Raw genomic sequence first — 57,671 nt, forward strand, 5'->3', positions numbered from 1 at the left:
CATCGACGGCGTGTTGATCGTCTCGCCCTTGAACACGCCCTCGGCGAGCTTGCCCTTCGAGACGAGGCGGAACACCTTCGGCAACGGCCAGGCGGGCGTGTACGTCTCCAGCCGCTCGACCGCGCGCGGGCCGAGGATCAGCACGCCGTGCGCGCCCTCGCCGCCGAGCACCTTCTGCCACGAGAAGGTGGCCACATCGATCTTCGTCCAGTCGATGTCGTAGGCGAACACGCCCGACGTCGCATCGGCGAACGACAGGCCCTCGCGGTCGTCCGGGATCCAGTCCGCGTTCGGCACGCGCACGCCGCTGGTGGTGCCGTTCCAGGTGAACAGCACGTCGTTCGACCAGTCGACCGCGTTCAGATCGGGAAGCTGGCCGTAGTCGGCGCGGATCACGGTGGGGTCGATCTTGAGCTGCTTCACGGCATCGGTGACCCAGCCCTCGCCGAAGCTTTCCCAGGCGAGCGCGGTTATCGGACGCGCGCCCAGCATCGTCCACATCGCCATCTCGTACGCGCCGGTATCGGAGCCGGGGACGATGCCGATGCGGTGCGTATCGGGGAGCTTCAGCAGTTCGCGCATCAGGTCGATGCTGTACTGGAGGCGGGTCTTGCCGATCTTCGAGCGATGCGAGCGACCGAGCGAATCGGTGGCGAGCTTGTCCGCGGACCAACCAGGCGGTTTCGCGCAGGGACCGGAGCTGAAAAAGGGGCGTGCGGGCTTCGTAGCAGGCAGCGCAGGCGCACCTGTAGCGGGTGCGTAGGTCGTATTCGTCAATGTATCTCTCCTCACAGAGAGCACGCGCGGCGTTGGGACCGCGTGGCCCGTCGCCGGCCCTAACGGCGTTCCCGGGAGTGTCAACCGCATCGGGGACAGTTGTTTCGTTTCGCCACCGTCACTAACCTGAAAATTTTCGGGGGAAATGACATGCGCGAGTCTGCCAAAGACGCTGGCGCGGCAGGCGCACGATTGTTACGTAGTAGAGCAGTCACGCCGTCGTGACCGACCCAAGATATGTTGCTGTCGTCACCGATCACGAGCCATTGGTCGACACTGCACGGCTCACGCGACTCGCCACGGCGCTGATCTGGATTTGGCTCGCGACCGACGTGGCGCTCGGCATGTCCGCGCTGTACACGATCCGGGTGCTGGGCGGCCTCGGCGGCGCGATTGCACCGGCGGAGTCGTTCGCAGGTCTGGAGAAGGTCCTCGCTGCGACGGGCGTGCTCAATGTGCTAGCGGTCGTCGCCGCCGGCATTGCGGTGCTGCGCTGGATCTATCGTACCAGCCGCAACGCGCACGCAATCGGTCCGGCGATGGCGTTCACGCCAGGCTGGGCGGTCGGCTGGTTCTTCGTGCCCATCGCCAATCTCTGGAAACCGTTCCAGGCGGTCGGCGAGACATGGCAGGTCTCCGCCGATCCAGATGCGCCCGACGCCGTCCCCATTCCCGCCGTGCTGCGGATCTGGTGGGGCTGTTGGATCGCGTCGTCGATCATCTCCAACATCGACTTTCGCCTGTCGATGCGGGCCGAGACCGCCGAGCAGTTGATAGCCGCCTCTTGGTTCACGGTCGCCGCGGTGCCGGTCGACATCGCGCTGACGATCGCCCTGACGACGATCATGCGCCGCCTGTCGCAGATGCAGCGCGATAGGGCTGGCGACATCCGGCAAGCTCGGCCACAGATCGCCGAGGATGCGACGTTCGAATAATCTTTGGTGTCGCACAATAGTGGCGATCGCACTTGTAGCGCTCGCCGGTTGCGGACGCGCCGATCGTCCCACTGCCTCTACTCAAACTCGCCCCGATCTCTCCGTCCCGAGCAATCGCGAGACCGCGCAGTGCCTGGCCGACCTGCGCCAGCTCCACGTGTCGTTCCAGGTCCTGCCCGACCGCGAGACCGGGCCCGGTTGCGGTCTCGCCGGGACGGTGAAGCTGGTCGATATCGGCGTGCCGGTCGCCAACCTAACTGCGGTCCGGTGCGGCGCGGCCCGCGCGTTCATCGGCTGGACGCGCAACGCGGTGGCGCCCGCCGCGTATCAGATGCTCGGCAGCGAACTCGCGCGGATCGACAGCATGGGGAGCTATGCCTGCCGCAACGTCGTCGGCTCCGCGCGCAATGCGAGCCGGCGGTCGGGGCATGCGATCGCCAACGCGATCGATGTCGGTGGATTCGTGTTGAAGGACGGGCGGCGAATCACCGTGCTGAACGACTGGAACTCGTCCGATCCGCAGGTCCGGCAGTTCCTCCAGACGATCCGCGCGTCGGCGTGCAAGCGGTTCGGGACTGTGCTCAGCCCGAACTACAACGCCGCGCATCGCAACCATCTGCATCTTGAGGACGATCGCGCGAATTTCTGCCGCTAATGTTCTCCTGCGAACGCAGGAGCCTAGGGTCACGAACGCCGTCCTCCGTAACCCTGGATTCCTGCATTCGCAGGAAAACGGCAGTCTAGCCCTGCGCCTGGCTTTCCTCTAATCCCGCCTGAATGACAGATACACGAGTACCGGCGCGCGTTTTCGCGAACGCCAGCCAGGATGCCGAGTCCGCCCGCGACTCCGTTTCTACGCCGCAGACGCAGCACCCGCACTACCGGCTTGCCTTCCAGGACATGGACTTCCTGTTGCGCGAAGACCTGAGGCCGGTGCGGTTCCAGCTCGAATTGCTGAAGACCGAACTCGTCCTCGACGAGGCGAAGATCGGCTCGACGTTCGTGTTCTACGGCTCGGCGCGTATCCCCGAGCCGTCGAAGGCACAGGCGTTGCTGGCACTGGCGACCGACGAGAAGTCGAAGAAGATCGCCCAGCGGCTGGTCGAGAAGTCGAAATATTACGACGTCGCGCGCGAGCTGGCGGCGAAGGTCAGCGTGCTGCCGCGCGACGAGCGTGGCTGGCGGCAGTTCGTGGTGTGCTCGGGTGGTGGCCCGTCGATCATGGAAGCGGCCAACCGCGGCGCGGACGACGTCGGGGCCGAATCGATCGGGCTGAACATCGTCCTGCCGCACGAGCAGGCGCCGAACCCGTATGTAACCCCATCGCTGTCGGTGCAGTTCCACTATTTCGCGCTGCGGAAAATGCACTTCCTGCTCCACGCGCGGGCGCTGGCGGCGTTTCCGGGTGGGTTCGGGACGTTCGACGAGTTGTTCGAACTGCTGACGCTGATCCAGACGGGGAAGATCCAGCCGATCCCGGTGTTGCTGTTCGGGCGCGCATTCTGGGAGCGGGTCGTGAATTTCGATGCGCTCGTCGAGGAAGGCGTCGTCAGCGAGAAGGACCTGTCGATCTTCCGCTATGTCGAGACGGCGGACGAGGCCTGGAACGCGGTGCAGTCGTTCTATCGCGAGCGGGCGGAGAAGGAAGCCGCCGAGGGCTGAGTTTACTCGCGGTTCCAACTACTACCCACTCCGTCATCCCGGCGCACGCCGGGACCCATGGACACGGAGCGTCCGCTTATGACGCTGACCGCAACCGTGGGTCCCGGCTTCCGCCGGGATGACGGAATGGGGCAGGATTGGAACGTAGACTACGCCCTGCATCTTGGACCTATCCTCCCCCCACCAAGGGGGGAGGATAAAGCCTTGCCGGTCATCCCGGCCATTAGCGATTACTTCTCCGAGCGGGCGCCTTTGCGGGCAGCTTCCGGATCGATCGACGGGGCGCCCGAGGCGGGCGTGCCGGTGTTGGCGATGTCCGCGGTATCCGCGCCGTTCTCCACCGCAGCTTCGGCCGCGTTGGCGGTTGCAGGCTGGTCCGCGCCGGCGGCCGGTGCAGCGCCCGCGGCGGGTGCCGCGGGGAGCGGGAGGTTCGAGCCCTGCTGGTTGAGATACAGGATCACGTTGGCGCGGTCCTGCGCGTTGCCTAGCCCGGCGAAGGTCATCTTGGTGCCGTTGGCGAACTTGCGCGGGGACGTCAGCCACGCGTTCATCTTGTCGAAGTCCCAGGTGCCGCCGACGCCGGCCAGCGCCGCGGAGAAGGCGAAGCCGCCCTTGCCCTTGGCGATCGCTTCGCCGAGCGTGCCGTACAGGTTCGGGCCGACGCCGTTGGCGCCGCCCTGGTTGATCGTGTGGCAGGCCGCGCACTTCTTGAACACTTCGGCGCCCTTGGCGGCGTCGGCGGTCGGCAGCAGTGAGGCGATCGGCACGTCGGCGGCGGCACCGCCTGCGCCTTCCTCGACCACGCCTTCGATCGCGTAGCCCATCTTCTCGGGTCGCTCGCCGTGGAACATCATCCCACCGACGATCGACAGCCCGAGCGCCGCGCCACATCCTGCGAGCACCCAGCCGGCGATCGTATTGGTCCGATTGTCCATCTTGCGCATCCGCCCTGTTCTGTTTGGGATAGCCATAGAAAAGGCGGGCGCGCACCGCAAGCCGCGCCTGCACCCGCTATTGAACATGCGCGCGTCGCCCATTACGCGCCCGGCGGATGGAAAACTTCGCCGTACCCGCCCGCCCGATCGTCGCGCGGATGACCGAGGCCGCCGCCGCAGACCCCGCGCGCGCCGTCGCGTTCCAGGGTGCGCCAGGCGCGAACAGCCATGTCGCCGCGATCGAGGCGTTCCCGGACGGCCTGCCCCTGCCCTGCTTCGATTTCTCCGACGCGATCGACGCGGTGAAGGACGGTCGCGCCGACTGCGCGATCATCCCGATCGAGAATTCGCTGCACGGCCGGGTCGCGGACATTCATTTCCTGCTGCCCGAATCGGGGCTGGTGATCACCGGCGAGCATTTCCTGCCGATCCGCCATGCGCTGATGGGTGCGGGTCCACGCGACGGCATACGCCAGGCGATGAGCCATCCGCAGGCGCTGGGCCAGTGCCGGCACTGGCTGAAGGCGCACGGGATCGAGCCGGTGAGCTATCCCGACACGGCTGGGGCTGCGGCGAAGGTGGCGGAACTGGCCGATCCCGCGATCGCGGCACTGGCTCCGCCTGCCGCCGCGGGGCTGTACGGGCTGGAATTGCTTGCGACCGACATCGCCGATGCGGATCACAACACGACGCGGTTCGTGGTGCTGGCGCGCGGCGGCAAGCCGCCCGCGGCGCAGGAGCCGGTCGGCGGCGAATGGATGACGACGCTGATCTTCGAGGTGAAGAACGTCCCCGCCGCGCTCTACAAGGCGGTTGGCGGGTTCGCGACCAATGGGGTGAACATCACCAAGCTGGAGAGCTATCAGCGCAACGGCAGTTTCTCGGCGACGGAATTCTATGCGGACGTGGTGGGGAAGCCGGGCGACGCGAACCTCGACCATGCGCTGGAGGAACTGGGGTTCCATTCGAAATGGCTGCGGGTGCTGGGGACGTATCGGCAGGCGCGGTCGCGGGGGTGACCTTAACTTGCGCCCCTCCCTGAAAGGGAGGGGTTGGGGGTGGGTCGGGTTCCGCGGGGCCGAACCGCTGGGGCTCGATTGGGCCTACCCACCCCCGGCCCCTCCCTTTCAGGGAGGGGGGAAGATCAGTTCGCGGCGGGCAACCTGAGGCGCACGAGTAGGCCGCCTAGGTCTTCGCTCTCCTCCAGCGCTACCGTGCCCTCGTATATCTCCGCGACGTCCCGCACGATCGCCAACCCCAAGCCGGTCCCGGGCTTCCCCGTATCGAGCCGCACGCCGCGATCGAAGATGCGGACGCGTTCCTCTTCCGGGATGCCGACGCCGTCGTCCTCGACCAGGAACTCGACGAAGCCCGATTGCGCGCCGACCGTGACGAACACGCTGCCCCCACCATATTTCGCGGCGTTCTCGATCAGATTGCCGAGCATCTCGTCGAGATCCTGCCGCTCGACATGGACCTGCAACCCGCGCGGGCCGGTGACGTCGATCCGGACGTGGCGGTACAGTCGCCCGACCGCGCGCTCGACCGATTCGAGGCTGGGCCAGACGTCGGCGCGACTGTGCGCGGACCCGCGGCGGCCGACTGCACGCGCCCGCGCCAGGTGGTGGTCCACTTGCCGGCGCATCGTCCGGGCTTCCCGGATCACGGTATCGGCAAGGTCGTCGGACTGCGCGGTGGCGGCGTTCATGATCACCGTCAGCGGCGTCTTCAGCGCATGCGCGAGGTTGCCGGCGTGACGGCGCGCTTCCTCGGCCTGACGCTCGTTGTGCTCGATCAGCGCGTTCAGTTCCTCGACCATCGGCGCGACCTCGACCGGCATCGCGCTCGACACGCGGTTCGACTGGCCGGCGCGCATCCGGGCGATCTCCTCGCGTACCCGGCGCAGCGGCCAGAGCCCGTAGAAGGTCTGGAGCGCCGCCAGGATAATCAGTCCTAGACCCAGCAGCGCGAAGCTGCGGACGAGCGTGCGGCGCAACGTCTGGATCTGCGCATCGAGCCCGTCGCGGCTCTGCGCAACCTGGAACCGCCAATGCACCTTGGAGCCGGGGATGACCGCATCGCGCTCGACGATCCGCAGCTTCTCGTCGGGAAACTGCGTGCTGTCGTAGAAATGCGCGTTGCGATCGTCGTGCGGGCTGCCGAACGCGAGCTTGCGATCCCAGAGCGACCGCGACGGGAAGTCCTCGCGCCCCTTGCCCGACACCTGCCAGTAGAGCCCGGAATAGGGCTCGACGAAACGCTGGTCGGCCGCGGCATCGCGCGAGAAGATCACCTCGCCCTCCGGTCCGATCTCGGCCGAGTTCAGGAGCGAGCGGAGGACATATTCGAGCTGGTCGTCGAAATTGCGCGTCACCGCCTGGCTCAGCACGCGGTCGAGCGCGAACCCGCCGCCGCTGAGCAGCACGACGATCCACACCGCCGCGATCAGGATCATTCGCCGCGACAGCGAACCCTTCACGGCCGCCGGTACGCGGAGCGGCGTCTCGGCGGTCGGGGGGGCAGATATCGGAGCGCTGTCCATGACCGGACCGATCAGGCGTCCGGATCTTCGAGGCTGTAGCCGAGGCCGCGGATCGTCGTGATCACGTCCTGGCCGAGCTTCTTGCGGATGCGCGTCACGAACACCTCGATCGTGTTCGAATCGCGATCGAAATCCTGGTCGTAGATATGCTCGATCAATTCGGTACGGCTGACGACCTTGCCCTTGTGATGGAGCAGGTAGCTCAGCAGCTTGTACTCCTGCGCGGTCAGCTTCACCGGTTCGCCGGCGCGCGTGACCTTGCCGCTGCGCGTGTCGAGGCGGATGTCGCCTGCGGTCAGCTCGGACGAGGCGTTGCCCGACGCGCGGCGGATCAGCGCGCGCAGGCGGGCGATCAGTTCCTCGCTCTGGAACGGCTTGGCGACGTAATCGTCCGCGCCTGCATCGAGCCCGGCGACCTTGTCGGACCAGCTGTCGCGTGCGGTCAGGACCAGCACGGGCATCGTCTTCCCCTCCTTGCGCCAGCGATCGAGCACGGTCAGCCCGTCGATCTCCGGCAGGCCGAGATCGAGCACGACCGCGTCGTAATTCTCGGTCGAGCCGAGGAAATGCCCCTCCTCGCCATCGACCGCGAGATCGATCGCATAGCCGGCCCCCTCGAGGGTATTCTTCAATTGCTGGCCGAGATTCGGCTCGTCCTCGACGATCAGAACGCGCATGATAGTCCTCTCGATTGGGGGTTTCAGCGACCCGTGCGGCCGACGATCTGGCCGTTGCGGCCATCGACGTCGACCCAGATGACGGTTCCATCGCGCAGGAATTTCAGCGTGTAAATGGCGCTGCCCGAATCATAGTCCGAGCCGAGATACTGCGCGCCCTTCATCGTCGGGATCACGCGCGATTCGATCTCGCGCAAAGACGGTGCGCCCGTCCTGCGCGCCTGCAACGCCGACATCTGATCGCTGCGACGCTGCGGGGGGTCCCCCACCAGCATCGGTGCGGCACCCATCATTAAAGGCGCCGCGGCCAAGGTCGCAAGGAAAAGCAACATCTTCATGGCCGTGGCATAGGCCTCCCGCATTGAACAGCCTGTGAATGATCGCGACAGGCGCCCGGCAGCACGAAGCACGCGAGGTGTAACTTGCCTGCATCACTTCGCCCCCCTACGTGGCGCGGACATGGCAGCACCAATCTTAGCATTCGAAGGCCTCGGGCTCGTCCAGGGCTCGGGATGGCTCTTTCGCAACCTCGACATTCACATCGGACCGCGCGACCGGCTCGCGCTGATCGGCCGCAACGGCGCCGGCAAGACGACCTTGCTCAAACTCCTCGGCGGCAGCGTGATCGCCGACGAAGGGCGCCGGACGATCGTCCCCGGCACCCGCGTCGTGATCCTGGAGCAGGAGCCCGACCTGCGCGGATTCGCGACGCTGCGTGACTATGTGATGGCGGGCGACGATGCGCCGGTGAATTACGAGGCGGATTCGATCGCGGATCAGCTCGGAATCGACCTGTCGCGCGAGGCTGCCTCCGCTTCGGGCGGCGAGCGGCGCCGGGCGGCGATCGTCCGCGCGCTGTCGCAGGACCCCGACGTGCTGCTGCTCGACGAGCCGACCAACCATCTCGATATCGGCGCGATCGAATGGATCGAGGACTGGCTCAAGCGCTTCCGCGGCGCGTTCGTCGTCATCAGCCATGACCGTACCTTCCTGACCCGTCTCACCAAGCAGACGCTGTGGCTCGACCGCGGCGCGATCCGTCGGGCGGAGATCGGTTTCGGCGGGTTCGAGGCGTGGACCGAGCAGGTGTATGCCGAGGAACAGCGCCAGGCCGAGAAGCTCGATGCGCGCCTGAAGCTGGAGGAGCATTGGCTGCTCCGCGGCGTCACCGGGCGGCGCAAGCGCAACCAGGGCCGCCTGACCAAGCTGCACGAGATGCGCGCCGAACGCGCGTCGATGATCGGGCCGCAGGGCTCTGCGAACCTGACCACCAGCAGCGACGACACCAAGTCGAAGGTCGTGATCGACGCCAAGAACGTCACCAAGGCTTATGGCGACCGCACGATCATCGGCGACCTGACGTTGCGGGTGACGCGTGGCGACCGGATCGGCATCGTCGGCCGCAACGGCGCGGGCAAGTCGACGCTGCTGAAGCTCCTGACCGGCGAGATCGAGCCCGACAGCGGCACGATCAAGCTGGCCAAGACGCTGGATGCAGTCGTGATCGACCAGCAGCGCAGCCTGATGGCGCCCGAGAAGACGGTCCGCGAAGTCGTCGTCGACGGCGGCGAATGGATCGACGTGCTTGGCGTTCGCAAGCACATCCACGGCTATCTCAAGGACTTCCTGTTCGACCCGAACATGGTCGACGCGAAGATCGGCTCGCTGTCCGGTGGTGAGCGCTCGCGGCTGTTGCTGGCGCGCGAGTTCGCCAAGCCGTCGAATTTGCTGGTGCTCGACGAGCCGACCAACGATCTCGATCTCGAGACGCTCGATCTGTTGCAAGAAGTGATCGGCGATTACGACGGCACCGTGCTGATCGTCAGCCATGATCGCGATTTCCTCGACCGGACCGTGACGATCACGCTGGGGCTCGACGGCTCGGGCACGGTCGACGTGGTCGCGGGCGGGTACGAGGACTGGGAAAAGCGTCGCGTTTCGACGACGACCGGCAAACGGGCATCGAAGAAGGTTTCAGCGACCGCGCCAGTGGCGGCCGCCCCCCGTGCGAAACTGACGTACAAGGACCAGCGCGATTACGAGTTGCTGCCCAAGCGGATCGAGGAACTCGACGCGCAGATGGCGGCGGATGCGGCCAAGCTCGCCAAGCCGGACCTGTACATGCGCGACCACGCGACGTTCGCGAAGCTGACCGCGGCGATCGAGGCGGCGCGCGCCGAGAAGGAAGCAGCAGAACTACGCTGGCTCGAACTGGCCGAGATGGTCGACGGCGCACCGTGATCGGAATGCAACACCTCTGAATTACACGCAAATCCCGGCAGGAACGATTTGACATATATTGCGTTGCGATACATTGGCGTAGTTTAACTCTGGAGACTATTATGAAGCTCAAGGCTCTTACCGGCGGCGCACTCGCGATCGCAATGATGACCACTTCGGTTGCTGCGTCGGCTGCTCCTGCAGCTGCAGCACCTGTTCGCGCCGGTTCGGTGACGAACAACAAGAGCGACCTCGCAGGCGGCGGCGGCATCTTCGCGATCCTGATCGCAGCTGGCGTTGCAGCGATCGGCGTTATCGCGATCGTCAAGGACGACGATTCGGACAGCAACTGATGTTGCCGGGCCGGCGCCTCGGCGTCGGCCCACCCGTTTCGGGCTAGAGCGCCTTTCCGGCTCGCCCCGCAAGATTGACGATATATTGCCACGCCACGCGCCCCGATCGGCTGCCGCGTCGTGTCGCCCAACCGATGGCCTCGCCCGGTTCGAAACTCAGATCATGTACCGCCGCATAGGCTGCGACGATCGCCAGATACCCATCCTGATCCAGCGCATGAAAGCCAAGGCTGAGGCCGAATCGATCGGCCAGCGCCAGATGGTCGTCCGCTGAATCGCGCGGATTGATCGCGCTTTCCTGTTCGGCGATGTCGCGCGGCGCGAGATGCCGGCGGTTCGCGGTCACCAGCAATCGCACATTGGCGGGTCTGGGCTCCGCCCCCCCTTCCAGCACGGATCGCAGCGCCCGCGCCTCGGCCGGCACCTCGAACCCCAGGTCGTCGACGAACAGCGCAAAGGCACGATCGACCGGGGCCAAGGTCGCGAACAGGGTCGACAGCTCGGCAAGGTCCGAAATCTCGACAAGCGCGAGGTCGCTACCGCCCTGCTGCACTGCCGCGACGGCACTCTTCACGAGCGCCGACTTGCCGGTCCCCCGCGCGCCCCACAAAAGAACGTCCTGCGCGGCGTGGCCCTTTGCGAGGCGGTCGAGATTCGCCAGCAACGCCGCCTTCTGCCGATCGACCCCGACCAGCGTCGCGAGCGGTAGCGGCGCAAAGCCGCGCGCCGGACTCAATGTGCCGTTCCGCCAGACATAGGCCGGATGCGCGAGCGGGTCGGCAGCAGGCGGCGGTGGCGGCGAAAGGCGTTCGAGCGCGGCGGCGATACGGTCGAGGGGGTCGGTCATCGCTCGCTCTTGGCGTTACGATCCCGCCGAAACAAGCATTCAGCGGAGCTGGCGGAGATGTCCGGCGATCGCCGCGTCGGCAGGGGCGAGTCGCACGGCCTTGGCCAGAAGCTGCCGTGCACCCGCGATATCGCCATTCGCGGCCAGCGCGACGCCGTACGCATCGCTGGCGGTCGCGCTCATCGGCAGGAGCCGATATGCCGCCTGCCCATAGCGAACCGCGATGGCACCGTCGTCGCTACCCGCATAGGCGAGCGCTAAGTCGATCAACACGCCGCCGTCGCGATTCCCCACGCGACGACGCACGCCTTCCAGCGTCTCGATCGCCGAATCCCAATCGCCCGAGGCGACCTGCCAATGGCCGAGCAACCGCTGACCGGTGAGGCTTTGCGGGTTTTGCGACAGATACAGGGCGAGCGACGCGGCGGCGTCGTTCGCGCGCCCTGCTCGACCGAGGGCATCGACAAGCCGCAACATCGTCGGCTCGTCGAACGAAAGGTCGGCGGCGCGTGCATATGATCCCGCCGCCTCGCCGTACCGCCCCGCAGCGGCCAGCGCGTCGCCGAGTGCGAGTTGAGCGGCGGGCGCGCCCGGGCCTGCCGCGACGAGGCCGCGTGCGCGGGCGATCGCGCCTGCGGTATCGCCGCTGGCGATCTGGGAACGGATCACGCCGAGCACATAGGTCGGGTCACCCCGTGCCGTAGCGGCCTCCGCCAACAGCCCACCGATCGCGGCATCGGTGGCGAATACGGCCGCCGGCGCCACCGGGCCGGCGGCCGCGCGATCGAGAAACGTCGCGGCCGATCCCCAATCCCCCGCTGCTTCGAAGGCGCGCGCGATCAGCGTCAGCGAATAGCTGTCGGCATCGGCGCGCGTGCCGATCGGGCGCAGGGTGTCGAGCACGCCGCGCGCGTCTCCAGACCGAAGCAGCGCCGCGGCGAGCAACCGTCGCGCCACGATGTTGAGCGGTTGCTGCGCGACGAGCCGCCGCCAGGTCATCGCAGCCAGTTCGAACTTGCCTTGCGCATAGTCGAGACTACCCGACAGCAGCAGTGTCCCCGGCAGTCCCCTGACCGCATTGCCGCTACGCTGGAGCAGCGAGCGGGCGAGATCGATCCGTCCCGCGCGTACGGCGAGCACGGCCTGCAGATACAGCGCCTGCGGACTGCCGGGCCGCGCCAGCAATGCCGCACGCGTCGCCGCGAGCATGTCGACATTGCGTCCGGCATCGCCGAGCGTCGCGGCGTATTCGATCAGCGCCGGGTGATAATAGGCGTCGCGCTGCAGCGCCGCCTCGAACCATGGCAGCGCGGCGATCAGGCCGTAACGGCTGCGAACCACCTCGCCCTGCAAGGTCAGCGCGGCGGGATCGTGCGGCGCCGATGCCACTGCCCTAGTTGCCGCGACCGCTGCGCCGCCGACATCGCCCGCAATCAGGCGGAGGCGTCCGAGATCGGTCCACGCCGCCGCATCGGTGGGCGTACGAGCGAGCAGCGCCTCGAGCCCGGCCCGCGCCTCGACGATCTTCCCTTGCGCGGCATAGGCGCGTGCGGCGATGCGGGTCGCATAGTCGGCATAGCGCGGCGACGCCTCCGCGACCTCGTCGAGCGCACCGTCGGGATCGCCCTGCAACAAACGGGCATGCGCCTGGAGCTGGTGCAGGCGATCGGCTGGCATCCCGGCATCCTCCGCGCGCGTCAGTTCGGCCTCCGCAGCCAGCCCGTCGCCGAGTTCGAGATGCGCACGTGCGAGCACCGCATGCGCGATCGCCCAGGTTGGCGCGGCGGTGATCGCGGCCTGCGCGTTGGTCCGCGCGGCGCTGTAGTTTCCGGCGTCCAGCGTCGCCAGGCTGTCGGCGAGCGACCGACGCGCATCGGGCCGCGGCGCGCGCATCGCAAGCGCGATGCCGATCCCGACGACGACGAGACACAACACGCAGATCGCCAGCAGGCGCACACGCTCGCCGGGAATCACCGCCGGCAATTTCAGCCACCGCCGTCGCCTGCGCCGTCGCAGCATCGGATAGGTCGGGTCAGGCATGAAGGTCGTAGCTTTTCAGCAGATCGTAGAGCGTCGGCCGGCTGATCCCGAGCAAGCGCGATGCGCCGGAGATATTGCCGTCCGCCCGTGCCAGCGCCTGGCGGATCGCCTTACGGTCGGCGAGTTCGCGGGCGGCGCGCAGGTTGAGCGCAGAGGCATCCTCCGCCTTGCCGTCGAGGTCGAGATCGGTCGCGGTGACCAGCTTGCCGTCGGCCATGATCACCGCGCGCTTGATCCGGTTCTCCAGCTCGCGGACATTGCCCGGCCAGCCCCATCCGTCGATCGCGGCCCGCGCGTCGGGAGCAAGGCCGGTGACCACGGGGTTCATCGACGCGGCGTAGCGCGTGACGAAGTGGCGCGCGAGCAATACCGCGTCGCCGGTCCGATCGGCCAGCGCGGGGATCCGCACGACGATCTCGGCGAGGCGGTAATACAGGTCCTCGCGGAACCGACCGTCGGCGACCATCGCGTCGACATTCTGGTGGGTGGCGCAGACGATCCGCGTGTCGACCGGTATCGCTTTGCGCCCGCCGACGCGTTCGATCACGCGCTCCTGGAGAAAGCGTAGCAGCTTCACCTGGAGCGCGAGTGGCACGTCGCCGATCTCGTCGAGGAACAGCGTGCCGCCGGCGGCCTGTTCGATCTTGCCCTCGGTAGTCTTCACAGCGCCCGTGAACGCGCCCTTTTCGTGACCGAACAGCTCGCTTTCGAGCAGGGTCTCGGGGATCGCCGCGCAGTTGATCGCGACGAGATTGCCGCGCGACCGTGGCGACGCGTCATGCAGGCCACGCGCGAGCAGTTCCTTGCCGGTGCCGCTCGCACCGAGCAGCATCACCGAGACGTTGGCCGGTGCGACCCGTTCCAGCGTGCGCGTGACCGTCGCCATCTCTGGTGAGGCGCTGATCAGGCCGCCGAAACCGCCCGAATCGATCCGCGCGGCGAGGCGGCGGTTCTCCGCCTCCAGCGCATGGACATGAAACGCGCGGCTGACGATCAGGCCGAGCGCATCGATATCGATCGGCTTGGCGTAGAAATCCCAGGCGCCGTCGGCGATCGCCTGCAAGGCGCTTTCGCGGGCACCGTGCCCCGAGGCGACGATCACCTTGGTATCGGGCTTCATCGCGAGGATATCGCGCAGGGTGGCGAACCCTTCGGTCACCCCGTCCGGGTTGGGCGGCAGGCCGAGGTCGAGCGTGACGACGGCGGGCTCATAGGCACGGATCGCATCGAGCGCCTGCGTCCGGTCGCTGGCGACGACGATCTCATAGCCTTCATACGCCCAGCGGAGCTGACGCTGGAGGCCGAGATCGTCCTCGACGATCAGCAGGACGGGGCGGCCCTTGTCGCTCATGCCGCCGCCTCCAGCGAAAGCACGGCGGGAAGCAGGATGCGGAAGCGCGTGCCCTCGCCCTCGCGGCTGACGACCTCGAGCGCGCCGCCCATCGCGTGCACCAATTGTCGCGCCTCGAACGCGCCGATGCCGAACCCCGCGGGCTTGGACGACACGAACGGGCGGAAGAGCTGGTCGCGGACGAAGCCGGGCGTCATGCCGCAGCCGTGATCGATGACGTCGATCGCCACCCGGTCGCCGATCGTTTCCACCGACAGCAGGACCGGATCGTCCGCGCCACTGGCCTCGATCGCGTTCTGGACGAGCTGGCCGAGGACCTGTTCGAGGCGAGCGGCATGGCCCAGCGCGCTGGCTGCGCCACCGCGCATTACGATCGGGTGCTGGGCCCGGCGGGCAGTCGCGACACGCGCGACGATCGCGGTCACGTCGAGCGGCTGGAGTGGCTCGCCGCGGACGGGGCCGTGCTGCGAAAGGCGGGCGAGCAGCGCGTTCATGCGATCGGACGAGTCCTTGAGGGTCGCGACCATGTCGACGCGGAAATCGGGGTTGTCGGCATGGCGTTCGGCGTTGCGCGCCACGAGCGTCAGCTGGCTGACGAGGTTCTTGATGTCGTGAAGGATGAACGCGAAGCGGCGGTTGAACTCGTCGAACCGCGCCGCATCCGCCAGCGCCGCATGCGCGCGATCCTCCGCGAGATAGCTTGCCGCCTGCCGCCCGGCGACCCGAAGCAGGTCGAAATCCTCCCAGTCGAGCGCCCGGTCGACCGGCGGGCGAGCCAGCACGATCGCACCGACCAGCGCGCCGCCATGGACCAGCGGGACGATCGCCCAGGCTTCGGGGCTTTCCTGGAGCCACGCGGGTACGCTCGCCAGGTCTTCGGCGGATGCGGTGCCCGCGCGGACCGGGTCGAGCTCGACGATCCGGGCGTCGCGCGCGAGGTAAGCGGCAAGCGCGTCGTCAAGCGGTCCATCGGCCGTTCCGAGCCAGTTCCACGCCGTGCCAAGCCCCAGCGACGTGCCATCGGCCACCAGCAACAGGCCGCCGGGCGAGTCGGTCAGGTCGGCGATCGACTTCACCACGCGGATATCGAGCGTCTCGGCACCGACGCCCGGCCTGCCGAGCGTATCGGTGAAACGCTGCCACTCGGCGCGGTAGTCATAGCGGTGACGGAAGAGGTGCTTGGCGATCTTCACCTTGGTCCAGGCGCGCAGCCACGGCGTCGACAGCAGCGCCAATATGCTCGCGGTCGCACCGAACACGATCGCGGTCTGCACGGTGCGCGCATGCTGCCCGGCATAGCCGGCGGCGATGCTGGTCGCGAGCGCGGTAATGCCGGCGTAGAGTATGAGCGCGACCGCCGACAGCGCGCGCACCGCGATCGGGCGCGACAATGCCAGCGTCCAGTCGCCGCTGCGGTGCACGCCGACCGCGAGCAGCACCGCGACACCGCTCATCACGACGCCGCGCGCGACGATCGTGGCGATGGTCCAGCGCGCGTCGAAATAGACCGAGGCCGAGACGACAAGGTCAGCGGCCCACATCGCGGCAAGCGCCAGCACGGCCAGCCGGATGCCGCCGCGCGAGGCCGGGGCCGCTTGATAGAGGTGATGGACCAGCACGAGGCCGCTGACGGCGCCCATCATCCGCAGCAGGGTCCGTGCCGATGCCAGTGCAGCCAGCGCGTCGGCATCCAGCGCCATCTGCTCGACGATCGCCAGCAGGGCGGCGGTACCGGCGAGCGCCATGACCACGAAATAGACGGCACTCAGCGCATGATTGCTCGCCCGATCACGTCGGACCAGCGCGAGCATGAAGCCGAGCCAGGCGATGTCGCGCACGCTGGCGGCGATCCGCGTCGCGACGTCGCGCGAGTCGATCCCGGCGACTGCGAGCGCCCACAGGCTGGTCGTCGCCAGTGCGACCACGAGCGCGGCATGCGGCCAATGCCCGCCGGGCTGCCGCAATTGCGCCAGCGCCAGCGCGCCGAACAGCAGCGCCGCGAGCGCGTGGCTCCACAGCACCAGCGTCGTGATCATGCCATGACCAGGGCGGCGATCATCGCGCGCCGACCGGCCACAGCACGACGCGCAATGTCTGCAACAGGATCAACATGTCGAGGAACGGCGAATAGTTCTTCGCGTAATACAGGTCGTATTCGAGCTTGTGCCGGGCATCCTCGATCGACGCGCCGTACGGATAATTGATCTGCGCCCAGCCGGTGATCCCCGGCTTCACCATGTGTCGCTCGGCGTAGAAGGGCAGTTGTTCTTCGAGCTGTTGGACGAATTGCGGGCGCTCGGGACGCGGGCCGACGAAGCTCATCTCGCCCTTCAGCACGGTCCAGGTCTGCGGCAGTTCGTCGATCCGCACCTTGCGGATGAACCGGCCGATGCGGGTGATCCGTGGATCGTCCTCCGCCGCCCACACCGCCGTCCCTGCGACCTCGGCATCCTGCCGCATCGAGCGCAGCTTCAGGATGTCGAAACCCTCGTGATAGAGACCGACGCGACGCTGGCGATAGAAGGCTGGGCCCTTCGACTCGAGCTTGATCGCGATCGCGGTGAGCAGGATGATCGGCAGCGTGATCGCGAGCAGCAGCCCGCTGGCGACGATGTCGAACGCGCGCTTGAAGACGCTCGACAGCATCCGGCTGGACGCGAACCCGTCCGAGAAGATCAGCCAGGACGGATTGACGCTCTTGAGGTCGATGCGGCCCGTCTCGCGCTCGAGGAAGGACGATATCTCGCTGACCTGCACGCCCGTCGTGCGGACGCGGAGCAGATCCTTCATCGGCAGCGCGTTGCGGCGTTCGTCGAGCGCGAGGACGACTTCGCTCGCATTCTGGTCGACGATATGCGCCGCGAGGTTGGGAATATCGCCGCGCGGGGTCGCGTTCTGCACGACCGGGTCTGCCTCGCCCATCAGCACGAAGCCGGCAACGACGAAATTCACGCCGGGCTGTTCGGACAGCGCGAGGATCCGCGCCGCCCGCGTGCCCGCCCCCAGCACGACGATCCGCCGCTTGAACGTCTCGCCCCCCAGCGTCTTGCCGAGCAGCGCGCGCACCGTGACGAGCAGGACGGTCGCGATCACCGTCGAATACAGCAGGTTCGATCGCCACAGCGCGAGTGGCGGCACCAGAAAGAAGATCAGCGACAGGAACATCACGCCGAGCGACAGCGCCACCGCCAGCCGCGCGGCGGCGAAGCGCAACGACAGGAACGACGCGACGCCATACGCGCCGACCGCGACCAGCGACACCTGCAGCGCGATGGCGAAGGTCAGCAACTGGGCGATGCGGGTATGGATCGGCGCGACGGCCATGCCGATCTGATGCGCGCGGACGACCCAGCCGATCTCCGCCGACGTCACCAGCAACACTGCGTCGACCAGGCCGAGCAGGAGGACCGCATAGGGTACGTAATGCTTGAAGAGCCGTATCATCGTCCGCTATCCCGACGCATCATTGTAAACGCTACCGACACTTGAACGCCACGTTTCGCAGCAATTCCCCAAAAAAGCCTGAAGACCACGCATCCATTTGGACCATTCGGCGATTGGCACGCGTGGCGACTGCGCTATAGCACAGCGCATCAGGAGGCTTCATGACTGCACGTACGATCGTTCCCGTTATTCTTTCAGGTGGTTCGGGTACGCGCCTCTGGCCGATGTCCCGCCCCGAAATGCCCAAGCAGATGCTGGCGCTGACGGCGAACGAGACGATGCTCCAGTTGACGGCAGGCCGTGCCCAGGGCGAACGCTATGCCGCGCCGATCGTCGTCGCCAATGCGCGCCACGCCGATCTGGTCGAGCAGCAACTCGCCGATGCCGGGGCGACGCCGCAGGCACTGATCCTCGAACCGGCCGGTCGCAACACCGCGCCGGCGATCGCCCTCGCGGCAATCGCCGCGGGTGGTGGCGGCGACGCGTTGCTGGTGATGCCCTCGGATCACGTCATCGGCGATATCGCGGCGTTCCATGCCGCGATCGAGGCGGCGATGCCGCTCGTCACGCAGGGGTGGCTCGTCACCTTTGGGATCGCACCCGACGCGCCCGAGACCGGCTATGGCTGGATCCAGATCGGCGACGAGCTCCAGCCCGGCGTCAACCGCGTCGCACGGTTCGTCGAGAAGCCGCCGCTCGACAAGGCGCAGTCGATGCTCGCCAGCGGCGATCACGCCTGGAACGGCGGGATCTTCCTCTTCCAAGCCGACGCGTATCTGGAGGCGCTGGCGCAGTTCAATCCCGGCATCCTGATCGCGACGCGCGAAGCGATGGACAAGGCGCGGACCGAGGGTACGCGGATTTATCCCGACGCGGCTGCCTTTGCCGCCTCGCCGGACGATTCGATCGATTACGCAGTGATGGAGAAGGCGGACCGGGTCGCGGTCGTGCCGGTCGCGATGGGTTGGAACGACGTCGGCAGCTGGGACGCGCTGCACGCGATCAGCGACGTCGACGACCAGGGCAATGCCCATCGCAGCCAGGGCGACGGCGCGGTTCTGGCGATCGACACGAAACAATGCTTCGTCCGCAGCGACGGCATCCGCGTCTCGCTCGTCGGGGTGGAGGACCTGATCGTGGTCGCGAGCGGCAACGACGTGCTGATCATGCCGCGCGGCCGCAGCCAGGAGGTCAAGAAGTTGATCGAAGCCATGAAGGCCAAGCCGGCGAGCTGACCGGCCAAGCGTGACGGGAGCGTCCCGGGCAGCGTGACGGGCAGCGTCACGGGCTCGGGCGCAAACCACGGCGCCCGAGCCGACCGCCTTAGCGCTTCTTGCGGGCCTGAACCTGTGACAGGCGCGTGAGCAGCATCGGAATATCGTCGGTGATCATCGTATCGGTCGGCGTTTGCCAGGACGAGCGCAGCGTCTCGCCGATGGCCTGTAAACGTGCGTCGGCTCCACGCCTGGATGTCTCGTTTCGCACTTCAACCTCACCTACGCATACGAAACCCGGCGGGTCCCTGGGGGGGATGGGGACACCGCCGGGCTCTCCTGTCCAACCTATGATCGCGGCCGTGGTTCCGGGGGTTTCGATGGTCGCGCCCCGGCCTGCGTCGATTTCGTGTCGGTTCGGCTCTGGCGGTTCGCGTCCCGATCCGCGAAGATGCGGGCCAGTTCACGGGAGAGTTCGTCATGGATCGTCGCCAGTTCCTCGCATCGGGGGGCGTCGCCGCGCTCGCCACAACCTTGCTGCCGTCCAGTGCGTTCGCGCAGTCGACCGGCGACACCGCGCTCAATGCGGAGTTCGAGCGGATCTTCCAGAAGAGCGTTGCGCGGTCGCCCGAGCTGGCGACCTCGCTGGGCCTCGACAAGGGCCCGCTCGCCGGCCTCAAGAGCCAGCTCTCGCCAAGGACGCCCGAAAAGCGCGCGCGCGACGTCGCCGAGACCAAGGCGTCGATCGCGAGCCTGGCGCGCTATGACGGCGCGGGGCTCTCGCCGGCGGCTAAGCTGAACCTCGAAGTAGTGCGCTATTCGCTGAACACGCAGATCGCCGCGCCCGAGACATTCGGCATGGACAGCCCGATCCGCCCCTACCGGATCTTCCAGCAGGGCGGCGCCTATTTCCAGGTGCCCGATTTCCTCAACACCGCACACACGATCAACGCGACGCCCGACGCGGAGGCGTATCTGGCGCGGCTCGACCAGTTCGGCACGGTGCTCGACCAGGAGAGCGCGATGCAGCAGGCGGAGGCCGCGCGTGGCTTGCTCGCGCCCGGCTGGTCGCTCGACCTGACGCTCGGCCAGATGCGGAAACTGCGGGGCCAGCCGGCCGCGACGTCGAGCATCGTCCAGTCGCTCGTCAGGCGCGCTGCGGCCAAGGGCCTCGCCGGCGACTGGCAGGCGCGCGCCGCGAAGATCGTCGACGAGAAGGTCTATCCCGCGCTCGACCGCCAGATCGCGCTGATCGAGCGGTTGAAGCCGACCACCAAGCCCGGCGACGGGATCTGGCGCGTGCCGAACGGCGATGCGATCTACGCGATGGCGCTGAACCAGGCGACGACGACGACGATGAGCCCCGACGAGGTCCACCGCATCGGCCTGGCGCAGGTCGCGGAGATCACCGCGCAGCTCGACACGATTCTGAAGTCGCAGGGGTTCACGACCGGCACCGTCGGCGAGCGGCTCGCCAAGCTGAACGTGATGCCCGATCAGCTCTACGCGAACACGGCCGAGGGTCGCACGGAGCTGATCGCGGGGCTGAACGACAGCGTGAAGGCGATGTACGCGAAGCTGCCCCAAGCCTTCTCGGAAGTGCCGACGCAGCCGCTCGAAATCCGTGCGGTGCCGGTGGAGATCCAGGACGGCGCCTCGAACGGCTATTACAATCGCGCCTCGCTCGACGGCAGCCGTCCGGCGATCTATTTCGTCAACCTGAAGGACGTCGGCGACTGGCCGAAATACACGTTGCCCTCGCTCACCTATCACGAGGGCGTACCGGGGCATCACCTCCAGATCAGCCTCGCGCAGGAATCGAAGGACATTCCGACGTTGCGCAAGATCGGCTTCTTCTCGGCCTATTCGGAAGGCTGGGCGCTGTATGCGGAACAGCTGGCCGACGAGCTCGGGGCGTATGGGTCGCCGCTGGAACGCGCGGGCTATCTCCAGTCGTTCCTGTTTCGCGCGACGCGACTGGTGGTCGATACCGGCATCCACGCCAAGCAGTGGAGCCGCGAGAAGGCGACCGATTACATGGTCGCGACGACCGGCTTCGCACGGCCGCGGACGCAGCGCGAGGTGGAGCGGTACTGCACGCAGGCGGGGCAGGCTTGCAGCTACAAGGTCGGTCACATGGCGTGGACGCGGGCTCGGGTGAAGGCGAAGGCGGCGCTCGGCGACAAGTTCGACCTGAAGCAGTTCCACGACATCCTCAAGGAGGGCGCGATGCCGCTGACGATCCTGGAACGCCGCATCGACGAGCGGATCGCGGCGATTCGCGGGCGGGCGTAAATCGGCGTGAAGGCGGCGATCATCGGGCTGGCAGCGATGCTGTCGGGGGCTGCCGCTCCCGGCAATGCCCCGCGGCCATCCGTGGCGGCTGCCATCCTGAAGGCCGAGGTGATCGACGCGCACGCGCCCTATCCGCAAGCCCACGCGTCGATGATCGTGCAACTCGCCGACGGCAGCCTGATGGCGGCGTGGTTCGCCGGATCGGGCGAAGGCAATGCCGATGTCCGGATCTGGACGTCGCGCAACGGCGGCGGCGTGGGCGACAGTTGGACGGCGCCCGAACCGGTGGCGAGCGGGATCGGCGCGGATGGGGGCCGCCTTCCGACGTGGAACCCGGTGCTGTTCCAGCCAGCCCGCGGCGACCTCCGCCTGTTCTACAAGGTCGGGCCGAACCCGCGCGACTGGTGGGGGATGATGATCCGCTCGACCGATAATGGCCGTAGCTGGAGCAGGCCGGAGCGCCTGCCCGATGGTGTCCTGGGGCCGATCAAGAACAAGCCCGTCGTGCTGCGCGACGGCAGCTGGCTATCGCCGTCGAGCCGCGAGGAAGGTACCGCGGAGGCCAATCGCTGGTCGCTCCGCATGGAACTGAGCACCGATCGCGGCGCGCATTGGACGGTCGAGCCGCCGATCCCCTCGCCGATGCATATCGAGGCGATCCAGCCCAGCGTGCTGTCCTATCCCGATGGCCGGCTCGAACTGATCGCCCGCACGCGGCAGGGTGCGCTGGCGATGAGCTGGTCGAAGGATACCGGTCGCACCTGGTCGCCGCTGGCTGCGATCGACCTTCCCAACCCCAATGCCGGGACCGATGCGGTGACGCTGCGGGATGGGCGACAGCTGATCGTGTACAATCACAGCGGGCACTGGCCCGACCGTCCCGGCGACGGACCGCGCTGGCCGCTGAATATCGCACTGTCGGACGATGGCGTGCGCTGGCATCCGGTACTGACGCTGGAGAGCAAGCCGCTCCCCGACGGCTATGCCTATCCCGCAGTGATCCAGACGCGCGACGGGCTGGTCCGGATCACCTACACCTATGATCGCAAGCACATCAAATACGTCGTGGTCGACCCGCGCCGGCTGCGCTGATCCGGACGGAAAGCGATGTCCAGGACGTCTCGAGGTTCAGCTTTGGGCGCGTGTCCCAACGCGCTCCGTCACCCCGGACTGGTTCCGGGGTCCACCGTTCCGCGAACCAAAATCTCTCGATCGTGCGGGACCGTGGATGCCGGAACGAGCCCGGCATGACGGAGGAGAAGAGCTGATCTGGCGCCTAGAACCGAATGGCGACGCCGCTTAACTCGAACGGGATAACCGCCGAACTCGCTCAGCGTCCCCGGGCGTCGAGCGTCTGCGCGGCAACGCGGACCGTTGCGGTCTGGACGATATCCGCTGCCGAGGTTGCCAGCATGACCTTGTAGTCGCCGCCCGCGATCTTCCAGCCGCCGCTGGCGACGTCGAACGTCGCGAGCAGGCGCGGGTCGATCGTTACCGACACCGTCTGGCTCTTGCCGGGGGCGAGATCGACCTTGCGGAACGCGCCGAGCCGCTTGGGCGCTTCCCAGCCGGCGCCCGACACATAGACCTGCGCGACCGCCTTGCCCTGTACCGCGCCGGTGTTCTGGACGGTGAAGTCGGCCTTGATGCCCTTGCCCGCGGGCGCCGCGGTCAGGCCGGTCATCGCGAAGTTGGTGTAGGAGAGGCCATAGCCGAACGGGAACAGCGGCTTGGCGCCGGTCTTGTCGAACCATTTATAGCCGACCGCCGCGCCCTCAATGTTGTAATTGCCCATCGGATGCGCGTCGCGATCGAGCTTCGGATCGCCCTCCAGCTTGGGCCGCGGGGTCTGTGCGAGCGACGCGGGGAAGGTCGCGGGCAGGTGCCCCGACGGATTGACCTCACCGGTCAGCACGCGCGCGATCGCCTCGCCGCCTGCCGTGCCCGGATACCACGCCTCCAGCACCGCGCCGACCTTGCCGAGCCACGGCATCACCACCGGACCGCCGGTTTCGAGCACGACCACGGTCTTCTTGTTTGCCGCCGCGACCGCGTCGATCAGCGCGTTCTGGTTGTCGGGCAGGTTCAGGTCGGGAACGTCGATCGACTCGCCCGTCCACTGCTCGCCGAACACGATGACGACGTCCGCTTTCCGCGCCGCTGCGGCAGCAACCTTGACGTCCTTGCCGTCGAGATAGGTGACGGTCGCGCCAGTCCGCGCCTGCAACGCCTTCATCGGCGACGAGGCGTGATAGGTCTTGGGACCGGGAAAGCCGCTCGGGAACTCGTCGGGTACGATCAGGCCGTTGGTCGGCGCATTGTGCGAATACACCTGCGACGATCCACCGCCCGACAGCACGCCGACATCGGCATGCGCGCCGATCAGCAGGATCGACTTCGCGGTCTTGGCGAGCGGCAGCAGACCCGCGGTGTTCTTCAGGAGGACGATGCCTTCCTCCGCATCTGCGCGCGTGACGGCGGCGTGGGCGGTGTAGTCGATCTTGGTCGCCTGATCGCCCGCCACGACGGTGTCGAACGCGCCCACCGAGACCATGCCCCACAGCACGCGCCGCGCCATGTCGGTCGCGCGCGCTTCGCTGACATGGCCGTTATTGACCGCCTCGCGCAGCGCATCGGCGAAATAGGCCGAGCGATCGAACGCCCAGCCGGACTGCTGGTCGAGCCCGGCATTGGCGGCCTCGCTGGTCGAATGCACCGCGCCCCAGTCGGACATGACATAACCCTTGAAGCCCCAGTCGCGCTTCAGGACTGTGTTGAGCAACCAGTCGTTCTCGCACGCATAATGGCCGTTCACGCGGTTGTAGGAACACATCACCGAGCCGGGCTGGCCGACCTCGTTGGCGATCTCGAACGCGAGCAGGTCGGACTGGCGCGCGGCCTGCTCGCCGATCTGGTGATCCATCGTGAAGCGGTTCGTCTCCTGCCCGTTGAAGGCGTAATGCTTCATCGTCGAGACGACGTGCTGCGACTGGATGCCTCTGATTTCGTGGCCGGTGATGACGCCCGCCAGCAACGGATCCTCGCCGCCATATTCGAAGTTGCGCCCGTTGCGCGGCTCACGCGTGAGATTCATGCCGCCCGCGAGCTGCACGTTGAAGCCCGACAGGAACGCCTCCCGGCCGATCATCGCGCCGCCGGCCTGCGCCAGCTCGGGGTTCCAGGTCGCCGCGGTCGCGATCCCCGACGGCAGCGAGGTGCGCAGGCGCGGCGTCGGCCCGCGCTGGCTGGCGACGCCGACGCCGGCATCGGTCTGCCACTGGTTCGGGATGCCGAGCCGCGGGATGCCGGGGACGATCCCGGCGGACGCGGGCAGGCCGTCCTTCGGATAGACCCAGTTCTTGACCGGCGTCTTCAGCCAGTCGGCATTGGTCGCGAAATAGCCGAAGGTGAGCTGCAGCTTCTCGTCGAGCGTCATCTCCTTGAGCAGCAGGTCGACGCGGGCGTCGGCGCTCAGCGCGGTGTTCATCCATGGTCGCGCCGTGGGGCCCTCGGTCCGCGCCGCCGCAGCACCGGGCGCGTTGTTGGTGGTCTGCGCGATAGCGGGCGCGGCGATCGCCAGCACCGATCCCGCGAGCAGACGGACGAACAGGGCGCGGGAACGGGATGCGGTCATGGGCTCACTTTCAGGCTGATCGAATGCGTGCCGTGTGTGCCGCGTTCGTCGCGGTATCGCAACCAGTCGTCGCGGTGGTCTCCCCTCCCTGAAAGGGAGGGGTTGGGGGTGGGTCGGTTTTCCGGATCTTGTGACGTCGGCGACTCAAGCCCGCCTACCCACCCCCTGCCCCTCCCTTTCAGGGAGGGGAGCAGAAGTAGGTGCAGCGCTTTACTGCACGTCCAGCGCCTTCGCCATCAGGCGAAAGTCCGTCTCCCGCGTGGCGCGAGTACGGTCACGCTTTCCCGAAACCACCGCCGCCGGGCGTTTCGATCACGAACACATCGCCCGGCCGCATGTCGACCTTGGCGGTGGAGCCGAGGTGCTCGACGCTGCCATCGGCGCGCTCGACAGTGGCCGAGCCCCGCCCGCCCGCGTCGCCGCCCGCCATGCCGAACGGGGCCACGCGGCGGCGGTTTGCGAGAATGCAGGCTGTCATCTCTTCGAGGAACCGCACACGCCTCGTCGCGCCATCCCCGCCGCGGTGCGCGCCTGCCCCGCCCGAGGCCCGGCGGACCGAGAATTCCTCCAGCAACATCGGAAAGCGCGTCTCGAAGATTTCGGGGTCGGTCAGCCGGCTGTTGGTCATGTGCGTCTGGATCACCGACGCGCCGTCGAAACCGGGGCCTGCGCCTGCGCCGCCGGCAATGGTCTCGTAATATTGGTGTGTGTCGTTGCCGAAGGTGAAGTTGTTCATCGTCCCCTGGCTCGCCGCCATCGCGCCGAGCGCGCCGAACAGCGCGTCGGTGACGACCTGGCTGGTTTCGACGTTGCCGGCGACGACCGCGGCCGGGTAGCGCGGGTTGAGCATCGAGCCTTCGGGCACGCGGATCGTCACGCCGTGCAGGCAGCCGTCGTTGAGCGGCACCGCCTCGTCGATCAGCGCGCGCACCACATAGAGCACCGCGGCGCGGACGATCGAGACGGGGGCGTTGAAGTTGGTCGGGCGCTGCTCGCTCGTGCCGGCGAAGTCGACCTCCATCGTCGCGGCGTCGCGGTCGACGCGGACGGCCACGCGGACCACTGCGCCGTCGTCCATTTCGTATGCGAAATTGCCGTCGTTGAGCGTCGCGATCAGGCGGCGGACGGCGGCGTCGGCATTGGCCTGGACGTGTTCCATGTAGGCAGCGACGACGTCGGTGCCGTACTCGTCCGCCAGCCGTGCGAGCCCGGTCGCGCCGCGCGTGCAGGCCGCGAGCTGCGCGGCCAAGTCCGCGATGTTCTGGTCGATGTTGCGGGCAGGATACGGCCCGCTTGCGAACACTGCGCGCATCTCCGCTTCGAGGAAGCGACCTTCGTCGACCACGAGGACGTCGTCGAGCAGCACGCCCTCATCTTCCACCGAGCGGCTCTCGGGCGGCATCGATCCGGGGGTGATCCCGCCGACGTCCGCGTGATGGCCGCGGGCAGCGACAAAGAAGGCTGGCGCGTCGCTGTCTCCTGCGAAGACCGGCATGATGACGGTGATGTCGGGGAGGTGCGTCCCGCCACGATACGGCGCATTGAGCGCGTAGGCGTCGCCGCGACGGATACCGCGGCCGTCTGCGCCGTTGCCGCGCGCGTCGATGATCGTGCGGATGCTTTCGCCCATCGAGCCCAGATGGACCGGGATGTGCGGCGCATTTGCGACGAGGTTGCCGTGCGCGTCGAACAGCGCGCAGCTGAAGTCGAGGCGTTCGCGGATGTTGACCGACGCGGCGGAGCGCTGGAGCGCGGCCCCCATCTCCTCGGCGATGCTCATGAACAGACCGGCGAAGATCGCCAGCCGGACCGGATCGGAGTCGGTGCCGATGCTGGCGCCGACGCGTGGTGCGATGCGGTCGAGGATCAGGTTGCCGATCGGATCGACGCGCGCGCGCCAGCCGGGCTCGACGATCGTGGTCGAGACGCTATCGAGGATCAGTGCGGGGCCGTCGATACCGTGTCCGGCGGGGAGGCCTTCGCGCGCAAGGACCGGCGTGTCGTGCCACTCGCCGGCCATATAGACGGGGACGACGGACAGCGGTGCGGCAGGCTCGTCCGGGAACGCGACGAGCGCGGCGTCGATCGGCGGGCTCTCGGCGATGGCCTCGGCGACGATACGGTCGGCGATCAGCGGCGCTTCGCTGGCGAAACCGAACTGCGCGACGTGCCCGGCGTCGAACGCGGCGATCATCGCTGGCGGTTCGGCGAGATCGAGTTCGATGGTGTGGTCGGTCTGGCCTCGGCGCAGATGCACGCGGCGTTCGATCCGCACGTCGTCCGCCGGGACGCCTTGCGCTACCAGCGCGTCGCGCGCCGCCTCCGCCAACCCGTTCAGCGCCTGCATGATCGCGGCATAGTCCGCGAACGCCGTGCCTGACGTTGCCTCACGCAGAACCCGGCGATCGGCGAGCCCCATGCCGTACGCCGACAGCACGCCGGCCAGCGGATGGATCATCACCCGGTCCATCGCCAGCGCATCGGCGACGAGGCACGCATGCTGCCCCCCGGCCCCGCCGAAACACGCCAGCGTGTACCGCGTCACGTCATGCCCGCGCGCGACGGAAATCGTGCGGATCGCATTCGCCATGTTCGCCACGGCGACCGCGACGAACCCTTCCGCTGCGACTTGCGGGTCGAGCGGCAACTCCGCGAAGCGGGCGGTCACCGCTTCGGCATCGAGCGGCTGGTCGCCTGCCGGTCCGAACAGCGCTGGGAAGAATTCAGGGCGAACCTTGCCGAGCATCACGTTGCAATCTGTCACCGTCAGCGGCCCGCCGCGCCGATAACACGCAGGCCCCGGCACAGCGCCCGCGCTCTCGGGGCCGACGATCAACCGCTCGCCATCGAAGCGGCAGATCGAGCCGCCGCCCGCCGCGACGGTATGGATCCGCAGCATCGGCGCGCGGATGCGGGCGCCGGCGATCAGCGTCTCGGTGTCGCGCTCGTACGTGCCGGCGTAGTGCGACACGTCGGTCGAGGTGCCGCCCATGTCGAAGCCGATGACGTGCGCGAACCCGGCCTCGCGCGCCGTTGCGGCCATGCCGACGATGCCGCCCGCCGGGCCCGACAGGATCGCGTCCTTGCCGCGAAAGCCTGCGCCGTCGACCAGTCCGCCCGACGACTGCATGAACAGCGCGTCCTGACCCAGCGCGTCGCTCAGGCCCGCGACATAGCGATCGACGACCGGCGACAGATACGCATCGACCACGGTCGTATCGCCGCGCCCGATCAGCTTGATGAGCGGCGCGACGCGGTGGCTGACCGAGATTTGCGTGAAGCCGATCTCGGCCGCGATCTGCGCCAGCACCTCCTCGTGCGCCGTGAAGCGATAGCCATGCATGAGGACGATCGCGACGGCGCGCAGCCCGCTATCGAACGCAGCCTGCAAACCTGCGCGGGCCGCTTCCGCATCGAGAGGGCGGAGCACATCGCCCTCGGCGCCGACCCGCTCGTCGATCTCCACGACATGCGCGAACAGCGGCGGCGGACGGTTCACGTCGCGCGCGAAAATGTCGGACCGTTCCTGGTGCCCGATCAGCAGCGCATCGCCGAACCCGCGCGTGATCGCGAGGACGGTCGGTTCGCCCTTGCGCTCGAGCAACGCGTTGGTCGCGACGGTCGTGCCGATCCGCAATTCGAGCGGCACATCCGCCCCGTCGGTCAATCGCCGGATCGCCTCGACCGCCGCGTCGCCGTAGCGCTCGGGATCTTCCGACAGCAGCTTGGCGGTGACGATCCGTCCGTCCGGCTGCCGCGCGACGACATCGGTGAACGTGCCGCCGCGGTCGATCCAGAACTGCCATGCGGTCATCGGTTACTCAGCCCAGAAAAGCGGTCATCCGTGCGGCGGCATCGGTCCACGCCACCTGGCGCTCGTCGAGCCACGCATCGTCGTAATAGGTGCAGCCATAGCGCTCGCCGCCATCGCACAACAGCGTGACGATGCTCCCCGTCTCGCCCGCCGCCGCCATCTCCTCGACGAGTCCGGCGCAGGCCCAGAGGTTGGTCCCGGTCGATCCCCCGACACGCCGCCCGAGCCGGTCGGACAACGCCCGCATCGCGCCGATGCTGTCGGCGTCCTCGACCGCGATCATCCGGTCGATGACGCTCGGCACGAAGCTCGGCTCGACGCGCGGTCGCCCGATCCCCTCGATCCGCGACGCGCACCCTTCGGGCAAAGCGGTGACCGAACGGTCCGCGAAATGGCGGTGGAAGACCGAATGCACCGGGTCGGCGACGCACAGTTTCGTGTCGTGCCGGCAATAGCGGATGAAGCGCCCGATCGTCGCCGACGTGCCGCCGGTCCCCGCGCCGCAGACGATCCAGGACGGCCACGGATGCTCCTCCTCGGCCATCTGCGCGAAGATGCTTTCGGCGATGTTGTTGTTGCCGCGCCAGTCGGTCGCGCGCTCGGCATAAGTGAACTGGTCGAGATAATGCCCGCCGGTCTCGGCCGCGAGCCGGTGCGAGACGGCATAGACGGTGCGCGGATCGTCGACCATGTGGATCTCGCCGCCATGAAAACGGATCGCGTCGAGCTTGGGGCTAGCGGTCGTCGCAGGCACCACCGCGATGAACCGCAGGCCCAGCATCCGGGCGAAATACGCCTCCGATACCGCGGTCGATCCCGACGAGGATTCGATGACGGTCGTCTCCGGCCCGATCCATTCGTTGCACAACGCATACAGAAACAACGACCGCGCGAGCCGGTGCTTGAGGCTGCCGGTCGGATGCGAACTCTCGTCCTTCAGATACAACACGATGCCGGGATATCGTGGCAAATCGACGCGGATCAGGTGCGTGTCGGCGGACCGGTTATAGTCCGCCTCGATCCGCCGCACCGCCTCCGACAACCAGCGTCGGTCGACCCGCTTGGTCACCCTTGCAGCCCGTGCCGGACCAGCATCGCAGTCGGCTCGGGATCACGCCCGCGGAACGCGCGGAAGCTCTCCGCCGCCGGCCGCGTCGCACCGCGCGCGAGCACTTCCTCGCGGAACCGGTCGCCGGTCTTGCGATCGACGAGGCCGGCCTCGGCGAACGCCTCGAAGCCATCCGCGGCCAGCAATTCTGCATAGAGATAGCTGTAATAGCCCGACGCATAGCCGCCTGCGAAGATGTGGCTGAACGCATGCGGGAAGCGGTGCCATGCGGGCGGGCGGATCACCGCGACCTCGTCGCGCACCGTCTCGATCACCTCGATCGGGTCGCTGCCCATCGTGCCGAGATGGAGCAACAGGTCGAACAGCGCGAACTCGACCTGGCGCAGGATGAACATCCCCGCCTGGAAATGCCGCGCCTTCACCATCCGCTCGAACAGGTCGGCGGGGAGCTTCTCACCGGTCTTGTAGTGGCCTGACATGCCGGTCAGCACGGCCTTGTCCCAGGCGAAATCCTCCATCAGCTGGCTCGGCAGCTCGATCGCGTCCCATTCGAAGCCGTTGGTGCCGGCGATGCTCGGCCGGTTCACCTTGGTGAAGAGCAGATGGATGCAGTGACCCGTCTCGTGCAGCAGCGTCGTCACGTCGTTGTGCGACAACAGCGACGGCGTCTCGCCGCCATCGGGTGCGAAATTGCACACGAGATACGCGACCGGCACCCTCACGGTGTTGCCGTCGTGCAGCCGAGGCCGCGCCTGCGCCATCCATGCGCCGCCACGCTTCCCGGTGCGCGCGTGGAGGTCGAGATACAGCCCCGCGAACACCGTCCCGCTCTCGTCCACCACGTCGAAGAACCGCGCATCGTCGTGATACAGCGAGACGTCGTCGCGCTCGACCAGCTTGATCCCGAACAGCCGCTGCATCAACGTCTGCCAGCCCTCCATCACGCGCTCGACCGGGAAATACGCCTTCACCACCTGTGCATCGACCGCATAGCGATCCTGCCGCAACCGGTTCGACACGAAACCCGCATCCCACGGCTCGAAATCGGCGATCCCGAGCTGCTCGGCAGCGAACGTCTTCAATTCGGCGAGATCGCGCTCCGCGGCCGGCTTCGCGCGCCGTGCCAGATCGCGCAGGAACGCGATCACCTCGGCGCCGTTCGGAGCCATCTTGGTCTCCAGCGACCACGCGACCGGATCGGTGAAGCCGAGCAGCTTCGCGCCCTCGTGCCGCAGTTCGAGGATCCGCGCGATCCGCGCACTGTTGTCGAACTCGCCCGCATTCGGCCCCTGGTCCGACGCACGCGTCGCGAACGCGCGGTACACGCGCGCGCGCAATTCACGGTTCTCGGCGAAGGTCAGCACCGCGTTGACGCTCGGCTGCTGCAAAGTGACCAGCCAGCCTTCCAGCCCCTTCGCCTTGGCGGCATCCGCGAACATCGCCTTGTCCGCGTCCGAAATCCCCGCGAGATCCACCTCGTCCGTCACCAGCTCCGACCACGCGTCGGTCGCGTCGAGCACCGCGCTGCCGAACTCGTTCGACAGGCCCGACAACTCGACCGAAATCTCGCTGAACCGATCGCGCGCCTCGGGCTCCAGCGCGACGCCCGACAATTTGAAATCGCGGATCGTCTGCTCGACGGCGACCCGGTCCTCATCCGACAGCGAGGCAAACTCAGGCGACACGCTCAGCGCCACGAACACCTCGTACAGATTGCGGTTCTGCCCGACCTTCATGTCGTTCTCGACAAGCCGCTTCTGCCCCTCCGAATACGCCGCGCGCAGCTCTGGCGTGTCCGCCACGCCGTGCAGATGCGACACCGCCGACCAGATCGCGCCGATCTCGGTATTCGCCCGCTCGTACGGCAGCCACGCACCCGCGAAATCGGTCGGCCGCGCGGTCGTCAGCGCCTCGACCATCGCCTCATGCCGCGCGATCGCCTCGTCGAGTGCCGGCGCGATCTGGTCGGGAGAGAGCTCCGCAAAACGGGGCAGCGACAGCGTATCGAGAAGCGGGTTCGTCGGGGCAGTCATGGGAAATCCTTCAGCATTCGACGACGTTGACGGCCAGGCCCCCAAGCGACGTCTCCTTATATTGCGAGCGCATGTCCTCACCGGTCTGGCGCATCGTCTCGATCACCGCATCGAGGCTGACGATATGGCGACCGTCCCCCCGCAGCGCCAGATACGCGGCGTTGATCGCCTTGATCGCACCCATCGTGTTGCGCTCGATGCAGGGAATCTGGACCAGTCCGCCGATCGGATCGCAGGTGAGGCCGAGATTATGCTCCATACCGATCTCGGCGGCATTCTCGATCTGTTCGTTGGTCCCGCCGAGCGCCGCGACCAGCGCCCCAGCCGCCATCGAGCAGGCGACGCCGACCTCGCCCTGGCACCCCATCTCGGCCGCCGAGATCGACGCGCGCTTCTTGTAGAGAAACCCGATCGCCGCCGCCGTCAGCAGGAAGTCGTGCGCGCCCTTCGCCGTCGGGTCCTTGGTGAAATTCTCGTAGAAACGCAGCACCGCCGGCAGCACGCCTGCCGCGCCATTGGTCGGCGCGGTCACGACGCGGCCACCCGCCGCATTCTCCTCGTTCACCGCGAGCGCATACAGGCTCACCCATTCGAACACCGCGGAGGGATCGGCCGCGGTATCGCGCGCTTGCAACCCCTCGAACAACGCCTTCGCGCGACGCGGCACCTTCAGCCCGCCCGGCAGGATACCACCCTGCCGACAGCCGCGATCGATCGACGCGAACATGGCGTCCCGGACGGCATCCAGGAACGCATCGGTCTCGCTGTCCGGCCGCCACGCGATCTCGTTCTCGCGGACGATCTCGGCGATCGTCATGCCCGTCGCGTCGCCGGTCGCGAGCAGTTCCGCCCCCGACGAGAACGGCCGCGGCAACAGGATGTTCGCCTTCACCGGCCCCGACCCCGCCTCGACGATCGCGCCGCCACCGATCGAGAAATAGGTCCGCTCGACGCTCCGCCCATCGGAGAACGAGGCGGTGAAGGTCACCGCATTGGGATGCCCCGGCAGGAAGGTCTGCGCATGGAACAGCAGATGCTGGCTCTCCTCGAACCCGATCTCGACCCGCTCGGCCAGCATCAGCCGCCCGCTCGACCGGATCGCCGCCAGCCGCACCGGGATCAGGTCCGGATCGATCGTCTCCGGCTGCGCACCGCTAAGGCCGAGCATCACCGCGCTGTCGGTCGCATGCCCCCGCCCGGTCAATGCCAGCGAGCCGTACAGGTCGACACGCACCGACACCGGCTGCTCGTCCGCGACCAGATCCGCGAACAGCCACGCCGCGCGCATCGGCCCGACGGTATGCGAACTCGACGGCCCGATCCCGATGGTGAAGAGATCGAGGATGCTGATCGCCTGGTGGCAATCGGGACGCGCGCGCGCCTGTTCGTCCGGGCGATCGAAGGTCAAAGGAGTCATGGTCGGACGCAGTGTCTGCGATCGGACGTGTCGCAAAGGCGATCGGCTCTCGTCAGTTTCGCGCTACGCAAACCATCATCCTCTTACGCCCGTATCTATTGCCTCGGACCGATCGCGATCATGCACGCAATCGGCGCCATCGTCTCCGCCCCCTAGCCGCTCCGTCACTCCGCGGCGATACCCTGCAACCGGGGCACGTCACGTATCACGACCTGCGCATAGGATATCGCGACGAGGCCATCCCGTTCGAATCGCTTGAGATGTCGGTTGAGCGTCTGGCGCGCGATTCCCACCACCGCGGCAAGTTCCTCCTGGCGGATGTTCACCCCGCCCGCACTTGCCGAGGATGCCCGGAGCAGGGCCTGCGCCAGGCGCGCCCGGATCGACTGGCCGATACTCTGCGTAATGAACCGCAGCGCGGTGCGTTGGTGCGCGCACACCAGCAGGCCAAGATCGCGGTAGAGTTCGGGCGCCGCGGCGGCAGCGCGTCCGAACGCGGGCATCGCGATATGGAGGAGCGAGGTCGGCCCGTACGCGATCGCGTCATGCGGCCTCGGATGTCCGTCGAGCGTCGACAGCTCGCCGAACCATGTTCCCGGACGCACGATCAGCGCGAGCAGTTCGCTGCCATTGGTCGACAGGCTCTTCAGCCGGACCTGCCCGTCCAATACCGCCCACAGCCCGTTCGGCGGGTCGCCCGATCCATAGATCCTGGCGCCGTTCGCCAGACGTTCGGTCCGGGCTTCTCGCAAGAGCAGCGCGCGGCGGCCGGGGGGTATGCCCCCAAACCAGCTGTCACTTGCCAGCATGTCGTGATCGACGTCGCGCATGGCCTCAACGATACGCGAATTTTCGGGATTGTCGCCATGGTGACAATATTTGCAGGGATCGCGGCGTATCAGGGGATCATCGACCGTAGCAACGGCGCGGCAACAGGAGATGGATGATGGCGACGGCACTCAAGTCGGTCTCGACCGTACAGGAACAGGTTTCTCCCGAGGAATGGGCGCTGCGCGTCGATCTGGCCGCGGCCTACCGGCTGGTCGCGCTGTACGGCTGGGACGATCTGATCTTCACGCATCTGTCCGCGCGCGTGCCGGGGCCGGACCATCATTTCCTGATCAATCCGTACACGCACATGTTCGAGGAGATCACCGCATCGTCGCTGGTGAAGATCGACGTCGACGGCAACAAGGTCATGGATACGCCGGCGCCGGTCAACCGCGCGGGCTTCGTGATCCATTCGGCGATCCACAGCGGGCGTGACGACGCGGTCGCGGTGCTGCATCTGCATACGCCGCACGGGCAGGCGGTGTCGGCGATGGCCGAGGGACTGTTGCCGCACACGCAGACCGCGATGATCGCCGGGCACGACGTGGCCTATCACGACTTCGAGGGCATCGCGACCGAGCTGGAGGAACGCGAGCGGCTCGTCGTGGACCTGGGCAGCAAGAACGCGATGATCCTGCGCAATCACGGGACGCTGACCGTCGGAGAATCGGTGCCGCAGGCGTTCCTGCGGATGTATTTCCTCGAGCGTGCATGTGAGGCGCAGGTGCTGATGCTGAGCGCGGGTCGCGAGAATCTGAACACGCCGAACCAGGGCGTGGCCGAAAAGGTCGAGGGGCAATCGAGCGCTACCGGCATGCGGATGCTGGCGGACGGGCTCGCCTGGCCGGCGTTGCTGCGCAAGCTCGACCGCGTCAATCCGGGCTATCGAGACTGACCGCGACACGCTTCGGAGCATGACCATGCCGCATTACGGCGATTATCAGAACGCGATCTATTTCGCCGGGCTTGCCGGGGTCGTGCCGACTGTCCCGGTCGACTTCGCATCGCTGGAGGCGCGAGCCGCGGCGGCGCTGCCACCGTCCGTGCTCGGCTATCTCCAGGGCGGCTGCGGGGACGAATTCACGCAGCGCCAGAATGCCGACGCGTTCCGCCACTGGGGCATGACGCCGCGGATGATGGTCGACTGCACGCACCGCGACCTGTCGATCGACCTGTTCGGCATGGCTCTGCCCAGCCCGATCTTCATGAGCCCGGTCGGGATCAACGGGATGTGCACGCAGGACGGGCACGGCGACGTCGCCGCGGCGCGGGCGGCGGCGATGACCGGCGTACCGCTGATCCAGTCGACGCTGTCGAACGATCCGCTCGAGACGGTTGCCGGCGCGCTGGGCGACACCCCGGGGTTCTTCCAGCTCTACACGCCCAAGGACAAAGCGCTGACCGAGAGCCTCGTCGGCCGCGCCGAGGCGGCGGGCTACAAGGCGATCGTCGTCACGCTCGACACCTGGGTAACGGGTTGGCGACCGCGCGACCTGAACGCCGCCAATTTCCCGCAGCTTCGCGGCCATGTCCTGGAGAATTACTTCAGCGATCCGGTGTTCAAGGCGATGCTCGCCAAGCCGCCGCGCGAGGATTTGGCGGCGGCGGTTCGGCAATGGGCCGGCACGTTCGGCAAGGTCCTGACATGGGACGACATGCCGTGGCTGCGGTCGCTGACATCGCTGCCGATCGTGTTGAAGGGCATCTGCCATCCCGACGACGCCAGGCGCGCGATCGACCTGGGGGCGGACGCGATCTATTGCTCCAACCATGGCGGGCGGCAGGCGAATGGCGGGATCGCCGCGATCGACATGCTGCCCGCGGTCGTCGAGGCGAGCGGCGACGTGCCGGTGCTGTTCGATTCGGGCATCCGCTCGGGCAGCGACGTGGTCAAGGCGCTCGCACTCGGTGCGACGGCCGTCGGCATCGGGCGACCCTATACCTACGGGCTGGCGCTCGACGGTGCGAACGGCGCCGCGCATGTCCTGAAATGCATTCTCGCCGAGGCCGACCTGCTGATGGCGGTGAACGGCTATCCGACGATCGCGCAGGTCAAGGCCGCTGGCGCCACGCGCATGGGGTAATGGGCGACCTCCCCGGGGAGCATCGGTTGCTCCCCGGTCGGGCACGTTGTGTTTACGGCTTGCGGAACTTGTAGACGAACTGGTCGGTCTGGCCGCGGATCGCCGGATCGAACACGGCCTTGCTGTGATCGTCCGCCGGGTTGCGCAGCACGGTCGATTCGCCGACGAACTTGAACCCCGCCGCCTGGACCTGCGCCTTCACCGCCGCCGGATCGATCCGGTGCCGCGTTTCGGTGCCGCTCATGCCGCTGCCGGGCGCGTCGGCGTGATCGATGACGATGTACGTGCCGCCACGCTTGAGCATCCGGAACACCGCGCCGTCGAACGCCCGCAACGCCGGTTCGCCCGCGCCCTTGTTGGGAATGTCGTGATAATTCTGCGCGGTCCAGAACACGTCGACCGGCCGGGGCGAGGTCGGCAGGTTGGTCGGCTGCACCTCGGCCGTCACGTTGCCGAGGCCGCGCGCCTGCAACGCCGGCAGCGACGTCTCGGCGTATTTCGCACCGGCGGCCGGCCATATCGCATAGACATGCCCCTTCGGACCGACGACGCCGGTGAAGATCCGCGTCCAGTATCCCGCACCCGGCAAGTAATCGACGACGACGTTGCCCGGCTTCACGCCCGAGAACGCCAGCACTTCGGCGGCCTTGCGGCGTGCATCGTCGCCCTGCTGATCGGCGCGCGCGGGATCGGCCAGTGCTCTCGTGATCGCCGGGCTCGCTTTCTGGGCATCGGCAACACCAGTGCCGGCGGCAATCGTCATCGCCAATGCGGCGCCCGTCCAGATCGACTTCATCATCCGTCTCCCACCAGTCCGGACGACACCGCCGGATCGATGGGCAGGATCGTCCGGAAGCCGCCGCTAGTCCAGATCGTTCTCGCTGATCACAACGACCTCCTGGTCGGGATCGCGGGCGAGCGCGGTCGCACCCATCCCGGCGATCTCGTCGGCATGCTGCCTGAAGATCGCGACCGCTTCACCCTCCGGCGACACCGTGCTCAGCGCCTCCAGCACATCGTACTGGACCGCGAACTGATGACGCTCGTCGCTGATCTCCGCCTCGAACTCGACCTGGCGGAGGTCGCTATTGTCCTCGAGCTTCTTCATATCGATGTCCAACCGGTCCTCGGCCATGTTCCTTCGCTCCTCATTCGCTGGTCATTCCCTGGGCCGACAACAGTCCGGGGGCGGAATCGAGCCATTACCAGCCCCCGAAAACAGCCGCCGCCTACAGCCCGATCTGCAGGCTCGCACGCAGCGACAGGGCGACGCGGCCCTGTTGCTGCTCGGCGTTGAACTCGCCGCCCATCCGGAAGATGCCGTTGCCGCCGACGCCGCGCAGCTTGCCGACCCAGCCGCTGGTGCGCTTTTCGGGGGTCAGCGTGAACGACTGGCCACCTTCGAACGCCGCGGTGGTCGCGCCGAGGCCACCGCCGACGATCTGTCGACGGCCACCCTCGGCCTCGACGCGGAACCAGCCGTCCTGATAGTCGGGACCGCCGAAGTTCAGCCCCAGCGCGCCACTGCCGGTGACCGCGAGTTCGTCGCTGGTGCGCGACTGGACCACGAGGTCGATCGCCTTGCCGCCGCCGGTCTCGCTATAGCCGTCCTCCTTGAGCTTGTAGTAATCGATCGCGAGGACGGGGCGGAAGATCAGCTTGCCCTTGCCTGCCTCGTACGACAGCCCGCCGGATGCTGCGTAGAGCGTGCCGTTCCAATCGCCGTTCGTGGTCCGATCGACCGCTTCGCTGCCGATCGCACCGCTGAAATCACGCGAGCCGTCGAACTTGATCGTGGCACCCGAGACGCGCGCATTGGCCTGCAGACCGCCCCAATGTCCGCGCCAATATCCGGCCAGCTCATACTGGTTCGATCGCACTTCGTTGTTGGTGCCGTCATCGGCATCCTGCCCGTTCAGATACGCGAGCGAGGTGCCGAAATTGCCGACGCCGGTCTTGTACTCCGCGCCTGCGGACACGCCCCAGCCGCTGATGTCGTAGCCTGCGGTATCGGCGACGCTCTTCGAGGTGCCCCATGCGACCTGCGTCACCCAATACCCCCATTTGCCTTCGTCCTTGAACGGTCCGTGCGGGTCGGCGAGCACCCGGGCGGTCGCGCGCGAGCCCATCGTGACCGCCTCGAACGTGCCGCCGGCATGGTCGGGCAGCATCTGGCGGACCGAGCCGCGGAATGCGTCGCCATCGGTGATGTTGAGGAACGCGCCGCCGATCTTCTCGTCGTTGCCGAGCGCCTTGTAGATCGCATCATAGGCCGACGCCTGCGAGCGGTTGAGCCCGAGTTCGGTCGACGATTTGCGCGCCACGTCGACCGCAAGCTCGTTGCCCGTGCCGGTCGCGATGCTGCCCTTGTAGAGGAACGGGAGCAGGGTCGTGGTCGCGGTGAGGTTTGCGGCACCCGTCAGCGTACCGGCGCGTAGGACCGTGTAGCGACCTTCGGCATCGACGACGCTGGTGAGCCTCAGCGCGAGCTTGGAATCCTTGTCGAAGGCTGCGGTGCCCGCGACCTGGATCGCCGTGCTGGTGCCGCCGGCCTTGTCGAGCGTCACGGCGAGCACGCCGCCCCCGGTGACCGAGAGCGACGCGATCGACGCGGCCTTGGTGATGTCGAGCGTGCCGCCGGCGACCGCGACCGCGAGCCCTTGCGCGTTGGCGAGTGTGCCGGAGAAGCGCGAGGTGCCGCCGAGCGTCAGCGTGTCGGTACCGCCACCGAAATCCGCCGCACCGTTGAACACCGACGTACCGGCCAGCGTAAGCGCGTCGTTGCCCGCGCCGAACACCGCGCCGCCGGTGAAGTTCGCGTCACCCGACAAGGCCAGGCGGTTGGTGCCGCTCCCGAACCGTGCGGTGCCGGTGACGGTGCCGTCGGCGACGTCGAACAGGTCGTTGCCGGTGCCGAAGCGCACGTCGCCGACCATCGCGGGCGCGGCGATGCCGGTCGCGACCGCGGTCTGGCGGACGATCGTGCCCGTCGTGTTCGCCGAGAGGTCGATCGCGACGTTGCGCTCGGAGGTGGCGAGCGCCCCCGAAGCACCTATGCTGCCGCTGTTCTCGACCAGCGTGACGATGCCCGACCGGTCGAGGATGCCGATCGCGGTGCCGTCGGCCGCCTGTGCAGTCGCCTTGATCGTGCCGCTGTTGCGGACCGTCGCGACCGAGGCACCGGTGTCGATCAGAACGGCCGTCGAGCGCGATGCAGCAGTGCCGCCGCCGGCTGCCGAGATCGCGCCGGCATTGCGGATTTCGGGAGTCGACGCACCGCTGCCGAGCTTCAACCCAGTCGCGCTCGCGCCGTTCGCCGCCGCCGCGACGGTGCCGTTGATGCCGATCCCGCCGGCGATCGTCACCGCGCCACCGAGCCCGCCGATCGCCAGGCCGTTGCCCTCGACACCGCCATACACGCCGCTGCCCGCGATCCCGCCGTCGACGATCAGGCCGAAGCCGGTTCCCGTCCCCGCGACCGCGCCGATCGCGACCGCCCGCGTGGCCGAGCCGATCTGCACTGCCGGCGCCGCGCCATAGGAGGTGATCGCAGCCGAGCCTTCGGTGGCGTCGGGCAGGCCGTCCTTGTCCTCGTCGGTATCCGTCGTGCTGGCGTCCTTCGGCGGCACTGCGAAGACGATCCCGCCCGACACGTCGCCGGCGACGACCAGCGCCGATCCGCCCTGCAACAGATCGTCGGCTTCTAGCTTCGAGGGGTCGGCGGGGGCCGTCACATAGCGATAGCCGGTCGAGCCCAGCGCGCCCTGCACCACCAGCGCACCCGCGATGTTACCATCGACGCGTGCGGCCACCGCGCCCTGCCCGATCGCCGCGATCGTCCCCGCGAGCCGGACGTTGCCGGTCACGTCCGCGATCCGCACGCCGGTCGAGCGATCGCCGGTGACCGAGGTCTGCCCGTCATGCGTGAACGCGCCGGTCAGTGGGCCGCCGAGCCAGATGCCCGCCGAGTCGTTGCCTTTCACCGTGATCGCGCCGCTGTTGACGATCGCTCCCGTGTAGGCGCCCGCGGTGCGGATGCCGGTGCGTCCCGTGCCGGCCGCGAACGGCCCGTCGAGGTCGCCGTCCTTGTCGATATCGGTCGCGACATAGCTTTCGTCGACGATGATCTTGCCCGCCGCCGCATTGGTGATGCCGCCGCCGGTGCCGGCATTGGCGAGGATGCCGGTCGAGCCATCGGCGTTGGTGACCTGGATCGTGCCTTCGTTTGTGACCGAGTTGACGCTGTCGACCGTGACCGCGGTGCCGCTGGTCGGCGTTACCGATCCCGCAGCGACGATCTTGAGGTTGTCGGGGGCGCCCGCCTTGATCGTCGAGGTCCGCACCGCATCGGTCCGCTTGGTGTCGATCACGGTTTGCGCCTGGACGCCTGTCGTCACGGCGAACAGGCAGGTGGTGGTCAGTAGGAGACGACGCATACGGAACCCTTTTCGATGTGTTTTCGAACAGAGGACGGAGGCGCGGCTCGCGAACCTTGAACCGCGCGCAATTATCCCGTGGCACCAGGACCCCGGCGGCGCGTTGTCGGCTCGAGAATTTCAGGGAAATGCCAGCATGATCACCACCATCGCCGAACTCGACCGCATCCGCGACGACAGCAAGCGGCTCGTCACGACGCGCTCGATGATGTCGGCGGGGGCCGCGGTCGTGCCGATCCCCGGCGCGGATATCGTCGCGGACATCGGCCTGCTCACCAAGCTGCTGCCCGAGATCAGCAAGCGCTTCGGCCTCGATCACGACCAGGTGCAAAAGCTCGAGCCGCAGATCGCGCAACAGGCGCTGGTAATGGCGTCGAGCCTCGGCAACACGATGATCGGCCGGATGGTGACCAAGCGCATCGTCGTCGCCCTGCTCCGCCGCGTCGGCGCACGCGTCGCGGTCGGATCGATGGCGAAGTTCATCCCGTTCGCGGGCTCGGCGGTGGCGGCGACGATCAGCTTCGGCGCGATGAAGCTGGTCGGCAACTCGCATGTCGACGATTGCTACAAGACCGCCCTGGCGCTGCTCCCCGCGGACCAACGCGCGCTGGCGAACGCGAAGGCGTAAACGTCGGCGCCTTCTAGCTCCCCTCCCTGGAAGGGAGGGGCTGGGGGTGGGTCGGCCCGCCTGAGCCACCCCCGTTCGAACATGCGAAAGCCGACCCACCCCCTACCCCTCCCTTCCAGGGAGGGGGGTTAGAACGCCGCGTCGAGGCCGATGCGGATCGTGCGCGGACGCTGCGGCGTAATCTGCCCGCTCCCCACCTGGAACGGCGTCCCCAACGCGAACCGGTTGCCGACGCTGTCGGTCAAGTTCGTCACCCCGAGCGTAACCCCCAACGACGGCCGCCCGACCCGCGCGGTCAGCGCGGTATCCAGATAATCCCCCTGCTCCTCGCCCAGCACCGGCCCGACCCCGAGCCGCGACCGCCCGACATAGCGCGCCCACCCATATATCCGCAGTTCCAGGTCACGCCCGACATCCCGCCGGTAATCCGCCCCCAGCCGCCCGGCATAGCGCGCGATGTTCGGCACCTGGCTCATCCGCGCGAGCGCCACGAACAGCGCCGGGCTGGGCTCCGTCACGCGGCTGTCGTTGTAGGTGAAGCCCGCGTCGAGAGTCAGGCCGGCGACCGGCTTCCACCCGCCCGCCGCGCTGAACGTCCAGATCCGCCCGTCGCCGATATTGGCGGTGCTCGGCAGGCCGGTCGCGTCGATGAAGTCCGCCTGGATATCCTGCCAGATCGTGTGCGACACGCTCGCCGACAGATACGCGCTGTCAATCCCGGCAAGCCCATAGCGCACGCCGCTCTCCAGCGTCCGCACGCGATCATTCTCGAACCGCCGCACGAAATCGCTCTCGATCGCCAGCCCACCCGGGCGGAATCCCTGCTGATACCGTCCGTACAGCGACACCTTGGGCAGCACCGCGGCGATCAGCGAGGCGGACGGCAGCACGCTCGTCTCGATCCGGTCCGCGGTCACGCGCGCGCGGGCAAGCGCGACGGTCTCCAGCCGCGCCGGCGCGACGTCCTCGCCGGTCCCTGCCAGCGAGGCCCGCGTGACCCGAGCGCCCGCGGTCGCGATCAGGCCGCGCACCAGTTGCACGCTCCCCTCGCCGTATAGCGTCGCCTCATCGATGCTGTTGGTCACACCCGTCACCGGCGCGGGCGCATCGACCGGCCCGAGCGACCGCGACAGCCGCGTCCGGTTGTGCGTGAAACTGCCACCGACCACCCAGCCGAAGCCGTTCCGCATCGGCCGCCATACCCGCGTCTCGTTCGCGATCATCGACGTCGCGTTGCGCTGCGCGAACACGCGGGCCTCGCCTTCGGGCAGCGTCGCGTCGTACCGCTCGGTCAGCGTCTGGCCGACGATCCCGGTCGAGGATTTGACCTTCAGCCCGCCGATCGCGCCCGACACGACCACCTGCCCCATCGTGTAATCCGCCGAAAAACCCTGCACGATCGCGCTCGATCGCGTCAAAGGTGGCGCGTCGCGATCGGCATATTGGCTGTCGTCGCCCTTGGTCCATTGCCCGATCCCGCCGAGATCGACGGTCCAGCCATTCCCCGCATCGAGCCTCAGCATCGCGCGACCGCCGCCGATCCGCGTCCGGTTCACGTCGCGCCGGTCGAGCACCGGATTGTCGATATACCCGCCTTCGCTGACGCCGTAGCCGACGACGCGCAGCGCCACCCGCTCGCCGAGCGGCACGTTCAGCGTCGCGCCCAAATCCGCACCCGGATCACCGTGCCACGTCGCCGACAGACCGCCCGCGATCGACGCCGACACCGCGCCCAGCTCGGGCGTGTTCGGCACGGTGCGGATAATCCCGCCAAGCGACCCTGCGCCGTACAGCGTCCCCTGCGGTCCTTCGAGCACCTCGACCGACGCGATATCGTACAGCCGCAGATCGGGGTCGGGCGCGTTGTAGCTCAGCCGCAAGTCACCGAAATACTGTCCCACCGTGGTCTGGGTCGGCCCCGTGAAACTGGAATCGGCAATGCCGCGGATGAACAGCTTGTTGCGCCCCGCCCCTAAATGCGTCGACGATACGCTGGCCAGCCGCGCGAGGATCGCCTCGGTCCCGCCAGCGCCGCCGAGCGCGAGATCGACCCCGTCGAGCAACGCCACCTGCCCCGCGAAATCGCGCAACCGCACGTCGCGCTTGCTGCCGGTCACGACGATATCCGCGCCCTCTGCCACCGGTGCGGCGGCGGGAACGACCCTCGGCCGATTCACCCGAACCGCCACGACACGCGGCGCGCGCGCCACGAGCCGCCACCCGACCGCCCCCGCCGCGACGACATCCGCATCCACCGCCGACGCCAGCCGGTCGAGCGCCGCGCGCGCGCTCATCCGCCCGCGCACCGCCGGTACGCGCCGCGCCCACAGCCCCGGATCGCCGATGACGATGCTCGTCCCCGACTGACGCCCGAGCGCCAGCACCGCATCGCCGAGACGCCCTGCCGGCAGGTCGACCGCCCCCTGCCCCGCCTGCGCGGGAGCGGCGACGGCGAGCGCCGCGACGACCAGACATCCGTGCATCCTCACGAGCGGGAGGACATCACCCAGTGGCCGCCACGCTTGCGGATCGCGACACCCAGCAGCGGCGCGGCGAGCCGTGGATCGCCCACCAGCTTGGCGGTGGCGATGCTGCCGCTGAACGACCGCTTCGCCACTGTCGGGTCGGCGCGCAGGTCGACGCCGAGCGCGCGCGACAGATCGTCCGCGACCTCGGCCAGCGTCGCGCCCTCATAGGCCAGCACGCTGTCGCGCCACGATCCGACGCTGGCGACGTCGACCGCCGTCACGGTCGGCTTGCCGTCGCGGACGAGCAGCCCCTGCCCCTTCACGAGCCGGATGCCGTCGCGTCCCGGATTATAGTCGACCGCGCCTTCGGACACCGCGACGCGCGTATCGCCCAGCGCGTACTTCACGTCGAACGCGGTGCCGACGTCAACCAGCCGCGCGCCGCCGACGCTCACCTCGAACGGATCGCTGTCGTCGTGCCGGACCACGAACATCGCCTCGCCGCGCTCCAGCGTCGCGATCCGCGGGTCGTCGCGATCGAGCATCAGGCGTGTCGCACCACCCATCGCGATGCTGCTCCCATCGGCGAGCTGCACCGTCCGCATGGCCCCCGCTGCCGTCTCGACCGCATAGGGGTGCGTGCGCGTGTCGAGCGCCTCATAGCCGACGAACAACGCCAACGACGCCGCGATCGCGCCACCGGTCCAGACCGGCCAGCGCCGCTTCGGCATCGGCACGACGACCGGCGCGGCCATCTCGGCCGGCACGGACGCCGCCATCTCCTCGATATCCGCCGACATCGCATGATACGCCGCCGCGTGACGCGGGTCCGCCTCCAGCCAGGCGTGGAACGCCGGCCAGTCGTCGAACGCATCGCTACCGATCCGGACGACCCAGTCCAGCGCAGCCCCGTTCAGCGCAGGGGCGTCGATATCGTCATGCTCCGCCATCATGGCCTCCTATACGCGATGACGGAGACGATCCGGTACGACCTTGAAAACTCAGGTCTCGTCATAGCGTCGCTTCGCATCGATCATCGCACGATACGCTTTCCGCAAGTCGCCCTCGACGGTGCTGAGGCTCACCCCGAACTCGGCGGCGACGATCCTTTGCTCGATCCCGTCGATCCGGTGCCGACGGAATATCCGCGCGGCGCGGTCGCCGACCGACTGCAATGCGGTCTCCGCCAGCGCCGCCTGCTCGCGCGCGATCACGACCCGTTCGGCGGACGGCTCCTCCGACCGATCGAGCGAGGGGCCGCCGGTCGCCTCCGTCCATTCCCGATCCCGCTTCTCGGCCTGCCGCACCGCGCGGTGGCGGTCGAGCATCAGGTTGTTCGCCATCCGGTACAGATACGACAGCGGCGACGCGATCGGCCCGGTCGGCGCGGTCTGGATCCGCAGCCACAGCTCGTGCAGCAGATCCTCCGCCGCATCGCCCGCACCGAGCGACCGGAGAAACCGCAGCAGCGTGTCGCGGTTCGCGAGGAAAACGGCCTCAAGGCCCGAGGAGTCCATGTTCCGCCCGTGTCGATAGGCCGCCGATCGGCGCTCGACGGCGCCGTGTTCCCGGCGGGACTACAGCGCTTGGCGAGGAGACACAATCGGCCCGCCCGGCACCCCGTTACCGATGAAGCAACGTCCAGCCCTGCGGCAGATAGTCCGTCGACATGTAATAATAGAACAGGCACGTGCCGTCGCGGCGATAGGTCCCACCCTTGACGAGGCCGAGCGCGGTGGTGCCCTCGAACACCGGCGCGCCGCTGTCGCCGGCCTTGCACGTCGGCCCCTCGACCGCGACCCAGGTCGGCAGGCACGCGCCGCCGCACAGATCGCCGGCGGGGGCGAAATCGACCATCGCCACCACCGCACAGCTATAGCCGGTCCGCTCGCCGCGATGACACACGAAGTCGCCCGCCCGCGTGCTGGTGCGGTAGCGCCATGTCGCGACGGGCCGCGCGAGCGTCTTGGCGGTGTCCGCGTAGAACAGCGGCGCGTAGGCGATGCCCGGGGCGGTCGCGACGTTGACCTGCACGTCCTGATATCCCCAGCCCCATTGCCCGACGAACGCCAGCGGCCATTCCTCGCGGCTGCCGTCCGACGGGCGCTTGCCGACATAGGAGAGCGTGTCCGGGCAATGCGCCGCGGTGACCACGCCGTTGCGCATCCCGTCGGACACGACGAAGCCGGTCGTGCAGGCATAGCGCTTGCCATCGACGGTACCGACCACACGCCCGCCACCCTCGATGGCGCCACCCTCGATCGCGCCGCCCTCGATCGCGCCACTTTGTGCAGGCGTCGCGTCGGTTGCAGGGGGAGCCGCCTCGACCTGCATGTCGACCGGCGGCCGATCGACGACATCGATGCGTACCGGCACGCCTGTCATCGCCGCGATCCGCGCGCGCAATTCGCCGTTCCGGTCGAGATCGGCGTCGGCGCTGGCGGTCATCACGACAAGCTCGCCGGTCCGCTGATCCACACCGAGTCCGGGCGGATGCGGCAGGGAATCGCGGATCTTCGCCTGATAGGTGGTGATCGCGGCGAGCACCGCGTCGCGTGTCGCGGTGGCGCCGGTGCGGAAGACGATCGGAACGGTCATCCCGCCGGCGACGACCTGCTGGTCCGGCACGGGATCGGTGCCGGTCAGCAGCACGACGATCCGGTAGGTCGGCAGATGCTCGATCGCGATTCCGGCCCAGCGGTCCTTGAAGGTTTCGCGCAGCGCGTCGGTCGCCGGCACGCTGTCGCCCTGCGCCCGCAGCCGCCGCAACGCCTCGTCGAACGGCACACCGAACCGTCGCGCATATTCCGCCGCGTCCTGCATCAGCGCATCGACCGGCAATTGCACGTGCGCCTGCACGTGCGCCGCGCCACTCGCGGGCGGGGGAACGACCTGCGCGGCGGACGCGGTCGCCATGGCAACCGCAAGCAGCGCGCTCGCCATTCCGCGGATCAAAGACTTCAACATGCAAGGCGATCCTGGAGGCGTTGGGCGATCATGACCTGATACCGCCATGATCTGAACCGGTGCTTTCACGCAAGCGAAGCTGAGCGTGCAAGCAAAGCTGGGGCGTGCAGGCAAAGCCGGGGCGTGCAAGCAATCGAGGTGATTGCGCGCGATCTCGCAAGCGTCCTATCAAGCACGCCATGAAGACCCTGCTCTCTGCCAGCCTCGCCGTGCTCGCCTTTGCGAGTGCCCCTGCCGCCGCCCGGCAACTCACCATCGACGATGTGACGATGCTCAGCCGCGTCGGTGCGCCGACCACCTCGCAGGACGGACGCTGGCTCGTCTGGGCGCAGCGCGAGACCGATCTCGCGGCGGACAAGGGGCGTTTCGACCTTTGGCGGCTCGATCTCAGCACACCGGGCGCGACGCCGGTGAAGCTGCTCGCCGATCCGCAGGTCAACGAGAACGATCCTCAGATCGTCGGCAGCACGGTGTATTTCACCTCGGACAAGGGCGGCGAGGACGCGGTCTGGTCGGTGCCCGTCACCGGCGGCACGCCGCGGCGCGTCACCAGCTTCAAGGGTGGGTTCAGCGGTTTCAAGGTCGCGCCGACCGGCGACAAGTTGCTCGTCTGGGCGGATCGCAAGCCGGGTGCACCGAGCCTCGAGCCGGCGATGGTCAAGAAGGACCCGAACGCGGGGGCCGGGCGGACCTACGACCAGCTGTTCGTGCGGCATTGGGATACATGGGCGGACGGCACGCGCTCGCAGCTGTTCGTGTTGCCACTGACCGCCGCGGGTGCGACCGGGAACGGCGTTCCGCTGGTCGGCGCGCTGGTCGGCGATGCGCCGTCCAAGCCGTTCGGCGGCGGCGAGGAAGTCTCGTGGAGCCCCGATGGCCGCACCGTGTATTTCGCGATGCGCGAGGCTGGGCGGATCGAGGCGCTGTCGACCAATCTCGACATCTTCTCGGTCCCGGCGGACGGCTCGGCCGCACCGGTCAACCTCACCGCCGCGAACAAGGCGACCGACAACCTCCCGACGGTATCGCCCGATGGCCGCACGCTCGCCTATTTCGCGATGCGGCGGCCTGGGTTCGAGGCGGATCGCCAGGTGCTGACGCTGCGCGATATCGCCAGCGGCAAGACGGTGTCGCTGACCGAGCGCTGGGACCGGTCGGTCGGCTCGATCGCCTGGGCGCCCGATTCGAAGTCGCTCTACGTCACCGCCGACGACACGCAGGAGACGCCCTTGTTCCGCGTCGATGCGTCGAGCGGCGCGGTCACGCGGCTGACGCAGGAGGGCCATGTCGGCGCGGTCGCGATCACGCCGCGCGGGCCGGTGGTGGCGATGGACAGCCTCACCGCACCCGCCGATTTCTTTCGTCTGGGCACCGGCGCACCGCAGCGCCTGACGCAGGTCAACGCGACGAAGCTCGCCGGGATCGACATGCCGACCGTTACGCGGTTCAATTTCAAGGGCGCGAACGCCGACACCGTCTGGGGCTATGCGGTGAAGCCGTACGGCTCGGCGGGGAAAGTCCCGATCGCCTACATGGTTCACGGCGGACCGCAGGGATCGAGCAACAACAGCTGGTCCTATCGCTGGAACCCGGCGGTGTTCGCAGGCGCCGGCTACGGGCTGGTCGCGGTCGATTTCCACGGGTCGACCGGCTACGGCCAGGGCTTCACCGACGCGATCAGCAACGATTGGGGCGGCTGGCCGCTCGAGGATCTGCAAAAGGGTCTGAAGGCCGCGACCGACAAGTTCGCGTGGCTCGATGCCGACAATGCCTGCGCGCTCGGCGCGTCCTATGGCGGCTACATGATGAACTGGTTCGAGGGGCAGTGGCCCGATCGCTTCAAGTGCATCGTCCAGCATGACGGCGTGTTCGACGCGCGCGCGATGGCCTACGAGACCGAGGAGCTCTGGTTCGACGAATGGGAGCATGGCGGGAAAGCCTATTACGAGGACCCGCAGGCATTCGAGAAATGGAACCCGGTCAATTACGTCGCCAAGTGGAAGACGCCGATGCTGGTGATCACCGGCGAGAAGGACTTCCGCATTCCGTATACGCAGGGGCTGGCGACGTTCACCGCGTTGCAGCGGCGCGGGATCCCGTCGCGGCTGCTGGTGAACCCGAACGAGAACCACTGGGTGCTCAAGCCGAAGAACTCGCGGCAATGGTATGGTGAGGTGATCGGGTGGATGGACAAGTGGACGGGGAAGTAGGCGCCGCTTCCTTCCTCCCGATCCCCCACCCGGCGAATGAGTACCACCCCGGCGAAGGCCGGGGCCCAATTGGAAAGGTAGAAGTAACGAGGGACTGTCCGTAGCCACTCCCGTCCCCCAATTGGGCCCCGGCCTCCGCCAGGGTGGTTGCGCGAGGTGACGGTTTCCTCTGGCTTACCCTGTTTCCCCGCGAAGGCGGGGACCCAGACTGGGCTCCCGCCTTCGCGGGAGAACAACGAAGGGCGAACGGCGCTCTCCTGCTTAGTGCGCCTTCTTGCCCTTCACCGCATGCAACCCCAGCGCAATCGCGCCGCCCAGAATCAACCCGACGATCCCCGAGAAGAACGCGTTAACCGCCCAGTTCACGACCCCCTTCGCGACCGGCACCGCCGCCGCGGCGCTCTCGGCCGTGTGGTGGATCCAGTGCGGCACCGTCGTGAACCCGAAATCCTCGACGCCGTGGACGATGATCTGGCCGCCGACCCACACCATCGCCGCAGTCCCGATCACCGACAGCGCCGACATCACCAGCGGCATGCCCTTCACCAGTCCGCGCCCGAGCGCCTGCACCGCCGCGCCGTTGCGCTGCGCCAGATGCAGGCCGATGTCGTCCATCTTCACGATCAGCGCGACCACGCCGTACACCGCGATGGTGATGACGATGCCGACCAGCGCCAGCACGATCGCCTGTTCCCAGATCGGCTTGGTCGCGACGTCCGACAGCGCGATCACCATGATCTCGGCCGACAGGATGAAGTCGGTGCGGATCGCGCCCGAGACCTTCTGCGCCTCCAGCGCCTTCGGGTCGGTCGGCGCGTCCACCACCTCCTCGGCATGGCCGCCGCCGAACGCCTCGAGGATCTTCTCCGCCCCCTCGAAGCATAGATACGTGCCGCCGATCATCAGCAACGGCGTCAGCAGCCACGGTGCGAACGCGCTCAACGCCAGCGCCGCCGGCAGGATGAAGAGCAGCTTGTTGCGGAACGAGCCAAGCGCGATCTTGCCGATCATCGGCAGCTCGCGCTTCGGCTCGAACCCGACCATGTAGCGCGGCGTCACCGCGGCATCGTCGACCACCACGCCGATCGCCTTGCTGCCCGCCTTGCTGGTCGCCGCGCCGATATCATCGAGGCTGGCGGCGGCGAGCTTGGTGATCCCGGCAATGTCGTCGAGCAGTGCGACCAATCCTGTCGGCATCGATGGTATCCTTTGCGTGCGTTCACGCGCTCGGTAACGTGACAGGATTGTCATGCAACGGCTTTCGCACTTGCGGTAGTGCATGGCGCGCGGAATGGTTGCAGCCGACGCGACCCAAGCGACAGGACGAGCCATGACAGACGACTTCATCACGCACCTGCCCAAGGCGGAACTGCATCTGCACATCGAGGGCAGCCTGGAGCCCGAACTCATGTTCGCGCTGGCCGAGCGCAACAAGGTCGCGATCCCGTTCAAGAGCGTCGAGGACGTCCGCGCGGCGTACAGCTTCACCAATCTGCAGACCTTCCTCGACATCTATTATGCGGGCGCCGCGGTGCTCCAGACCGAGGAGGATTTCCGCGATCTGGCGGTCGCCTATTTCGACCGCGTCGCACAGGACGGCGTGGTGCATGCTGAGATCTTCTTCGATCCACAGACGCACACGCATCGCGGCATACCGTTCGACGTGGTCGCACGCGGGCTGTTCGCCGGCATCGACGAGGCGCAGGCCAAGCATGGCATGTCGGTCGGCCTGATCATGAGCTTCCTCCGCCATCTCGACGAGGAGGATGCGTTCAAGACGTTCGCGCAGGCCGAGCCGTGGCTCGACCAGTTCATCGGCGTCGGGCTCGATTCGTCCGAGGTCGGCCATCCGCCATCGAAGTTCGCGCGCGTGTTCGCTGCGTCGGCGGATGCCGGGCTGATGCTGTGCGCGCACGCCGGCGAGGAGGGCCCGCCCGCGTATATCCACGAGGCGCTCGATATCCTTCAGGTGGACCGGATCGACCACGGCAATCGCGCGCTGGAGGATCCGGCCTTGGTCGCACGGTTGGCCCGCGATGCGATGACGCTGACCGTGTGCCCGCTGTCGAACGTGGCGTTGCGCAACGTCGACCGGCTCGAGAACCACCCGATCGACCGGATGCTCGATCTCGGCCTGCGCGCGACGATCCATTCGGACGATCCGGCCTATTTCGGCGGCTATATCGGCGAGAATTTCCGCCAGACCGCGCGCGCGAAGAATCTCTCGCGCGAGCAGGTGGTGACGCTCGCGCGGAACAGCTTCCTCGGCAGCTTCCTCGACGACGAGGCGCTCAGCGGCCATCTCGCGACGCTGGATGCATACGCTAAAGCGCATCCGTGATCGGCCGCTTCCTCGCGGTCTTCGAACCGTTCATCCTGATGCTGCTCGGCACCGTCGTGCTGGCGAGCCTGTTGCCGGCGCGCGGCGAGATGGCGACGATCGTCGGCTACGCGGCGGATATCGGCATCGTCCTGCTGTTCTTCCTCCACGGCGCGAAGCTGTCGCGTGACGCGATTCTGTCGGGATTGCGCAACTGGAAGCTGCACCTCGCGGTGCTGGCCGTGACCTTCGTCGCGTTCCCGCTGTTCGGTCTAGGGCTCAGCGCACTGCCGTTCGTGAATGGACCGCTCGCTGCCGGGCTGCTGTTCCTGACGCTGCTCCCCTCGACCGTGCAGTCGTCGATCGCCTTTACCGCGATCGCGCGCGGCAATGTCGCGGCGGCGGTATGCAGCGCATCGTTCTCCAACCTGCTCGGGATCGTGGTTACGCCCGCGCTGGTCGCGTTGCTGATGGAGACGTCGGGCAGCGGCGGGATCTCGATCGACAGCATCGAGGCGATCGTGCTGCAATTGCTCGTCCCGTTCGTCGCCGGGCATCTGCTGCGTCCGTGGATCGGCGCGTGGGTAACGCGGCGGAAAGCGATGCTCACCGTCGTCGATCGCGGCTCGATCCTGCTGGTCGTCTACAGCGCGTTCGGGGCCGCGGTGGTCGAGGGCCTCTGGACCAAATTGTCGATCGGCGACCTGATCCTGATCGGGCTGCTCTGCGCCGCGCTGCTTGCGTTCGTCCTGGCGCTCACCTTCGCCGTCGCGCGGCTGATGAAACTGCCCCGCGAGGATGCGATCGTCCTCCAATTCTGCGGCTCCAAGAAGAGCCTCGCATCGGGCGTGCCGATGGCCGGCGTACTGTTCCCGCCCGCGCAGGTCGGCGTCATCCTCCTGCCACTGATGCTGTTCCACCAGCTGCAACTGATCGCCTGCGCCGTGATCGCGCGCCGCTATGCCGAGAGCGCGCCACGCGATACTGCCCTGGGTTAACACGCTAAACCCTTGCCGGTATTTGCTTTGTTCCACCGGTAGCGGCATGGTCGGGCTGCTATCACGAGAGTTTCGAGTTCATGAGCGCGCCGAGCGACACTGCCATCCCCGCCGCGGACGTGGGGCTGGACCTGACCGCGTGCGACCGCGAACAGATCCACATCCCGGGCGCAATCCAGCCGCACGGCCTGTTGCTGGTCGCCGACGCCGCGACCCTCGCGATCGTCGCAGGGGCCGGCGACATCGAGACCCGGCTGGCCGTCGACTGGCTGGGGCGAGACCTGTCCGCGCTGTTGGCGCAGGATATCGCGGCGCTGTTCGCGACCAGCGAGACGGTCGCCGGAGTTGCGCTGGCCGGCGCGCCGGTGACCGGGGTTTCCGAACACTTCGACGTCACGCTCCATCGCAGCGCGGATCACGTGCTGGTCGAGCTCGAACCGGTCGCGGGCGTGCCGGTCACCGCCGCGGCGATGCTCGGCCGACTCAACGCGATGGCGATGACGTTCGAACGCGCCGGCAATCTCCAGGCGCTGTGCGAGCGCGCGGCGATCGCGTTCCGGCAACTGACCGGGTTCGACCGCGTCATGGTCTACCGCTTCCTCGACGACGAAGCCGGGCGCGTGATGGCGGAGGACAAGGCGTCGGGACTCGGCACCTTCCTCAACCATCATTTTCCCGCCTCGGACATCCCCCGGCAAGCGCGCGCGCTGTATGTGCGCAACAGGACTCGGACGATTCCGGCGATCGACTATGCGCCCGCGGTGCTGCGACCAGCCGGGTTCGAGACGCTCGATCTCAGCGATGTCGCGCTGCGCAGCGTGTCGCCGATCCACCTGCGCTATCTCGCCAATATGGGGGTCGCGGCGTCGGCCTCGATCTCGATCGTCAAGGACGGCCTGTTGTGGGGCATGATCGCCTGCCATCACGGATCGCCGCGCGTGCTGACCCCCGATATCCGCGCGGCCTCGTCGACTCTGGCGAGCGGCCTCGCCCGCCAGATCCGCGCGAAGGAGGAGGCCGAGACCTACCGCGAACGGCTGCGGTTGCGGGCGGCGGAGGACGCGGTCATCCCGAAGCTCGCGACCGACCCCGCCCCGCGCGGTATCGTCACCGCACTGCGCGACGACCTGCGGCGTATGCTGGACGGCGACGGCTTCGCGTTCGTCGATGGCGCGGTGGTGGCGATGCACGGCCTGTGCCCTGCCGAGGAGGACGTGCTCGACCTGGCGGAGTGGGCGGTCACGCAGAACGGGATCGAGCCGTTCGCGACGCACGAACTGCCCTCGCTCTATCCTCGTGCCGAGACGTACAGGGCAGCGGCCAGCGGCGTGCTCGCGCTTCCGCTCATCGATGAGGGCGCGATGCTGTTGTGGTTCCGCGCCGAGCAGATCGAGGAAGTCGAATGGGCGGGCAATCCGCACAAGGCGGTTTCGGTGGATCCGAACGCAGTGCTGACGCCGCGCACCTCGTTCGAATCCTGGACGCAGGCGGTTAGCGGTCGATCGCGGTGCTGGACCCGCGAGGAGATCGAGGCCGCGCATCGTCTGCGCCGGGCGTTCCACGACGCCCATGTCAACCAGCGGCTTCGTCTTCTCAACGGCGACCTGCAACGCACGCTCGCCGACAAGGACATCCTGATCGCGCAGAAGGACGTCCTGATGAAGGAGGTCAATCACCGCGTCCAGAACAGCCTCCAGTTGGTCGCCGCGTTCCTGTCTCTCCAGGCGAAATCGTCGGACGACGCAAAGGTGAAAGAGCATCTCGCCGAAGCGCAGGCCCGGCTCGCGGCGGTCGCGCTGGTCCACCGTCGACTGTACCGCGACGACCAGGTCGAGTCGGTTGATCTGTCGCGCTATCTCGAGGAGCTGACCGACGACATGAAGACCTCGCTCGGCGAGGATTGGGCAGCGCGGATGAGCCTGGATCTCGCGCCGATCCTGGTCGCGACCGATCGCGCGGTGAACATCGGGCTGGTGCTGACCGAGCTGGTGATCAACGCAAGCAAATATGCCTATGAGGGTCGCGCCGGACCGATCGAGATCGTGCTGGAACAGCATCGCAACCGGCTGCGCCTGATCGTCGCGGACCAGGGCGTCGGCAAATCGGGCACGCGCGAGGGCTTTGGCAGCCGGATGATGAAGGCGGTCGTCGCCGGACTGTCCGGTACGATCGAACAGGACGACAACATGCCCGGCCTGCGCGTCATCCTGACCGCGCCGATCGAGGATATGCGCTGACGTCCCGTCCGGCGCGAACGAAACGCCAGCACAACCGCCTCACCAGTTGAAGCGGAGCGATCCGACGACGGTCCGCGAGGCACCGAAGTAACAGCTGTTGACGAAGAAACAGCTGGCGATGTGGCGCTTGTCGAACAGGTTCGCGACGTTCGCGGTCAGGCTCATGCCCTTGAGCGAGTCGCCGAACTTGCCGAGATCATAGCCGAGCACCGCATCGACCAGCACATAGCCCGGCGACTGGAACCGGGTGGTGAGCGTCTGGCCTGCTGCCACGCGCGTCGCGGTGCCGTCCGACTTGCCGACATAGCGGACGCCGCCGCCGATGTTGAACCCCGACAGCGCGCCGCCGCCGCTAATGCGTGACAGGTCGTAGTTGACAAAGCTCGATGCGCTCCAGGTCGATATGCCGAGCGGCTTGGTGCCGGTAACGCCGCTGAGCTGATCGCCGGTGCCGACGACTGGCGTGCCCTGCGTGACTTTCGGATCGGTATAGGTGCCGGCGACCGTGACCGTCAGGCCCGGCGTGATCTCGCCCCGTCCATCGAGTTCGATGCCCCGTACCGCCACTTCGCCGATCTGGACCTGGAAGTTCGGGTTGGCGGGATCGGTCGTCGGTACGTTCTGGCGACGCAGATCGAAGGCCGAGAGCGTGAACAGCGCGCTGGTGCCGCGCGGCTGGTATTTCAGGCCTGCTTCGTACTGGCGACCGGTGACGGGCACGAACGCTGCGCCGTCGAACGCGGTGCCGGTCTGCGGCTCGAAGCTTTCCGAATAGCTGACGAACGGCGCCAGGCCGAACTTGGTTTCGTACAATGCGCCGAGGCGTCCGGTGAACGCGGTCTGGTGAAGCCGGGTCACGCCGCTGGCCGCTCCTGCCGCGGCGTTGCGGTTCACCGTCGTCTGGTCGTACCAGTCGTAGCGGCCGCTCGCGATCAGTTGCAGCCCGCCGATCGCGATCTGGTCCTGCACATAGGCGCCGACCTGGTCGATCTTGCGGAAGCTGCGCGTCTGGCTGAGCGGGAAAGTAGGCTGCACTCCGCCATATACCGGCGCGAACAGGCTCAGGTTCGGGATGCTGGTCGCCGGATCGGCAGCGACGCCGGTGTTGAACTGCTGGTCGTTGCTACCCTGGTTGTTCTGCCAGTCGACGCCGGTGAGCAGCGTGTGCTGCAACGGCCCGGTCGCAAACTTGGCGGTCGCGTGATTGTCGATCGTGATCGTCCGGAACGATTCGTCCGACCCACCGCCCCCGCGCACGATCGTCGAGAAATCGGTGTTGCGATTGGCGCCCGTGCCCGTCGTCGCGAACGCGGACAGGTAGATCTGGCGATAGTGGAGATCGACGTCGAGGTAGCGCGCGCTCGTCGCCCAGCTCAGGCTGTCGTTGAAGTCGTGGCGGAACAGCAGCGTCGCCGACTTCTGCTTGCGATCGAACGCTTCGTACGCAGGCTCGCTCACGTTGAAATCGGTCGCGAACTGTCCGGACGGGTTCGCGAGCGCCGAACCGTAGACCGGCACGCCGCTGTACGACGCCGATTCGGGATCGCGCTGGTAATTGAGGATCAGCGTCACGCTGGTCGCCTCGTCGGGCGCGAAGGTCAGCATCGGCCGCGCGTAATAGCGCCGGTTGCCGGTCATCGCGACGAAACCGTCCGACCGCTCCGCACCCGCGATCACGCGGAACAGCCATTTGTGATCCTTATCGAGCGGCTGGTTCACGTCGATCGCGCTGCGCAACAGGTCGAAATTGCCGCCCGCCAGTTCGATCCGCCCGCCGGATTCGCCATAGGGGACCTTGCTGGTCAGGTTGACCAGTCCGCCTGGCGTGGAGTTGCCATACAGGACCGATGCCGGCCCCTTGATCACGTCGACGCGCTCGACGAGGTGGAAGTCGATCTGCGGCGTGGAATAGACTCCGCCTAGCAGACGCATGCCGTCCATATACTGGCCCGGCGCAAAGCCGCGGACGTAGAGCTGGTCGTAGCGGGTGGCGACATTGCCGCGCTGGTTCGGCGAGACGCCCGCAACATAGCCGAGCGCCTGGTTGATCGACAGCGCGTTGCGGAGCGTCAGTTCCTTTTCGTCGATGCTGGTGATGACCTGCGGCGTGCGGATCAGCGGCGTCTCGGTCTTGGTGCCGGTGCTGCCGGTCTTGCGAATGCGCTCGCCGCTGACGACGATCTCGTCGCTGCGAGTTTGCGTATCGTCACCGGTGGGCGCCGCATCGCGTGCCATGGTCGGCGCCGACGCCGCGGTGAAATCTGCCGCGAACACCGGCGTCCCGACGCTGCCTAGAGCCGTACCCAGCAGCATCCCGCCTGTAAATCGTCCCCGCATTGCGCCGTCCACTTTTGATATTGATAATGACTCGCAAGGCCCGCTAAAGACGGTTGGCACGCACCGCAAGGGAAAATGACAGAATGTTCATGCACGGTCGGATCCTGAAACCCGGCCCATTTCCCAAGGGCCGGACAGTCCGTCCGGTGGTCTGGACCATGGCGTTGCGGAGCACGACCGCGCTCGTCGGCGGCTATGCCGCGGCGGCAGTGCTGGCGACGTTGCTCGCCCGCCTGCTCCCGATCGCGCGCGTCGAAGCGACGAACTGGGGCATGGTCCTGTCGTTCGCGATCTATGCAGGCATCGCCCTCTGGTGTTTCCACGAACACCGCGTTTTGCGGGTCGCAGCGCTCGTGTGGGGAATCGCACTGGTCGGCGGCGGCCTACTCTGGCTGCTCGGCGTACGTCCGTGAGTTCGGCGGCGAGAACCACCTTGCGACAGAGCATGGCATGGATCCACGGCTGGCTGGGCCTGCTGGCGGGTTGGATCCTGTTCGCCATGTTCCTGACCGGTACGGCGAGTTATTTCCGGCCCGAGATCACGCAGTGGATGCAGCCGGAATTTCGCGCGAAGCCGGTCACCAGCGCCCACGCCGCCGAGTCCGCGGTGGCGCACATGCAGCGTGTCGGCGCGGACGATCTGCAATGGTACGTCTACCTCCCGGATGCCCGCACCGCGGTGACGCGGGTCTTCGAACAGCGCAAGCCGGACCCCAAGGCTCCCAGGCGGCGCGCACCCGAAATCGTGCTCGATCCCGCGACGGGCGATGTCGTGCGTGCGCGCGAGACCCGCGGCGGCGAGCATTTCTATCGCTTCCATTTCCAGCTGCAATTGCCGCATCCCTGGGGACGTTGGCTCGCAGGGCTGTGCGCGATGTTCATGCTGGGCGCGATCG

At 67.6% G+C, this 57,671-nt stretch carries 45 protein-coding genes (2 of these 45 cut by a window edge); 19 read left to right on the forward strand and 26 right to left on the reverse strand.

What is annotated here, in order from left to right; genetic code table 11:
- A protein-coding gene (locus tag NLI89_RS00780) for a phosphoserine transaminase (RefSeq protein ID WP_254685237.1) crosses the window boundary here: on the reverse strand, positions 1-777 show its 5' portion. The gene continues 378 nt to the left of window position 1, outside the view; only the first 777 of its 1,155 coding nucleotides appear in the window; its start codon is at positions 775-777; the stop codon falls past the left edge of the window.
- Between the two features lie 221 nt (positions 778-998).
- On the opposite strand from NLI89_RS00780, the gene NLI89_RS00785 reads away from it, so the two are divergent.
- The 3 genes from NLI89_RS00785 to NLI89_RS00795 all read left to right on the forward strand — a co-directional run bounded on the left by NLI89_RS00785 (position 999) and on the right by NLI89_RS00795 (position 3,374).
- Positions 999-1,712, forward strand: coding sequence for a DUF4328 domain-containing protein (locus NLI89_RS00785; RefSeq protein ID WP_254685238.1), 714 nt, complete (start codon positions 999-1,001; stop codon positions 1,710-1,712).
- Entirely contained in the window at positions 1,696-2,367 is a 672-nt protein-coding gene (locus NLI89_RS00790) for an extensin family protein (RefSeq protein ID WP_302675535.1), read from the forward strand. Before NLI89_RS00785 ends, NLI89_RS00790 begins: the two co-directional genes overlap by 17 nt.
- Before the next feature lie 122 nt (positions 2,368-2,489).
- Complete coding sequence (locus NLI89_RS00795) at positions 2,490-3,374, forward strand: TIGR00730 family Rossman fold protein (RefSeq protein WP_254685240.1); 885 nt, start codon at positions 2,490-2,492, stop codon at positions 3,372-3,374.
- Positions 3,375-3,604: 230 nt separating this feature from the next.
- On the opposite strand, the gene NLI89_RS00800 is transcribed toward NLI89_RS00795, so the two are convergent.
- Positions 3,605-4,309 carry a c-type cytochrome gene (locus NLI89_RS00800; RefSeq protein WP_254685241.1) on the reverse strand — a complete coding sequence of 235 codons (705 nt, stop codon included), beginning with the start codon at positions 4,307-4,309 and terminating at the stop codon, positions 3,605-3,607.
- 116 nt (positions 4,310-4,425) lie between these two features.
- On the opposite strand from NLI89_RS00800, the gene NLI89_RS00805 reads away from it, so the two are divergent.
- Entirely contained in the window at positions 4,426-5,328 is a 903-nt protein-coding gene (locus NLI89_RS00805) for a prephenate dehydratase (protein ID WP_254685242.1), read from the forward strand.
- Positions 5,329-5,453: 125 nt separating this feature from the next.
- On the opposite strand, the gene NLI89_RS00810 is transcribed toward NLI89_RS00805, so the two are convergent.
- From NLI89_RS00810 to NLI89_RS00820, 3 genes are read right to left on the reverse strand one after another with little or no spacing between them, the layout of a single operon-like run.
- Positions 5,454-6,851, reverse strand: a complete 1,398-nt coding sequence (locus NLI89_RS00810) for an ATP-binding protein (protein ID WP_439144455.1) — start codon at positions 6,849-6,851, stop codon at positions 5,454-5,456.
- Positions 6,852-6,862: 11 nt separating this feature from the next.
- Positions 6,863-7,528 carry a response regulator transcription factor gene (locus tag NLI89_RS00815; protein ID WP_056061146.1) on the reverse strand — a complete coding sequence of 222 codons (666 nt, stop codon included), beginning with the start codon at positions 7,526-7,528 and terminating at the stop codon, positions 6,863-6,865.
- Between the two features lie 23 nt (positions 7,529-7,551).
- Positions 7,552-7,866: a hypothetical protein gene (locus NLI89_RS00820; protein ID WP_254685243.1), complete on the reverse strand. Its 315-nt coding sequence runs from the start codon at positions 7,864-7,866 to the stop codon at positions 7,552-7,554.
- A gap of 121 nt (positions 7,867-7,987) precedes the next feature.
- Between NLI89_RS00820 and NLI89_RS00825 the strand changes: the two genes are divergently transcribed.
- The gene (locus NLI89_RS00825) at positions 7,988-9,769 is read left to right on the forward strand and encodes an ABC-F family ATP-binding cassette domain-containing protein (protein WP_254685244.1); all 1,782 of its coding nucleotides are present in this window, start codon (positions 7,988-7,990) and stop codon (positions 9,767-9,769) included.
- Between the two features lie 101 nt (positions 9,770-9,870).
- The gene (locus NLI89_RS00830; RefSeq protein ID WP_254685245.1) at positions 9,871-10,101 is read left to right on the forward strand and encodes a hypothetical protein; all 231 of its coding nucleotides are present in this window, start codon (positions 9,871-9,873) and stop codon (positions 10,099-10,101) included.
- 43 nt (positions 10,102-10,144) lie between these two features.
- On the opposite strand, the gene NLI89_RS00835 is transcribed toward NLI89_RS00830, so the two are convergent.
- The 5 genes from NLI89_RS00835 to NLI89_RS00855 are packed head-to-tail and all read right to left on the reverse strand — an operon-like array spanning position 10,145 to position 17,783.
- A complete protein-coding gene (locus NLI89_RS00835) occupies positions 10,145-10,948 on the reverse strand; it encodes a DUF815 domain-containing protein (RefSeq protein ID WP_254685246.1) in 804 nt (267 codons plus the stop codon).
- A gap of 39 nt (positions 10,949-10,987) precedes the next feature.
- Positions 10,988-12,988, reverse strand: a complete 2,001-nt coding sequence (locus NLI89_RS00840) for a tetratricopeptide repeat protein (RefSeq protein WP_254685247.1) — start codon at positions 12,986-12,988, stop codon at positions 10,988-10,990.
- Positions 12,981-14,339: a PEP-CTERM-box response regulator transcription factor gene (gene prsR, locus NLI89_RS00845; RefSeq protein ID WP_254685248.1), complete on the reverse strand. Its 1,359-nt coding sequence runs from the start codon at positions 14,337-14,339 to the stop codon at positions 12,981-12,983. The genes NLI89_RS00840 and prsR overlap by 8 nt, the downstream gene beginning before the upstream one ends.
- Positions 14,336-16,375 carry an XrtA/PEP-CTERM system histidine kinase PrsK gene (gene prsK / locus NLI89_RS00850; protein ID WP_254685249.1) on the reverse strand — a complete coding sequence of 680 codons (2,040 nt, stop codon included), beginning with the start codon at positions 16,373-16,375 and terminating at the stop codon, positions 14,336-14,338. The genes prsR and prsK overlap by 4 nt, the downstream gene beginning before the upstream one ends.
- 19 nt (positions 16,376-16,394) lie before the next feature.
- A complete protein-coding gene (locus NLI89_RS00855; protein ID WP_254685250.1) occupies positions 16,395-17,783 on the reverse strand; it encodes a TIGR03013 family XrtA/PEP-CTERM system glycosyltransferase in 1,389 nt (462 codons plus the stop codon).
- Between the two features lie 161 nt (positions 17,784-17,944).
- Between NLI89_RS00855 and NLI89_RS00860 the strand changes: the two genes are divergently transcribed.
- Positions 17,945-19,018, forward strand: coding sequence for a mannose-1-phosphate guanylyltransferase/mannose-6-phosphate isomerase (locus tag NLI89_RS00860; RefSeq protein WP_439144456.1), 1,074 nt, complete (start codon positions 17,945-17,947; stop codon positions 19,016-19,018).
- An 88-nt stretch (positions 19,019-19,106) separates the two neighbouring features.
- Here NLI89_RS00860 and NLI89_RS00865 read toward each other — a convergent pair whose 3' ends face one another.
- Positions 19,107-19,268 (reverse strand): hypothetical protein, encoded by a 162-nt coding sequence (locus tag NLI89_RS00865; RefSeq protein WP_254685251.1) that lies wholly within the window; start codon positions 19,266-19,268, stop codon positions 19,107-19,109.
- Positions 19,269-19,477: 209 nt separating this feature from the next.
- On the opposite strand from NLI89_RS00865, the gene NLI89_RS00870 reads away from it, so the two are divergent.
- Together NLI89_RS00870 and NLI89_RS00875 are read left to right on the forward strand one after the other, a co-directional pair.
- Entirely contained in the window at positions 19,478-21,292 is a 1,815-nt protein-coding gene (locus NLI89_RS00870) for a DUF885 domain-containing protein (protein WP_254685252.1), read from the forward strand.
- A 6-nt stretch (positions 21,293-21,298) separates the two neighbouring features.
- A complete protein-coding gene (locus tag NLI89_RS00875; RefSeq protein ID WP_254685253.1) occupies positions 21,299-22,384 on the forward strand; it encodes a sialidase family protein in 1,086 nt (361 codons plus the stop codon).
- Between the two features lie 238 nt (positions 22,385-22,622).
- Here NLI89_RS00875 and NLI89_RS00880 read toward each other — a convergent pair whose 3' ends face one another.
- The 6 genes from NLI89_RS00880 to NLI89_RS00905 form a co-directional block, all read right to left on the reverse strand.
- Positions 22,623-24,926, reverse strand: coding sequence for a glycoside hydrolase family 3 C-terminal domain-containing protein (locus tag NLI89_RS00880; RefSeq protein ID WP_254685254.1), 2,304 nt, complete (start codon positions 24,924-24,926; stop codon positions 22,623-22,625).
- A 274-nt stretch (positions 24,927-25,200) separates the two neighbouring features.
- Positions 25,201-28,740: a hydantoinase B/oxoprolinase family protein gene (locus NLI89_RS00885; protein ID WP_254685255.1), complete on the reverse strand. Its 3,540-nt coding sequence runs from the start codon at positions 28,738-28,740 to the stop codon at positions 25,201-25,203.
- A 7-nt stretch (positions 28,741-28,747) separates the two neighbouring features.
- Positions 28,748-29,809, reverse strand: coding sequence for a PLP-dependent cysteine synthase family protein (locus NLI89_RS00890; protein ID WP_254685256.1), 1,062 nt, complete (start codon positions 29,807-29,809; stop codon positions 28,748-28,750).
- The gene (locus NLI89_RS00895; protein ID WP_254685257.1) at positions 29,806-31,842 is read right to left on the reverse strand and encodes a M3 family metallopeptidase; all 2,037 of its coding nucleotides are present in this window, start codon (positions 31,840-31,842) and stop codon (positions 29,806-29,808) included. The genes NLI89_RS00890 and NLI89_RS00895 overlap by 4 nt, the downstream gene beginning before the upstream one ends.
- Positions 31,843-31,852: 10 nt before the next feature.
- Positions 31,853-33,259: an L-serine ammonia-lyase gene (locus tag NLI89_RS00900; protein WP_254685258.1), complete on the reverse strand. Its 1,407-nt coding sequence runs from the start codon at positions 33,257-33,259 to the stop codon at positions 31,853-31,855.
- 164 nt (positions 33,260-33,423) lie between these two features.
- Positions 33,424-34,089, reverse strand: coding sequence for a Crp/Fnr family transcriptional regulator (locus NLI89_RS00905; RefSeq protein ID WP_254685259.1), 666 nt, complete (start codon positions 34,087-34,089; stop codon positions 33,424-33,426).
- Here NLI89_RS00905 and NLI89_RS21700 point away from each other — a divergent pair.
- The 3 genes from NLI89_RS21700 to NLI89_RS00915 are packed head-to-tail and all read left to right on the forward strand — an operon-like array spanning position 34,072 to position 36,174.
- Positions 34,072-34,206 carry a hypothetical protein gene (locus NLI89_RS21700; RefSeq protein WP_302675537.1) on the forward strand — a complete coding sequence of 45 codons (135 nt, stop codon included), beginning with the start codon at positions 34,072-34,074 and terminating at the stop codon, positions 34,204-34,206. The genes NLI89_RS00905 and NLI89_RS21700 overlap by 18 nt on opposite strands.
- Positions 34,206-34,985 carry a class II aldolase/adducin family protein gene (locus NLI89_RS00910; protein ID WP_254685260.1) on the forward strand — a complete coding sequence of 260 codons (780 nt, stop codon included), beginning with the start codon at positions 34,206-34,208 and terminating at the stop codon, positions 34,983-34,985. The genes NLI89_RS21700 and NLI89_RS00910 overlap by 1 nt, the downstream gene beginning before the upstream one ends.
- A 19-nt stretch (positions 34,986-35,004) precedes the next feature.
- The gene (locus tag NLI89_RS00915) at positions 35,005-36,174 is read left to right on the forward strand and encodes an alpha-hydroxy-acid oxidizing protein (protein ID WP_254685261.1); all 1,170 of its coding nucleotides are present in this window, start codon (positions 35,005-35,007) and stop codon (positions 36,172-36,174) included.
- 52 nt (positions 36,175-36,226) lie between these two features.
- Here the strand turns inward: NLI89_RS00915 and NLI89_RS00920 are convergent, their stop codons facing one another.
- The 3 genes from NLI89_RS00920 to NLI89_RS00930 all read right to left on the reverse strand — a co-directional run bounded on the left by NLI89_RS00920 (position 36,227) and on the right by NLI89_RS00930 (position 40,610).
- Complete coding sequence (locus tag NLI89_RS00920; protein ID WP_254685262.1) at positions 36,227-36,970, reverse strand: class I SAM-dependent methyltransferase; 744 nt, start codon at positions 36,968-36,970, stop codon at positions 36,227-36,229.
- 66 nt (positions 36,971-37,036) lie between these two features.
- Positions 37,037-37,282, reverse strand: a complete 246-nt coding sequence (locus NLI89_RS00925) for a hypothetical protein (RefSeq protein ID WP_254685263.1) — start codon at positions 37,280-37,282, stop codon at positions 37,037-37,039.
- Between the two features lie 121 nt (positions 37,283-37,403).
- Positions 37,404-40,610: an autotransporter outer membrane beta-barrel domain-containing protein gene (locus NLI89_RS00930; protein WP_254685264.1), complete on the reverse strand. Its 3,207-nt coding sequence runs from the start codon at positions 40,608-40,610 to the stop codon at positions 37,404-37,406.
- Between the two features lie 136 nt (positions 40,611-40,746).
- Here NLI89_RS00930 and NLI89_RS00935 point away from each other — a divergent pair, with 136 nt between their 5' ends.
- Positions 40,747-41,238: a hypothetical protein gene (locus tag NLI89_RS00935; protein ID WP_254685265.1), complete on the forward strand. Its 492-nt coding sequence runs from the start codon at positions 40,747-40,749 to the stop codon at positions 41,236-41,238.
- Positions 41,239-41,366: 128 nt separating this feature from the next.
- Here NLI89_RS00935 and NLI89_RS00940 read toward each other — a convergent pair whose 3' ends face one another.
- The 4 genes from NLI89_RS00940 to NLI89_RS00955 all read right to left on the reverse strand — a co-directional run bounded on the left by NLI89_RS00940 (position 41,367) and on the right by NLI89_RS00955 (position 46,673).
- Positions 41,367-43,721 (reverse strand): TonB-dependent receptor, encoded by a 2,355-nt coding sequence (locus tag NLI89_RS00940; RefSeq protein ID WP_254685266.1) that lies wholly within the window; start codon positions 43,719-43,721, stop codon positions 41,367-41,369.
- Between the two features lie 2 nt (positions 43,722-43,723).
- Positions 43,724-44,656: a FecR family protein gene (locus tag NLI89_RS00945; protein WP_254685267.1), complete on the reverse strand. Its 933-nt coding sequence runs from the start codon at positions 44,654-44,656 to the stop codon at positions 43,724-43,726.
- A 51-nt stretch (positions 44,657-44,707) separates the two neighbouring features.
- On the reverse strand, positions 44,708-45,223 hold the full coding sequence (locus NLI89_RS00950; protein ID WP_254685268.1) for an RNA polymerase sigma factor: 516 nt from the start codon (positions 45,221-45,223) through the stop codon (positions 44,708-44,710).
- A 106-nt stretch (positions 45,224-45,329) separates the two neighbouring features.
- On the reverse strand, positions 45,330-46,673 hold the full coding sequence (locus NLI89_RS00955) for a S1 family peptidase (protein ID WP_254685269.1): 1,344 nt from the start codon (positions 46,671-46,673) through the stop codon (positions 45,330-45,332).
- 179 nt (positions 46,674-46,852) lie between these two features.
- On the opposite strand from NLI89_RS00955, the gene NLI89_RS00960 reads away from it, so the two are divergent.
- Complete coding sequence (locus NLI89_RS00960) at positions 46,853-48,883, forward strand: S9 family peptidase (protein ID WP_254685270.1); 2,031 nt, start codon at positions 46,853-46,855, stop codon at positions 48,881-48,883.
- 261 nt (positions 48,884-49,144) lie between these two features.
- Here NLI89_RS00960 and NLI89_RS00965 read toward each other — a convergent pair whose 3' ends face one another.
- Positions 49,145-50,080, reverse strand: coding sequence for a DUF808 domain-containing protein (locus NLI89_RS00965; protein ID WP_254685271.1), 936 nt, complete (start codon positions 50,078-50,080; stop codon positions 49,145-49,147).
- A gap of 133 nt (positions 50,081-50,213) precedes the next feature.
- On the opposite strand from NLI89_RS00965, the gene NLI89_RS00970 reads away from it, so the two are divergent.
- From NLI89_RS00970 to NLI89_RS00980, 3 genes are all read left to right on the forward strand, one after another.
- Positions 50,214-51,224 (forward strand): adenosine deaminase, encoded by a 1,011-nt coding sequence (locus NLI89_RS00970; protein WP_254685272.1) that lies wholly within the window; start codon positions 50,214-50,216, stop codon positions 51,222-51,224.
- The gene (locus NLI89_RS00975) at positions 51,224-52,201 is read left to right on the forward strand and encodes a bile acid:sodium symporter family protein (protein WP_439144457.1); all 978 of its coding nucleotides are present in this window, start codon (positions 51,224-51,226) and stop codon (positions 52,199-52,201) included. The genes NLI89_RS00970 and NLI89_RS00975 overlap by 1 nt, the downstream gene beginning before the upstream one ends.
- Before the next feature lie 80 nt (positions 52,202-52,281).
- Positions 52,282-54,438: a histidine kinase dimerization/phosphoacceptor domain -containing protein gene (locus NLI89_RS00980; protein ID WP_254685274.1), complete on the forward strand. Its 2,157-nt coding sequence runs from the start codon at positions 52,282-52,284 to the stop codon at positions 54,436-54,438.
- A 39-nt stretch (positions 54,439-54,477) separates the two neighbouring features.
- Here the strand turns inward: NLI89_RS00980 and NLI89_RS00985 are convergent, their stop codons facing one another.
- The gene (locus NLI89_RS00985; RefSeq protein WP_254685275.1) at positions 54,478-56,775 is read right to left on the reverse strand and encodes a TonB-dependent siderophore receptor; all 2,298 of its coding nucleotides are present in this window, start codon (positions 56,773-56,775) and stop codon (positions 54,478-54,480) included.
- Positions 56,776-56,864: 89 nt separating this feature from the next.
- On the opposite strand from NLI89_RS00985, the gene NLI89_RS00990 reads away from it, so the two are divergent.
- Positions 56,865-57,188 (forward strand): hypothetical protein, encoded by a 324-nt coding sequence (locus tag NLI89_RS00990; protein ID WP_254685276.1) that lies wholly within the window; start codon positions 56,865-56,867, stop codon positions 57,186-57,188.
- A gap of 32 nt (positions 57,189-57,220) precedes the next feature.
- On the forward strand, positions 57,221-57,671 hold the 5' end (the start) of the coding sequence (locus NLI89_RS00995; protein ID WP_254685277.1) for a PepSY-associated TM helix domain-containing protein. It continues 1,073 nt past the right edge of the window; the window shows 451 of its 1,524 coding nt (coding positions 1-451); it begins with the start codon at positions 57,221-57,223; its stop codon lies off the right edge, out of view.

It is taken from the genome of Sphingomonas faeni (assembly GCF_024273235.1).
GTDB classification, from domain to species: domain Bacteria; phylum Pseudomonadota; class Alphaproteobacteria; order Sphingomonadales; family Sphingomonadaceae; genus Sphingomonas; species Sphingomonas faeni_A.

What these genes read in the sequence shown, in the direction of transcription:
- NLI89_RS00965 (WP_254685271.1), bottom strand. Translation starts at nt 50,080, where the DNA reads ATGCCGACAGGATTGGTCGCACTGCTCGACGACATTGCCGGGATCACC.
- NLI89_RS00790 (WP_302675535.1), top strand. Translation starts at nt 1,696, where the DNA reads ATGCGACGTTCGAATAATCTTTGGTGTCGCACAATAGTGGCGATCGCA.
- NLI89_RS00795 (WP_254685240.1), top strand. Translation starts at nt 2,490, where the DNA reads ATGACAGATACACGAGTACCGGCGCGCGTTTTCGCGAACGCCAGCCAG.
- NLI89_RS00925 (WP_254685263.1), bottom strand. Translation starts at nt 37,282, where the DNA reads ATGAAGAAGCTCGAGGACAATAGCGACCTCCGCCAGGTCGAGTTCGAG.
- NLI89_RS00960 (WP_254685270.1), top strand. Translation starts at nt 46,853, where the DNA reads ATGAAGACCCTGCTCTCTGCCAGCCTCGCCGTGCTCGCCTTTGCGAGT.
- NLI89_RS00895 (WP_254685257.1), bottom strand. Translation starts at nt 31,842, where the DNA reads ATGACTGCCCCGACGAACCCGCTTCTCGATACGCTGTCGCTGCCCCGT.
- NLI89_RS00955 (WP_254685269.1), bottom strand. Translation starts at nt 46,673, where the DNA reads ATGTTGAAGTCTTTGATCCGCGGAATGGCGAGCGCGCTGCTTGCGGTT.
- NLI89_RS00870 (WP_254685252.1), top strand. Translation starts at nt 19,478, where the DNA reads ATGGATCGTCGCCAGTTCCTCGCATCGGGGGGCGTCGCCGCGCTCGCC.
- NLI89_RS00905 (WP_254685259.1), bottom strand. Translation starts at nt 34,089, where the DNA reads ATGCGCGACGTCGATCACGACATGCTGGCAAGTGACAGCTGGTTTGGG.
- prsK (WP_254685249.1), bottom strand. Translation starts at nt 16,375, where the DNA reads ATGATCACGACGCTGGTGCTGTGGAGCCACGCGCTCGCGGCGCTGCTG.
- NLI89_RS00860 (WP_439144456.1), top strand. Translation starts at nt 17,945, where the DNA reads ATGACTGCACGTACGATCGTTCCCGTTATTCTTTCAGGTGGTTCGGGT.
- NLI89_RS00920 (WP_254685262.1), bottom strand. Translation starts at nt 36,970, where the DNA reads ATGAAGTCGATCTGGACGGGCGCCGCATTGGCGATGACGATTGCCGCC.
- NLI89_RS00825 (WP_254685244.1), top strand. Translation starts at nt 7,988, where the DNA reads ATGGCAGCACCAATCTTAGCATTCGAAGGCCTCGGGCTCGTCCAGGGC.
- NLI89_RS00980 (WP_254685274.1), top strand. Translation starts at nt 52,282, where the DNA reads ATGAGCGCGCCGAGCGACACTGCCATCCCCGCCGCGGACGTGGGGCTG.
- NLI89_RS00840 (WP_254685247.1), bottom strand. Translation starts at nt 12,988, where the DNA reads ATGCCTGACCCGACCTATCCGATGCTGCGACGGCGCAGGCGACGGCGG.
- NLI89_RS00910 (WP_254685260.1), top strand. Translation starts at nt 34,206, where the DNA reads ATGGCGACGGCACTCAAGTCGGTCTCGACCGTACAGGAACAGGTTTCT.
- NLI89_RS00950 (WP_254685268.1), bottom strand. Translation starts at nt 45,223, where the DNA reads ATGGACTCCTCGGGCCTTGAGGCCGTTTTCCTCGCGAACCGCGACACG.
- NLI89_RS00970 (WP_254685272.1), top strand. Translation starts at nt 50,214, where the DNA reads ATGACAGACGACTTCATCACGCACCTGCCCAAGGCGGAACTGCATCTG.
- NLI89_RS00930 (WP_254685264.1), bottom strand. Translation starts at nt 40,610, where the DNA reads ATGCGTCGTCTCCTACTGACCACCACCTGCCTGTTCGCCGTGACGACA.
- NLI89_RS00940 (WP_254685266.1), bottom strand. Translation starts at nt 43,721, where the DNA reads ATGCACGGATGTCTGGTCGTCGCGGCGCTCGCCGTCGCCGCTCCCGCG.
- NLI89_RS00855 (WP_254685250.1), bottom strand. Translation starts at nt 17,783, where the DNA reads ATGATACGGCTCTTCAAGCATTACGTACCCTATGCGGTCCTCCTGCTC.
- NLI89_RS00885 (WP_254685255.1), bottom strand. Translation starts at nt 28,740, where the DNA reads ATGACCGCATGGCAGTTCTGGATCGACCGCGGCGGCACGTTCACCGAT.
- NLI89_RS00800 (WP_254685241.1), bottom strand. Translation starts at nt 4,309, where the DNA reads ATGGACAATCGGACCAATACGATCGCCGGCTGGGTGCTCGCAGGATGT.
- NLI89_RS00805 (WP_254685242.1), top strand. Translation starts at nt 4,426, where the DNA reads ATGGAAAACTTCGCCGTACCCGCCCGCCCGATCGTCGCGCGGATGACC.
- NLI89_RS00815 (WP_056061146.1), bottom strand. Translation starts at nt 7,528, where the DNA reads ATGCGCGTTCTGATCGTCGAGGACGAGCCGAATCTCGGCCAGCAATTG.
- NLI89_RS00810 (WP_439144455.1), bottom strand. Translation starts at nt 6,851, where the DNA reads ATGGACAGCGCTCCGATATCTGCCCCCCCGACCGCCGAGACGCCGCTC.
- NLI89_RS00835 (WP_254685246.1), bottom strand. Translation starts at nt 10,948, where the DNA reads ATGACCGACCCCCTCGACCGTATCGCCGCCGCGCTCGAACGCCTTTCG.
- NLI89_RS00880 (WP_254685254.1), bottom strand. Translation starts at nt 24,926, where the DNA reads ATGACCGCATCCCGTTCCCGCGCCCTGTTCGTCCGTCTGCTCGCGGGA.
- NLI89_RS00990 (WP_254685276.1), top strand. Translation starts at nt 56,865, where the DNA reads ATGCACGGTCGGATCCTGAAACCCGGCCCATTTCCCAAGGGCCGGACA.
- NLI89_RS00900 (WP_254685258.1), bottom strand. Translation starts at nt 33,259, where the DNA reads ATGACTCCTTTGACCTTCGATCGCCCGGACGAACAGGCGCGCGCGCGT.
- NLI89_RS00935 (WP_254685265.1), top strand. Translation starts at nt 40,747, where the DNA reads ATGATCACCACCATCGCCGAACTCGACCGCATCCGCGACGACAGCAAG.
- NLI89_RS00915 (WP_254685261.1), top strand. Translation starts at nt 35,005, where the DNA reads ATGACCATGCCGCATTACGGCGATTATCAGAACGCGATCTATTTCGCC.
- prsR (WP_254685248.1), bottom strand. Translation starts at nt 14,339, where the DNA reads ATGAGCGACAAGGGCCGCCCCGTCCTGCTGATCGTCGAGGACGATCTC.
- NLI89_RS00985 (WP_254685275.1), bottom strand. Translation starts at nt 56,775, where the DNA reads ATGCGGGGACGATTTACAGGCGGGATGCTGCTGGGTACGGCTCTAGGC.
- NLI89_RS00945 (WP_254685267.1), bottom strand. Translation starts at nt 44,656, where the DNA reads ATGGCGGAGCATGACGATATCGACGCCCCTGCGCTGAACGGGGCTGCG.
- NLI89_RS00820 (WP_254685243.1), bottom strand. Translation starts at nt 7,866, where the DNA reads ATGAAGATGTTGCTTTTCCTTGCGACCTTGGCCGCGGCGCCTTTAATG.
- NLI89_RS00830 (WP_254685245.1), top strand. Translation starts at nt 9,871, where the DNA reads ATGAAGCTCAAGGCTCTTACCGGCGGCGCACTCGCGATCGCAATGATG.